54 protein-coding genes and 2 pseudogenes (1 of these 56 running past the window's edge) are annotated in these 54010 nt (G+C 67.1%); 34 read left to right on the top strand and 22 right to left on the bottom strand.

Annotated elements, in window-relative coordinates; translation table 11 throughout:
- Positions 1-24 precede the first annotated feature (24 nt).
- The 5 genes from birA to ACYJP6_RS06780 all read left to right on the top strand — a co-directional run bounded on the left by birA (position 25) and on the right by ACYJP6_RS06780 (position 3769).
- Positions 25-972, top strand: a complete 948-nt coding sequence (birA, locus tag ACYJP6_RS06800) for a bifunctional biotin--[acetyl-CoA-carboxylase] ligase/biotin operon repressor BirA (RefSeq protein WP_459474295.1) — start codon at positions 25-27, stop codon at positions 970-972.
- Positions 962-1714, top strand: coding sequence for a type III pantothenate kinase (locus ACYJP6_RS06795; RefSeq protein ID WP_459474276.1), 753 nt, complete (start codon positions 962-964; stop codon positions 1712-1714). The genes birA and ACYJP6_RS06795 overlap by 11 nt, the downstream gene beginning before the upstream one ends.
- Complete coding sequence (locus ACYJP6_RS06790) at positions 1711-1890, top strand: hypothetical protein (protein ID WP_037006863.1); 180 nt, start codon at positions 1711-1713, stop codon at positions 1888-1890. The genes ACYJP6_RS06795 and ACYJP6_RS06790 overlap by 4 nt, the downstream gene beginning before the upstream one ends.
- A gap of 28 nt (positions 1891-1918) precedes the next feature.
- The gene (locus tag ACYJP6_RS06785) at positions 1919-2377 is read left to right on the top strand and encodes a DUF3301 domain-containing protein (RefSeq protein ID WP_459474275.1); all 459 of its coding nucleotides are present in this window, start codon (positions 1919-1921) and stop codon (positions 2375-2377) included.
- Positions 2378-2476: 99 nt separating this feature from the next.
- The gene (locus tag ACYJP6_RS06780; protein ID WP_459474274.1) at positions 2477-3769 is read left to right on the top strand and encodes an MFS transporter; all 1293 of its coding nucleotides are present in this window, start codon (positions 2477-2479) and stop codon (positions 3767-3769) included.
- Positions 3770-3810: 41 nt separating this feature from the next.
- On the opposite strand, the gene ACYJP6_RS06775 is transcribed toward ACYJP6_RS06780, so the two are convergent.
- Both ACYJP6_RS06775 and ACYJP6_RS06770 read right to left on the bottom strand, forming a co-directional pair.
- On the bottom strand, positions 3811-4275 hold the full coding sequence (locus tag ACYJP6_RS06775; RefSeq protein WP_459474273.1) for a hypothetical protein: 465 nt from the start codon (positions 4273-4275) through the stop codon (positions 3811-3813).
- Between the two features lie 118 nt (positions 4276-4393).
- On the bottom strand, positions 4394-5329 hold the full coding sequence (locus ACYJP6_RS06770) for an alpha/beta hydrolase (protein WP_459474272.1): 936 nt from the start codon (positions 5327-5329) through the stop codon (positions 4394-4396).
- Between the two features lie 121 nt (positions 5330-5450).
- Between ACYJP6_RS06770 and ACYJP6_RS06765 the strand changes: the two genes are divergently transcribed.
- The 9 genes from ACYJP6_RS06765 (at position 5451) to ACYJP6_RS06725 (ending at position 12524) form a co-directional block, all read left to right on the top strand.
- Positions 5451-5969, top strand: a complete 519-nt coding sequence (locus tag ACYJP6_RS06765; RefSeq protein ID WP_459474271.1) for a hypothetical protein — start codon at positions 5451-5453, stop codon at positions 5967-5969.
- Positions 5966-6364: a DUF3140 domain-containing protein gene (locus ACYJP6_RS06760; RefSeq protein WP_459474270.1), complete on the top strand. Its 399-nt coding sequence runs from the start codon at positions 5966-5968 to the stop codon at positions 6362-6364. Before ACYJP6_RS06765 ends, ACYJP6_RS06760 begins: the two co-directional genes overlap by 4 nt.
- 157 nt (positions 6365-6521) lie before the next feature.
- On the top strand, positions 6522-7412 hold the full coding sequence (locus ACYJP6_RS06755; protein ID WP_459474269.1) for an EamA family transporter: 891 nt from the start codon (positions 6522-6524) through the stop codon (positions 7410-7412).
- Positions 7413-7468: 56 nt separating this feature from the next.
- Positions 7469-8251, top strand: a complete 783-nt coding sequence (locus tag ACYJP6_RS06750; protein ID WP_459474268.1) for a DeoR/GlpR family DNA-binding transcription regulator — start codon at positions 7469-7471, stop codon at positions 8249-8251.
- A gap of 21 nt (positions 8252-8272) precedes the next feature.
- Positions 8273-9406: an MFS transporter gene (locus ACYJP6_RS06745; protein ID WP_459474267.1), complete on the top strand. Its 1134-nt coding sequence runs from the start codon at positions 8273-8275 to the stop codon at positions 9404-9406.
- Between the two features lie 67 nt (positions 9407-9473).
- On the top strand, positions 9474-11522 hold the full coding sequence (locus tag ACYJP6_RS06740) for an AsmA family protein (RefSeq protein WP_459474266.1): 2049 nt from the start codon (positions 9474-9476) through the stop codon (positions 11520-11522).
- 132 nt (positions 11523-11654) lie between these two features.
- A complete protein-coding gene (locus ACYJP6_RS06735; RefSeq protein ID WP_058765520.1) occupies positions 11655-11891 on the top strand; it encodes a hypothetical protein in 237 nt (78 codons plus the stop codon).
- Complete coding sequence (locus ACYJP6_RS06730) at positions 11888-12109, top strand: YgdI/YgdR family lipoprotein (RefSeq protein WP_459474265.1); 222 nt, start codon at positions 11888-11890, stop codon at positions 12107-12109. Before ACYJP6_RS06735 ends, ACYJP6_RS06730 begins: the two co-directional genes overlap by 4 nt.
- Before the next feature lie 13 nt (positions 12110-12122).
- Positions 12123-12524, top strand: a complete 402-nt coding sequence (locus tag ACYJP6_RS06725) for a Rho termination factor N-terminal domain-containing protein (RefSeq protein ID WP_459474264.1) — start codon at positions 12123-12125, stop codon at positions 12522-12524.
- 55 nt (positions 12525-12579) lie between these two features.
- On the opposite strand, the gene ACYJP6_RS06720 is transcribed toward ACYJP6_RS06725, so the two are convergent.
- From ACYJP6_RS06720 to ACYJP6_RS06705, 4 genes are all read right to left on the bottom strand, one after another.
- Entirely contained in the window at positions 12580-13773 is a 1194-nt protein-coding gene (locus tag ACYJP6_RS06720; protein WP_459474263.1) for a class I SAM-dependent rRNA methyltransferase, read from the bottom strand.
- 67 nt (positions 13774-13840) lie between these two features.
- The gene (locus ACYJP6_RS06715; protein WP_459474262.1) at positions 13841-14080 is read right to left on the bottom strand and encodes a hypothetical protein; all 240 of its coding nucleotides are present in this window, start codon (positions 14078-14080) and stop codon (positions 13841-13843) included.
- A 60-nt stretch (positions 14081-14140) separates the two neighbouring features.
- On the bottom strand, positions 14141-14527 hold the full coding sequence (gene cueR, locus ACYJP6_RS06710) for a Cu(I)-responsive transcriptional regulator (protein ID WP_459474261.1): 387 nt from the start codon (positions 14525-14527) through the stop codon (positions 14141-14143).
- Positions 14524-16905, bottom strand: a complete 2382-nt coding sequence (locus ACYJP6_RS06705; protein WP_459474260.1) for a heavy metal translocating P-type ATPase — start codon at positions 16903-16905, stop codon at positions 14524-14526. Before ACYJP6_RS06705 ends, cueR begins: the two co-directional genes overlap by 4 nt.
- Positions 16906-17017: 112 nt before the next feature.
- Between ACYJP6_RS06705 and ACYJP6_RS06700 the strand changes: the two genes are divergently transcribed.
- Entirely contained in the window at positions 17018-17212 is a 195-nt protein-coding gene (locus ACYJP6_RS06700) for a heavy-metal-associated domain-containing protein (RefSeq protein ID WP_459474259.1), read from the top strand.
- A 22-nt stretch (positions 17213-17234) separates the two neighbouring features.
- On the opposite strand, the gene ACYJP6_RS06695 is transcribed toward ACYJP6_RS06700, so the two are convergent.
- Positions 17235-17849 carry a TetR family transcriptional regulator gene (locus tag ACYJP6_RS06695; RefSeq protein ID WP_459474258.1) on the bottom strand — a complete coding sequence of 205 codons (615 nt, stop codon included), beginning with the start codon at positions 17847-17849 and terminating at the stop codon, positions 17235-17237.
- Positions 17850-17961: 112 nt separating this feature from the next.
- Between ACYJP6_RS06695 and ACYJP6_RS06690 the strand changes: the two genes are divergently transcribed.
- The 3 genes from ACYJP6_RS06690 (at position 17962) to zapE (ending at position 20724) form a co-directional block, all read left to right on the top strand.
- The gene (locus ACYJP6_RS06690; protein ID WP_459474257.1) at positions 17962-19134 is read left to right on the top strand and encodes a multidrug effflux MFS transporter; all 1173 of its coding nucleotides are present in this window, start codon (positions 17962-17964) and stop codon (positions 19132-19134) included.
- 68 nt (positions 19135-19202) lie between these two features.
- Positions 19203-19589, top strand: coding sequence for an MAPEG family protein (locus ACYJP6_RS06685; RefSeq protein ID WP_459474256.1), 387 nt, complete (start codon positions 19203-19205; stop codon positions 19587-19589).
- An 85-nt stretch (positions 19590-19674) separates the two neighbouring features.
- Positions 19675-20724: a cell division protein ZapE gene (gene zapE / locus ACYJP6_RS06680; protein WP_459474255.1), complete on the top strand. Its 1050-nt coding sequence runs from the start codon at positions 19675-19677 to the stop codon at positions 20722-20724.
- A gap of 199 nt (positions 20725-20923) precedes the next feature.
- On the opposite strand, the gene ACYJP6_RS06675 is transcribed toward zapE, so the two are convergent.
- Positions 20924-21562 carry a hypothetical protein gene (locus tag ACYJP6_RS06675; RefSeq protein WP_459474254.1) on the bottom strand — a complete coding sequence of 213 codons (639 nt, stop codon included), beginning with the start codon at positions 21560-21562 and terminating at the stop codon, positions 20924-20926.
- A 154-nt stretch (positions 21563-21716) separates the two neighbouring features.
- On the opposite strand from ACYJP6_RS06675, the gene ACYJP6_RS06670 reads away from it, so the two are divergent.
- Positions 21717-23327 (top strand): inorganic phosphate transporter, encoded by a 1611-nt coding sequence (locus ACYJP6_RS06670; RefSeq protein WP_459474253.1) that lies wholly within the window; start codon positions 21717-21719, stop codon positions 23325-23327.
- On the opposite strand, the gene ACYJP6_RS06665 is transcribed toward ACYJP6_RS06670, so the two are convergent.
- Positions 23295-24185, bottom strand: coding sequence for a LysR family transcriptional regulator (locus ACYJP6_RS06665; protein WP_459474252.1), 891 nt, complete (start codon positions 24183-24185; stop codon positions 23295-23297). The two genes, ACYJP6_RS06670 and ACYJP6_RS06665, sit on opposite strands and share 33 nt — an antisense overlap.
- A gap of 153 nt (positions 24186-24338) precedes the next feature.
- Between ACYJP6_RS06665 and ACYJP6_RS06660 the strand changes: the two genes are divergently transcribed.
- The 4 genes from ACYJP6_RS06660 to ACYJP6_RS06645 all read left to right on the top strand — a co-directional run bounded on the left by ACYJP6_RS06660 (position 24339) and on the right by ACYJP6_RS06645 (position 28828).
- Positions 24339-24764 carry a VOC family protein gene (locus ACYJP6_RS06660; RefSeq protein ID WP_459474251.1) on the top strand — a complete coding sequence of 142 codons (426 nt, stop codon included), beginning with the start codon at positions 24339-24341 and terminating at the stop codon, positions 24762-24764.
- Positions 24765-25311: 547 nt separating this feature from the next.
- Positions 25312-26631 (top strand): MFS transporter, encoded by a 1320-nt coding sequence (locus ACYJP6_RS06655; RefSeq protein WP_459474250.1) that lies wholly within the window; start codon positions 25312-25314, stop codon positions 26629-26631.
- Positions 26628-27383, top strand: a complete 756-nt coding sequence (locus ACYJP6_RS06650) for a D-glutamate cyclase family protein (RefSeq protein WP_459474249.1) — start codon at positions 26628-26630, stop codon at positions 27381-27383. Before ACYJP6_RS06655 ends, ACYJP6_RS06650 begins: the two co-directional genes overlap by 4 nt.
- Positions 27384-27529: 146 nt before the next feature.
- Entirely contained in the window at positions 27530-28828 is a 1299-nt protein-coding gene (locus ACYJP6_RS06645) for a flavohemoglobin expression-modulating QEGLA motif protein (protein ID WP_145010372.1), read from the top strand.
- Positions 28829-28910: 82 nt separating this feature from the next.
- On the opposite strand, the gene ACYJP6_RS06640 is transcribed toward ACYJP6_RS06645, so the two are convergent.
- Positions 28911-30824, bottom strand: a complete 1914-nt coding sequence (locus ACYJP6_RS06640) for an AAA family ATPase (RefSeq protein WP_459474248.1) — start codon at positions 30822-30824, stop codon at positions 28911-28913.
- Between the two features lie 197 nt (positions 30825-31021).
- Between ACYJP6_RS06640 and ACYJP6_RS06635 the strand changes: the two genes are divergently transcribed.
- Positions 31022-31795 carry an SIR2 family NAD-dependent protein deacylase gene (locus tag ACYJP6_RS06635; protein ID WP_459474247.1) on the top strand — a complete coding sequence of 258 codons (774 nt, stop codon included), beginning with the start codon at positions 31022-31024 and terminating at the stop codon, positions 31793-31795.
- Between the two features lie 17 nt (positions 31796-31812).
- Here ACYJP6_RS06635 and ACYJP6_RS06630 read toward each other — a convergent pair whose 3' ends face one another.
- Entirely contained in the window at positions 31813-32580 is a 768-nt protein-coding gene (locus ACYJP6_RS06630; RefSeq protein ID WP_459474246.1) for a hypothetical protein, read from the bottom strand.
- A gap of 153 nt (positions 32581-32733) precedes the next feature.
- Here ACYJP6_RS06630 and ACYJP6_RS06625 point away from each other — a divergent pair, with 153 nt between their 5' ends.
- Positions 32734-32976, top strand: coding sequence for a hypothetical protein (locus ACYJP6_RS06625; protein WP_459474245.1), 243 nt, complete (start codon positions 32734-32736; stop codon positions 32974-32976).
- A gap of 56 nt (positions 32977-33032) precedes the next feature.
- On the opposite strand, the gene ACYJP6_RS06620 is transcribed toward ACYJP6_RS06625, so the two are convergent.
- Positions 33033-33305, bottom strand: a complete 273-nt coding sequence (locus ACYJP6_RS06620) for a hypothetical protein (RefSeq protein ID WP_007162578.1) — start codon at positions 33303-33305, stop codon at positions 33033-33035.
- A 124-nt stretch (positions 33306-33429) separates the two neighbouring features.
- Entirely contained in the window at positions 33430-34239 is an 810-nt protein-coding gene (locus ACYJP6_RS06615) for an HDOD domain-containing protein (RefSeq protein WP_459474244.1), read from the bottom strand.
- 195 nt (positions 34240-34434) lie between these two features.
- Here ACYJP6_RS06615 and ACYJP6_RS06610 point away from each other — a divergent pair, with 195 nt between their 5' ends.
- Complete coding sequence (locus tag ACYJP6_RS06610; RefSeq protein WP_459474243.1) at positions 34435-35184, top strand: YkgJ family cysteine cluster protein; 750 nt, start codon at positions 34435-34437, stop codon at positions 35182-35184.
- Positions 35185-35295: 111 nt separating this feature from the next.
- Positions 35296-36315, top strand: coding sequence for a GGDEF domain-containing protein (locus ACYJP6_RS06605; protein WP_459474242.1), 1020 nt, complete (start codon positions 35296-35298; stop codon positions 36313-36315).
- Here ACYJP6_RS06605 and ACYJP6_RS06600 read toward each other — a convergent pair.
- Entirely contained in the window at positions 36312-37844 is a 1533-nt protein-coding gene (locus ACYJP6_RS06600; protein ID WP_459474241.1) for a GGDEF domain-containing protein, read from the bottom strand. The genes ACYJP6_RS06605 and ACYJP6_RS06600 overlap by 4 nt on opposite strands.
- A 200-nt stretch (positions 37845-38044) precedes the next feature.
- Here ACYJP6_RS06600 and ACYJP6_RS06595 point away from each other — a divergent pair, with 200 nt between their 5' ends.
- Complete coding sequence (locus ACYJP6_RS06595; RefSeq protein ID WP_459474240.1) at positions 38045-38305, top strand: hypothetical protein; 261 nt, start codon at positions 38045-38047, stop codon at positions 38303-38305.
- 21 nt (positions 38306-38326) lie between these two features.
- On the opposite strand, the gene ACYJP6_RS06590 is transcribed toward ACYJP6_RS06595, so the two are convergent.
- Together ACYJP6_RS06590 and betT are read right to left on the bottom strand one after the other, a co-directional pair.
- Complete coding sequence (locus ACYJP6_RS06590; RefSeq protein ID WP_459474239.1) at positions 38327-39397, bottom strand: AbrB family transcriptional regulator; 1071 nt, start codon at positions 39395-39397, stop codon at positions 38327-38329.
- Between the two features lie 127 nt (positions 39398-39524).
- Positions 39525-41489, bottom strand: coding sequence for a choline BCCT transporter BetT (betT, locus tag ACYJP6_RS06585; RefSeq protein WP_459474294.1), 1965 nt, complete (start codon positions 41487-41489; stop codon positions 39525-39527).
- 248 nt (positions 41490-41737) lie between these two features.
- Here betT and ACYJP6_RS06580 point away from each other — a divergent pair, with 248 nt between their 5' ends.
- Together ACYJP6_RS06580 and ACYJP6_RS06575 are read left to right on the top strand one after the other, a co-directional pair.
- The gene (locus ACYJP6_RS06580; protein WP_459474238.1) at positions 41738-42142 is read left to right on the top strand and encodes a response regulator; all 405 of its coding nucleotides are present in this window, start codon (positions 41738-41740) and stop codon (positions 42140-42142) included.
- 107 nt (positions 42143-42249) lie between these two features.
- Positions 42250-42432, top strand: coding sequence for a hypothetical protein (locus tag ACYJP6_RS06575; protein ID WP_459474237.1), 183 nt, complete (start codon positions 42250-42252; stop codon positions 42430-42432).
- A gap of 557 nt (positions 42433-42989) precedes the next feature.
- On the opposite strand, the gene ACYJP6_RS06570 is transcribed toward ACYJP6_RS06575, so the two are convergent.
- The 5 genes and pseudogenes from ACYJP6_RS06570 to ACYJP6_RS06550 form a co-directional block, all read right to left on the bottom strand.
- Positions 42990-44819, bottom strand: coding sequence for a glycoside hydrolase family 15 protein (locus ACYJP6_RS06570; RefSeq protein WP_459474236.1), 1830 nt, complete (start codon positions 44817-44819; stop codon positions 42990-42992).
- Positions 44812-45615 (bottom strand): glucose 1-dehydrogenase, encoded by an 804-nt coding sequence (locus ACYJP6_RS06565; RefSeq protein ID WP_459474235.1) that lies wholly within the window; start codon positions 45613-45615, stop codon positions 44812-44814. Before ACYJP6_RS06565 ends, ACYJP6_RS06570 begins: the two co-directional genes overlap by 8 nt.
- Before the next feature lie 88 nt (positions 45616-45703).
- Positions 45704-46228: pseudogene (locus tag ACYJP6_RS06560) on the bottom strand (methyl-accepting chemotaxis protein); the annotation flags it as partial.
- Between the two features lie 600 nt (positions 46229-46828).
- Positions 46829-47332: pseudogene (locus tag ACYJP6_RS06555) on the bottom strand (MCP four helix bundle domain-containing protein); the annotation flags it as partial.
- A 150-nt stretch (positions 47333-47482) separates the two neighbouring features.
- Complete coding sequence (locus tag ACYJP6_RS06550) at positions 47483-48712, bottom strand: MFS transporter (protein WP_459474234.1); 1230 nt, start codon at positions 48710-48712, stop codon at positions 47483-47485.
- A 479-nt stretch (positions 48713-49191) separates the two neighbouring features.
- On the opposite strand from ACYJP6_RS06550, the gene ACYJP6_RS06545 reads away from it, so the two are divergent.
- The 4 genes from ACYJP6_RS06545 (at position 49192) to ACYJP6_RS06530 (ending at position 53168) form a co-directional block, all read left to right on the top strand.
- A complete protein-coding gene (locus ACYJP6_RS06545; protein WP_459474233.1) occupies positions 49192-50637 on the top strand; it encodes a cytochrome ubiquinol oxidase subunit I in 1446 nt (481 codons plus the stop codon).
- Positions 50634-51656, top strand: coding sequence for a cytochrome d ubiquinol oxidase subunit II (gene cydB, locus ACYJP6_RS06540; protein ID WP_459474232.1), 1023 nt, complete (start codon positions 50634-50636; stop codon positions 51654-51656). The genes ACYJP6_RS06545 and cydB overlap by 4 nt, the downstream gene beginning before the upstream one ends.
- Positions 51656-51817, top strand: a complete 162-nt coding sequence (locus ACYJP6_RS06535) for a DUF2474 domain-containing protein (RefSeq protein ID WP_074529420.1) — start codon at positions 51656-51658, stop codon at positions 51815-51817. The genes cydB and ACYJP6_RS06535 overlap by 1 nt, the downstream gene beginning before the upstream one ends.
- Positions 51818-52274: 457 nt before the next feature.
- The gene (locus tag ACYJP6_RS06530) at positions 52275-53168 is read left to right on the top strand and encodes a proline iminopeptidase-family hydrolase (protein WP_459474231.1); all 894 of its coding nucleotides are present in this window, start codon (positions 52275-52277) and stop codon (positions 53166-53168) included.
- Here the strand turns inward: ACYJP6_RS06530 and ACYJP6_RS06525 are convergent.
- Positions 53165-54010, bottom strand: partial view of a GTPase/DUF3482 domain-containing protein gene (locus tag ACYJP6_RS06525; protein ID WP_459474230.1) — the 3' portion only. 531 nt of this gene lie beyond the right edge of the window; 846 of the gene's 1377 nt are visible here — the last part of the coding sequence; its start codon lies beyond the right edge, outside the window; its stop codon occupies positions 53165-53167. The genes ACYJP6_RS06530 and ACYJP6_RS06525 overlap by 4 nt on opposite strands.

The following is a 54010-nucleotide window of genomic DNA, read 5'->3' as shown; positions in this document are numbered from 1 at the left end:
AAGAAAGTCGAACGGAGTTCGAGCATGCCGTTGCTGCACCTGCTGAGTGATGGAAAGTTTCATTCGGGCGTCGAGCTCGGTGAAGCCTTGGGCGTCTCCAGGAGCGCCATCTGGAAGCGGCTGAAGACCCTCGAAGAGGACTTCGGGGTCGAGGTGTTCAAGGTACCGGGCCGCGGTTACCGCCTGGAGGAGCCGCTGTCGCTACTCGATGCCGAGCGGATCGCCCGGCAGGGTGGTTGGCCCGTCGCGGTCCTGGCGTCCATCGATTCCACCAATGCCGAGGCGCAACGTCGCCTGCAGCAGCACGAGCCGCCGCCCTTCGTCCTGCTCGCCGAGCACCAGCAAGCCGGGCGTGGCCGTCGTGGCCGCGCCTGGGTCAGCCCCTATGGCAAGAATCTCTATCTCACGGCGGTGGTCTCCAGCCAGGGTGGCATTCAGAAGCTGCAGGCGCTGAGCCTGACCATGGGGCTGGCGGTCATCCGTACTCTGCAGCGGCTGGGGGTCGAGGATGCCTGGTTGAAGTGGCCCAACGATGTCCTGGTCCGCGGCCGCAAGCTGGCCGGTATTCTCATCGAGCTGTCGGGCGATCCCCAGGACAGCTGCCAGGCCATCATCGGGATCGGCATCAACGTCAACATGCGCCTGGCCGACAACATCGACCAGCCGTGGATCTCCATGGCGGAGGCGCTTGGCGGGCTGCAGGATCGCAATGAAGTCGCCAGTCTGCTGCTGCAGGAGATCAATGGCCTGTGGCAGATTCATCGCCAGGCGGGATTCGCTGCCCTGCGCGATGAGTGGGAGCGTTATCATGGCTGGCAAGGTCGAGCGGTAACCCTGTCTTCGGGGGTTCGCTGTATCCAGGGCACAGTGGAAGGAGTTGCCGAAGATGGGGCTATTCTCATGCGGGTGAACGGGCAGACGCAGGCGTTCAGTGGTGGCGAGTTGAGCCTGAGCCTAGATCATGATTCTTGAACTCGATTGCGGTAACAGCCTGATCAAGTGGCGGCTGCTCGATACCGCTGCCGACGTGGTCGCCACCGGTATCGTCGACAGTGACGATGCCCTGGTGGCTGCCCTGTCCCAGCCGGATACCCCGCCAGTGGCGGCTTGCCGGCTGGTGAGTGTCCGCAGTGACGAAGAGACCCAGCAGCTCAAGGAGCGCTTGACCGCCACCTTCGGCATTCCCTGTCACCAGGCCCTGCCGGTGGAGGTGTGGAACGGTGTCCGCAATGGCTACCGTGATCACCAGCGGCTGGGCATGGATCGCTGGCTGGTGATCCTCGCGGCGGTCCAGCTGGCCGAAGGCAAGGCCTGCGTGGTGCTGGATCTGGGCACCGCGGTCACCTCGGACCTGGTCGATGCCCAGGGCGAGCACCAGGGAGGGTTCATCTGTCCGGGGATTCCGTTGATGCGTCGGGAACTGCAGACCCATACCCGCCGTATCCGCTACGATCCACACTGGGCCAGTGGTGAACGCTACGAGGCGCCGGGACGCACGACCATCGAGGCCGTGGAGCGTGGCTGTCTGTACATGCTCAAGGGCTTCGTCCGTACCCAGTACGAACTGGCGCAGGAGATGTTCGCCGAAGGTTGCGAGGTCTTCCTGACCGGGGGTGACGCGGAACTGGTCAAACATGTCGTTCCAGGTGCGCGGATCGTGCCCGATATGGTGTTTGCTGGATTGGCTTTGGCGTGTCCGCTCGAGAACGAATGATGCGTTGGTTGTTTCTGCTATTGGTGGTACTGAACGTTTTCTACTACATCTGGCACCAACAACAGGTGCCTTTGCTGGGTAAGGAAATCGCCCCTCTGGCGTTGTACAAAGGCGAGCGTGAGAACATTCGCCTGTTGAACGAGACGGCATCTGGTGACGCTGCGCGGCGTCAGTGACGGCGGTACCCTTCGATGAGGAGCGAAGATGCTGACGCTAGGTAATCTCTGCCTGTTGCTGGGTGCGGTCGGCATTGGCCTGTGGTTCTGGCATGGCCGCGGCATCCGCGAGCGGGCCTTGCTGCTGGCGGAGCAGGAGTGTCGACGCCGGAAGGTGACGTTGCTCGATGGCGCGGTGGCCTTTTCGCGTCTGCGCTGGCTGGCCGATGCCAAGGGTCGCAAGCGACTGGCACGGCTCTTCTCCTTCGAATTCACCGTGACGGGCGAGGAGCGGCTCGATGCCTCGCTCGCCCTGTTCGGCAAGACGCTGGCCAAGGTCGAGTTCGCCCCCTTCGTGGTGGCCGAGGTCGAACGCCCGGCGGCGGATTCGGTGGTGGCTTCGGCCCCTGCCTACCAGGCCAAGCCCGAGCATGGCCAGGTGGTCTATCTGGACCAGTGGCGGCAGCGCCAGCGTACCGAGAACAACCGGCGGCAAGAGCCGGAGTAAACCCTTGGCGTTTCCTTCCTAAACCTTCCCTTTCGGAGTCCCGACGATCAGCCGGCGCTGGTCCGTTTTGGCTTTCCGCTTCCTGCCATGTGATCCCTGATGTTCAGCCCTCTCGTTACCTTTCCTGCGCTTTATTTCGCTACGCTACTGATGTTGGCCGGTTCCGGTCTCTTCACCACCTATATCGGTCTGCGACTGACCGAACAGGGGGCGGGGGATATGTGGACCGGCGCCCTGATGGCGGCTTATTACTTCGGACTGGTGTGTGGCGGCAAGTTCGGCCATCGGTTGATCGCCAGTGTCGGCCATATCCGCTCCTATGTGGCCTGCGCCGGTGCGGCGACGGTCACGGTGCTCATCCATGCCCTGGTCGATGACCTGAACGTCTGGATCGCGCTGCGATTCGTCATGGGTGTGGTGATGATGAACCAGTACATGGTGATCGAGAGCTGGCTCAACGAGCAGGCGGAGAACCACCAGCGTGGCAAGGTGTTCGCCGGTTACATGGTGGCGGTGGACCTGGGCCTGGTGATTGGCCAGGCGCTGCTGGCCTGGCATCCGCAACTGGATTACAAGCCGCTGCTGCTGGTGGCCATCTGCTTCGCCTCCTGCCTGATACCCCTGGCCATGACGCGCCGGGTGCACCCGGCCAAGCTGGTGGCGGCGCCGCTGGAGATTCGTTTCTTCTGGCAGCGGGTGCCCCAATCGCTGGTGACCATCTTCACCGCGGGGCTGCTGGTGGGGGGCTTCTATGGCCTGGCGCCGGTATTCGCCAGTCGCAGTGGTCTGGATACGGCGCAGTCGAGCTTCTACGTCGGGCTGTGCATCGTCGCGGGCTTCTGTGCCCAGTGGCCGCTGGGCTGGCTGTCGGATCGCCTCGACCGCTGCAAGCTGATCCGCGCCAATGCGGTACTGCTGTGCCTGGCGGCGGTGCCCCTCTGGGGGCTGATCACCTTGCCCTATCCCTGGCTGCTGGCCGCGGGATTCGTGTCGGGGATGCTGCTGTTCACCCTGTATCCGCTGGCGACGGCCTTTGCCAATGACCATGTCGAGCCCGAGCGGCGGGTGGAATTGTCGGCGATGCTGCTGACCACCTATGGCGTCGGCGCCTGCATCGGGCCGCTGCTGGCCGGCGCGGCCATGGAGCACTTCGGGCCGGGCATGTTCTATGTGCTGACCTCGGCGTATGCGGTGATCCTGATCGTCTTCGTGCAACCTCGTTTCGTCAGTGGCGAGCACCGGCTGGAGGCGGCGCCCCTGCATCACGTGGCGATGCCCGATACGGTGAGTCCGATGGCGGCAGCGCTGGATCCGCGGATCGACGAGGTGCCTCAGGAGCTGGTGGTGGAAGCACCCGCCAGCATCGGGCCGGGCAGCGACAAGGCCCGTTGAGCGAGCCCGGCGCAAGGCCGGGCAGGAAGGGGCGGTAAGGCTCAGGCCTGGCGGGTCTGGGCAGCCTTGATCAGGCGGTCGAGGGTCTGGGCCGAACCGTTTTCGGCGACGAAGCGATCCTGCAGGCGATGCTGCTGGCGTTCGATCAGGCGACCCATGGGACGCTGGCCGGATTCCTCGGCCACTTCGTCATTGCCAAGGCGCTGTTGCTGGTCCTCGATCACCTGACCCAGGGGGCGCAGGCTGGATTCCTCGGCGATCCGGCGTTCCAGGAGCTGGCGTTGCTGCTGCTTGATGACCTGACCCAGGGGGCGCAGGCTCGATTCCTCGGCGAGGGTGCGGTCTTGCAGACGCTGTTGCTGCTGCTTGATCAGGTGGCCCAGCGGCCGTTGGCTGGATTCCTCGGCGACCTGGGTGGCGGCGCTCGGGGTGAAGGTGAAGTCCTGGGCGAAGGTGTTCAGGGCCAGGGCGGTCAGGGCGAAGCCGAAAGCGATACGCAGGTTCATGGTGGTGTCCTTGGGGAACTGTTCTGGAGTGAGTTCAGTATCCCGATGAGGACGGCCAGGAAAAAATAGACTGGCAAGATAGTCACTATCATCGCCGTCGATGGCCTGAGCGAAACGCCTAGCCTCCTGTCGATGATTCCCCTGCGTTTTCGCGGGTTATCTGGGCATCACCGAACAGCTGGCGCAAGGCCTCGGCATAGTCGCGTGTCCCTATCACCATGCTGTTGGAGTGGGTGCCGCCGGGCACCAGCAACAGGCGTTTGGGTGGTCGCGCCGCGGCATAGAGGGCTTCGCTGAAGCGCGGCGGGACGTAGCGATCGTCGCTGCCGTGGACGATCAGGACCGGCAGGTGGATGTCGGCGATCTTGGCCAGGGAGTCGAATTTCTCCGACATCAGCCAGCGCAAGGGAAAACGGGTGTCGATCACCGCCGATGCGGCATCGGCGAGGGTGGTGAAGGTGGATTCGATGATGAGACCGGCCGCGCCGGGGGAGTCGCCGTCCGCATCGCCGTCGCGGGCGATGCGCCAGGCCAGATCTACCGCCACGGCGCCGCCCAGGGAGTGGCCATAGATGTATCTCTTGCTCGCCTCGGGTTGCAGCTTCTGCAGCTGTTGCCAGGCGCTCTGGGCATCCTGATAGACGCTGCGCTCGGAGGGTAGCTCGCCCGGGCTTTCGCCGAAGCCGCGATAGTCGATGGCCAGCACCGAGTAGCCCAGTTGGCGCAGGGTGGCGATCCGGCGTACCTGGGCGGTCAGGTTCCAGCGGGTGCCGTGCAGATAGAGCACCGCGGGCGCATCCGGGTGGCGCGAGGGCCACCACCAGGCGTGCAGGTAGTCGGTGCCGGTCAGCCCGCTGCTGACCGGGATGTTGAACTGGCGGACGCCTTCGGGAACGCCGGTGAACCAGCTGGCGTTGCCCGGCTCGATGCTGAACACCCACAGGCGTTCGCGATAGGCCAGTTCCGAGCAGCCGTAGGGTACGCCGACGCCCAGCAACAGGGTGACGAAGAGCAGCGGGATCCAGCGGCGGCGGAGCAGGGTGGCAAGCGACATGGGCGTCTCAGGTACGGGGAGGGGCGGGACAGGGGCGTTCGTCGCCTTGGGCGAACCCCCGCTTCGGTTGCACAGTCATCCCTAGGACAGCGACCACAATGACCCCAACTTGAGGTGAGCCATGAGTGCCACGGCCAAGAAGAGCGATCCCGAACTCTGGGAAAAGGTGAAGAAAGAGATTACCGAGGGCGACAAGGGCGGCAAGCCCGGTCAGTGGTCGGCGCGCAAGGCGCAGCTGGCGTCCCAGGAGTACCAGAAACGCGGGGGTGAATACCAGGGCGGCAAGGGCAAGGACAACCACCTCCAGCAGTGGACCGACGAGAAGTGGGATACCCGCTCCGGCAAGAAGTCCGAGGATACTGGGGAACGCTACCTGCCGGAAAAGGCGCGCGAGTCGCTGAGCAAGGAAGAGTACGAGCGTACCACCCAGCAGAAGCGTCGTGATACGCGCCGGGGCAAGCAGCATTCCAAGCAGCCGGCCGACGTCGCGCGCAAGACGGCGGCGGCGCGCAAGTCGGGTCTGGCCGCTCTCACCAAGGACGAATTGATGAAGCGCGCCGCACGCCGTGAGGTTCGCGGCCGGTCGCGCATGAAGAAGGACGAACTGGTGAAGGCGTTGCAAAAGGCAGGTGAAAAATGAGCACCAAGAAGGCTTCCAACGACGACAAGAAAGACGACAAGAAAGAGGTACGCAGCGAGTTCAAGCAGGTGGTCAACATGACCCCGAGCCAGCTGCGCAAATGGCTCAGCGGTGACACCAGCAAGGGCGTGGGCATGACCAAGGGTGGCAAGAAGGTCAAGGCCGCCAACGATGGCAAGGCGGTCGGTCATGCCATGGGCGAGCGTATCCTGGAGCTGAAGGGCAAGCGCCAGGCCGAGTTGGAAGAGGATGACTACAAGGCCATGCGCAAGGTCATCGGCTACGTACATCGGCACCTCAAGCAACGGCCGGATGGCGATATCGAGGACTCCCGCTGGCGCAAGTCGCTGATGAACTGGGGGCACGATCCCTTGCGGGACAAACGCAGTGCCTGATCGCGACGAACCGCAGCCCAGGCTGCGGTTTTCTTTTGCCAGCAAGCACTTGGCGAGCTGTGCGGGCGAATTCATGAGCAACTGTGACGGCGCTGGGAGGGCCAGGGGGAGTAGGGTAGCAGCCTATCAATTGGTCTGATGTTTCGAGGAGTCGTGCATGTCACCCAGGGATCTGCTGCTGGCGTTGGTCGTCATCCTGGCCTGGGGGGTGAACTTCGTCGTCATCAAGCTCGGCCTGCATGGCGTGCCGCCGATGTTGCTGGGCGCCTTGCGCTTCTGCCTGGCGGCCTTCCCGGCCATTCTGTTCGTCCGCCGGCCCCAGGTGTCCTGGCGGCTGCTACTGGCCTACGGTGCGACCATCTCGCTGGGCCAGTTCGCCTTCCTGTTCTCGGCCATGTACGTGGGGATGCCGGCGGGCCTGGCGTCGCTGGTATTGCAGGCCCAGGCGTTCTTCACCCTGGCCTTCGCGGCCACCCTGCTGGGAGAGCGGGTACGCCGTGCCAGCCTGGTCGGTCTGGCGGTGGCGGCGCTGGGCTTGCTGCTGATCGGTACCGAGCACGGGGTGACCATGACCCTGGCCGGTTTCCTGCTGACCCTGGCGGCAGCGGCGATGTGGGGGCTGGGCAACATCGTCACCAAGAAGATCGGCAAGGTCGACATGCTCGGCCTGGTGGTCTGGGGCAGCCTGATTCCGCCCATTCCCTTCTTCATCCTGTCCTGGTTGCTCGAAGGACCGGAGCGGATGGCCGCGGCGCTGTCTTCGCTGTCGGGTAATTCCCTCTTCGCCATCGTCTATCTCGCCTTCATCGCCACGCTGCTCGGCTATGGCATCTGGAGCCGGCTGCTGTCGCGCTATCCGGCCGGCCAGGTGGCGCCCTTCTCGCTGCTAGTACCGGTGGTGGGACTGAGTTCGGCCGCCATACTCCTGGGTGAGCAGATGACCACCCAGCAGGAACTGGGCGGCCTGGCGGTCATGCTCGGCCTGCTGATCAACGTCTTTGGTGGGCGCTGGTTGGATGCCCGGAGCAACGTCTCACGCAATGCATGATGTTGCATGTTTCTATTTGATTATGCATGATTTGCTGATCCTCTTGGAGTTTCAGCATGAATGCAGCCATCCACCTTCCCGAAGAACGCCAGGCCGCCATCCTGGCCTTGCTGCGTGAGCATGGCCGGGTACTGTCGGCCGAGCTCGCCGTAACCTGGGGCATCTCCGAAGACAGCGTCAGGCGCGACCTGCGCGAACTGGCGCGACAGGGGCTCTGTCGGCGGGTGTATGGCGGGGCGCTCTCGCTGTTGATGCCGCCACAGGCGCTACCGACCCGCATCGGGGAGGACGAGGCGGCCAAGCAGGCGCTGGGACAGGCAGCGGCGGCGCTGGCACAGCCGGGGCAACTGCTGCTGCTGGATGCGGGTTCGACCAACCTGGCCATCGCCCAGGCCCTGCCGGTCGATCTTGACCTGACCGTGGCCACCAATGCCCCGGTCATCGCGACGGCGCTGCTGCAGCGCCAGGGCATCCGGGTGTTGATGATCGGGGGACTGGCGGTGCCGGAGTCCGGTGCCTGCCTGGGCGCGCGGGCGCTGCGCGATCTGCGCGGGGTACGGGCGGACCTGGCCTTCCTCGGCACCTGCGCCCTGGCACTAGAAACCGGGGTGACCGGCTTCGACCTGGAAGAGGCCGAGTTCAAGGCCGCGGTGGCGGAGCAGAGCAGCGAGGTCGCCGTCGCGGTGACCGCCGAGAAGCTCGACAGCGTGGCCTTCTATCACGTATTGGACCTCGACCGGGTGAACCATCTGGTGGTGGCGGCCGACCTGGGCGAGGAGCGGCTGCAACCCTATCGGGCGGCCGGGCTGCAGCTGCACCAGGCCACTCGCGACCGCTAGTCCTCTTCTGCAAGGATCACCATGACCACTGCCGCCTTGCGCCGCCAACGCCGTGCCACCTTCACCGTCTTTCTCGCCAATGGCTGCGGAATCGGCGGCTGGGCCGCCGCTATCCCCGAGCTGAAGCGCGACCTGGCGCTGGGGGACGGCCAGCTCAGCCTGGTACTGCTCGCCGTCGCCCTGGGCGCCATGCTCACCATGCCCTTCGCCGGGGTGCTGGTGCCGCGCCTGGGTGGCACCGGCCGCCTCACCCGCTGCAGCATCCTGGCCTTCGTGGCGGTGCTGAGCTGGCCGGGGGCGGCGCCGTCGCTGTTCTGGCTGCTGCCCGCCGCGCTGCTGCTGGGCGCCTGCAATGGCTTGATCGACGTGGCCATGAACGCCCATGCCAGCGATGTCGAGCGCCGTTGGGACGGCCCACTGATGTCGTCCTTCCATGCCGCCTTCAGCTTGGGCGGTTTCCTCGGCGCGGGGCTCGGGGCGCTGGTGCTGCACCTGGGCGCCTCGGCGCTGCTGGTGCTGCTGGCGGCGGCCCTGGTCGCGCTGCTCCTGGCGCTGCCGGCTGCCCTAGCGCTAGACGAGGGGGATCGCAGCCCGGTAAGCCATGCCTTGCGCCTGCCGGATCGGCGCGTGTTGGCGTTGGGCTTGATCGCCCTGGGCTGCCTGATGCTGGAAGGCGCCATGACCGACTGGAGCGCCGTCTACCTGGACCAGGTGGGCGGGGCGACGCCAGTGGTGGCGACCCTCGGCTACGCGGCCTTCTCCCTGACCATGCTGATCGGTCGCCTCTGCGGCGATGGCATCCGGCGGCGCTTCGGCGGCCCCCAGGTGATCTCCGGCGGCGCGCTGCTGGCGACCCTGGGGCTGGCCGTGGCCGTACTGCTGCCGGCGCCCTGGACGGCGATCCTGGGCTTCGCCCTGGTCGGGCTGGGCCTCTCCAACGTGGTGCCGGCGGCCTTCAGCGCGGCGGGGCAGGTGGCCGAGACCCCGGCCACCGGTATCGCCATGACCGCCACCGCCGGCTACCTGGGCTTCCTGCTAGGTCCGCCGCTGATCGGCGCCGTGGCCGGGCAGGTGGGGCTGCGTGGCAGCCTGCTGCTGCTGACCCTGATCGGAGTGGCGGTGGCGCTCCTGGCACTGCGCCAGCGCAAGCCATGATGTCTATTCAGGGAACCCCGCTGCGCTGAACAGACCCAAGAGGGAACGGAAATCCAAGGAGGCGGCCATGACGCGCCCACGCAAGATCCTCGCCTGGCTGCTGGGAATCATCCTGCTGCTGCTCGTAGTACTGGTGGTGGTACTGGCCACCTTCGACTGGAATCGACTCAAGCCGACTCTCAACGAGCAAGTATCGAGCGCCTTGCACCGGCCGTTTGCCATCGAAGGCAACCTGGGCGTGGTCTGGCAGCGCGAGCCCGACGAAGGGGGCTGGCGGGCCTGGATCCCCTGGCCGCACATCGCCGCCGAAGACCTCAACCTGGGCAATCCGGACTGGGCCAAGGAAAAGACCTTCGTCCATCTCGACCGGGTACAACTGCGGATTTCGCCGCTGGCGCTGCTGGCCAAGCAGATCTACATCCCGCGCATCGCCCTCACCGGGCCGGTGGTGAATGCCCAGCGGCTGGCCGATGGCCGCAACAGCTGGACCTTCGAGACCGCCGAGAAGGATCCCAATGCCGAACCCTCGCCCTGGACCGTGGACATCGGCACCATCGGCTTCGATGCCGGCCAGGTCGGCTTCGACGATGCCCAGACCGCGACGCGACTGCGGGCGCGGATCACCTCACTGGATGCGCCCATCGCCTACGCTGACCTGGTGGGCAAGCAGGGCACCTCGCGCCAGCGCGCCAACGTCAAGCAGACCCAGGCCTTCCAGTTCGCCGTGGCGGTGGAGGGCAGCTACAAGCAGGTGCCGGTGAGCGGCCGTGGCCAGATCGGCGGCCTGCTGGCGCTGCAGGACGCCGATACGCCGTTCCCCATCCAGCTGGACGCCCGCGCCGGTGACACCCGAGTGCAGCTGTTCGGCACCCTGACCGATCCGCGGCGCCTGGGCGCCCTGGACCTGCACCTGGTGCTGGAAGGCAAGAGCCTGGCGCAGCTCTATCCGCTGACGGGGGTCACCCTGCCGGAGACGGCGCCCTATGCTACCGACGGCCATCTCACGGTCAAGCTCAACGACCCGGCGGGCGCGCGCTTCAGCTACGACGACTTCAATGGCCGGGTAGGCAAGAGCGATCTGCACGGCGACGTGCTGTTCACTGGTGGGCAGCCGCGGCCCAAGCTCAGCGGCACCCTGCGCTCCGACCAGTTGCTGTTCGAAGACCTGGCGCCCCTGATCGGCGCCGATACCAAGGAGCAGCAGGCGGCCAAGGGTGAGACCAGCAAGCAGCCGGCGGACAAGGCGCTGCCGGTCTCCGAGTTCCGTACCGAACGTTGGCGCGCCATGGACGCCGACGTGCGCTTCACCGGCAAGCGCATCGTGCAGAACGCGCAATTGCCGATCACCGACCTCAACACCCATGTGCGCCTGACCGATGGCGTGCTGCTGCTCGATCCCCTGCGCTTCGGCGTCGCGGGGGGCGACCTGAATACCACGGTCCGCCTCGAGGGCGACCAGACGCCGCTGCGCGGCCGGGTCGACCTCCATGTCCGCCGGGTAAAGCTCAACCAGCTGTTCCCTACCGTGGAAACCATGAAGCGCAGTATGGGTGAGCTCAATGGCGATGCCACCCTGAGCGGTACCGGCAACTCGGTGGCGGCATTGCTGGGCACCAGCGATGGCGACCTCAAGCTGCTGATGAACGATGGCCGCATCAGCCGCAGCCTGATGGAACTGGCGGGGCTCAACGTGGGCAACTACCTGGTCGACCGGCTGTTCGGCGACGACGAGGTGGAGATCAATTGCGCGGTGGCCGACCTCGACTTCAAGAAGGGTCTGGTACAGCCCAGGGTGTTCGTGCTCGATACCGAGAATGCCCTGATCAACATCACCGGTACCATCAACCTGGCGAACGAGCGGCTGGATCTCACCGTGGATCCCCACAGCAAGGGGCTGCGCATCTTCTCGCTGCGCTCGCCGCTCTATGTGCAGGGCACGCTGAAAAATCCGTCGCCCGGGGTGAAGGCCCTGCCGCTGGCCGCGCGCGGTGCAGTGGCGGCGTTGCTGGCCACCTTCGCCGCGCCTGCCGCTGGTCTGTTGGCGCTGGTGGCGCCCAGCAACGAGCAGGGCGCCCAATGCAGCGCGCTGCTGCAGCAGATGCGGTCCGGACGCTGAATCGTCGGCCATGCGCGAGGGACTTGACAGATGACCGTTCGGCGGCATGTGGCGGTGGCAAAAGAACCGCTTTGGTTGGTCAGGCTCTATACCTGTAACCCGAGTCGGGCAGCCTTTTCGCGGAGATCTCTCATGCGTGACGACACCGATAGCCATTACGAAATCCACTACAAGTTGCTGGGCGAGAGCTATACCGACCGTATCAGCAACCTGGACGTACCCATCACCGACGTGGTCCGCGACCTGGCCTGCCGGCACCTGGATGCGATCAACGACGAGCGTTTCCAGCTGGCCGACATCGAGTCGGGCCAGGCACTGGTGGCCCTGCACGACGTGTCCATCCACCGCGTCTCGCCGGAAGCGCCATGAGCCGCGCGCTTCGGGGTGGCTTGCTGGCGCTGGCCGTCATGGGTCTGGCGGCCTGCTCCACCGAAACCGTGGTGACCCTGCAGGACGGTACCCAGTACATCACCGAAGATCGTCCCAACACCAAGACGGCCGACGGCTTCTACGAATTCACCGATGTGGCGGGTCGCCACGTGCAGGTGAAGGCGGCTGACGTGGCCACCATCAAGGCGGAAGACTAGCGAGGAAACTGCCATGCCCCGCGGTGACAAAGCGAAGTACAGCGACAAACAGGAACGCAAGGCCGAGCACATCGAGGAGAGCTACGAAAAGAAGGGCATCTCCAAGGATGAAGCTGAAGCCCGGGCCTGGGCGACGGTGAACAAGCAGTCCGGCGGCGGCGAGAAAGGTGGTTCCGGCAAGAGCAAGAGCGACACGGCCAAGCGTGCCGACCGTAAGGATTCTGCTCGCCGTGCAGTGGCGACCAAGCAGGGGCAGTCACCGAACGGTGGCCGGGCTACGGCACGACGGTCGCGCAGCGGCAGCACCTCGCTCAGCGAGATGACCCGCGATGAACTGGTGAAGAAGGCCGCCGAGCAGAATGTCAGGGGCCGTTCGCGGATGAAGAAGGACGAGTTGATTCGCGCCCTGAGCTGAGGCTCTGGTACGCACAAAAAAGCCGGACAGCGTCCGGCTTTTTCTTTGCCTGGTTTTAGCTAGGCAGCAGGCGGCAGGTCAGGCTCTTGATGTAGCGGGTTTCCGGAATGGCCGGGTGCACCGGGTGGTCCGGGCCCTGGGCGCCGCGTTCGAGGATCTGCAGGTTGCGGTCCAGATGGCGGGCGCTGCCGAGCAGGATGTTCTGCAGGTCATCTTCCGGCAGGTGCATGGAGCAGGAGGCGCTGACCAGGATGCCGTCCTTGTTGAGCAGGCGCATGGCCTGTTCGTTGAGGCGGCGATAGGCGGCCTCGCCGTTCTTCAGGTCCTTGCGCTTCTTGATGAAGGCCGGCGGGTCGGCCACGATGACGTCGAATTTCTCTTCGCCGGCCTTGAGCTCCTTGAGCGCCTCGAAGACATCGCCTTCGACGCACACCAGCCTTTCCGCCAGGCCGTTGAGGGTGGCATTGCGCTCCACGCCGTCGAGGGCGAAGCCCGAGGCATCCACGCACATGACTTCGCTGGCGCCGAAGGCTGCGGCCTGCACGCCCCAGCCACCGATGTAGCTGAACAGATCGAGCACCCGCTTGCCTTCGACATAGGGCGCCAGGCGTGCACGATTCAGGCGGTGGTCATAGAACCAGCCGGTCTTCTGGCCTTCGCGCACCGGCGCCTCGAAGCGCACGCCGTTCTCTTCCAGCGCCACCCAGTCGGGGACCTCGCCGTAGGCCACTTCCACGTAGCTGCCGAGGCCCTCGGCCGCGCGGGCGCTGCCGTCGTTCTTCCACAGCACGCCCTGGGGCTTGAACACCTGCAGCAGGGCGGCAAGGATGGCGTCGCGCTGGCGTTCCATGGTCGCCGAGGCGATCTGCACCACCAGGATGTCGTTGAAGCGATCCACCACCAGACCCGGCAGGAAATCCGAATCGCCATAGACCAGGCGATAGCAGTGGCTGCCGAACAGCCGCTCGCGCAGGCTCAGGGCGACCTTGAAGCGATGCACCAGCAGCGACTTGTCCAGCTCGTAGCCGGTGTCACGGGAGAACAGGCGGGCGCAGATCAGGTTGTTCGGCGACAGGGCCACCACGCCCAGCGGCTTGCCGCTGGTGGTTTCCAGGATGGCCTGGTCGCCTGGCTCGAAGGCGGTAAGCGGCGTGGCGACGACGTCCACCTCGTTGCTGTACACCCAGAGGTGCCCGGCGCGCAGACGGCGGTCGGCATTGGCTTTGAGGCGCAGGCGAGGCAGGGTCATGAAGGTCTCCGGCGAAGGGGGCAAAAGCGCGGAATTATAGCGCAAAGCCACCCGCCTGGCCCGGCCGTCAGTCCCGCTGGCTGACCTCGATGTCGCTCAGACCGGCTTCCTGGGCGCGGCGGGCGATGCTCGGCTGGGCATGACGCTCCCAGGGCGCATCGACTACCACCTGGGGTTCCTCGATGTGCTTGATCAGCAGTTGCAGCACAGCTTCTTCCTCGGTGACGGGTTCGAAGCTTTCCAGTTCATGGGTGAGCGGCTCGCCGTTGAAGCGATAGCGGATCTGGTAGCGGTGCAGCCTGTGCATGGACGGGACCTCGGCAGCGGGGGGATAGAAGATGGACCCCATGAGCCGGCGGCGGTTGCGTCAGCCGCCGAGGGTATCGAGGATGGGGCAGTCGGGGCGGGCATCGCCGTGGCAGCAGGAGACCAGTTCGTCCAGGGTGGCACGCAGGCGGCTCAACTCGGCGATCTTCAGCTCCAGTTCGGCGATGTGCCGCTTGGCCAGCGCCTTGACGTCGGCGCTGGCACGCTGCCGATCCTGCCAGAGGCTGAGCAGCTGGCGGATCTCCTCCAGGCTGAAGCCCAGCTCCCGCGAGCGACGGACGAAGGCCAGCACCCGCAGGTCTTGCGCGCCGTACTGGCGATAGCCGCTGTCGGTACGACCGGCGGGTGCCAGCAGGCCGATCCGCTCGTAGTAACGCAGCATCTTGGGGGTAAGCCCACTGGCCTTGGCGGCCTGGCCGATATTCATGACGGGTGGTCTCCGGACGGACGCCAGCGGCCGAGCAACAGGGCATTGGCCAGGACGCTGACGCTGGAAAAGGCCATGGCGGCACCGGCATAGACCGGATCGAGCAGGCCCAGTGCCGCCAGCGGCAGGCCGATGACATTGTAGATGAAGGCCCAGAACAGATTCTGGCGGATCTTGCGCTGGGTGCGGCGGGCGATGTCCAGCGCCGCCACCACCTGGCGCGGGTCCTCCTGCAGGAGGGTGATGCCGGCCGCATGGCGGGCCGCGGCAGTGCCCGAGCCCATGGCGATGCCGAGTTCGGCGGCGGCCAGCGCCGGAGCGTCGTTGAGGCCGTCGCCGACCATGGCGACGCCGCCCCGGGTGCCTTGCAGGCGAGCGACCACCGCGGCCTTGTCGGCGGGCAGCACCTCGGCCTGCCAGTGCTCGATACCGAGCGCCGCCGCGACCTGACGGGCACTGCCGCGGTTGTCGCCGGTCAACAGCCAGCTGTCGATGCCATCCGCGCGCAGCCGGGCGATGGCGGCGGCGGCGCCGGGGCGCACCTCGTCGCCAAAGGCCAGCAGACCCAGTACCCGTGGTTGGGCACCGGTTTCCAGCAACCAGGACAGGGTCAGCCCCTGGTCTTCCCAGGCGCGGGCGGACTCGGCCAGGGCGCTGGCGTCCAGGCCCTGTTCGGCCAGCAGGCGGGCATTGCCCAGCAGTAGCGGGCGAGCCTGCCAGCTACCTTCGAGGCCACGACCAGGCAGGGCGCGGACATCGGTGGCCGGCGGCGTGTCCAGGCCACGTTCGCGGCAGGCCAGCAGGACGGCGGTGGCCAGGGGGTGCTCGCTGCCTCTTTGCAGGCTGCCGGCCAGGCTCAGCAGCTCGCGCTCCTCGATGCCCGGCGCGGTGGCCAGCTGGCGCAGGCGCAACTGGCCGGCGGTCAGGGTGCCGGTCTTGTCGAAGACCACGGTGGTCACGCCCTGGGCGCGCTCCAGGGTCTCGGCGTCCTTGATCAGGATGCCATGGCGCGCCGCAACGCCGGTGCCGGCCATCAGCGCGGCGGGCGTGGCCAGGCCCAGGGCGCAGGGACAGGCGATGACCAGCACGGCGACGGCGGCGAGCAGGGCGGTTTCCAGGCCATGGCCGGTCAGCAGCCAGCCGAGCAGCGTGACGAAGGCCAGGCTGACCACCACCGGGACGAAGATCCGGCTGATGCGGTCCACCAGTTGCTGGATGGGCGCCTTGGTGGCCTGGGCATCCTCGACCAGGCGGATGATGCCGGCCAGCACGGATTCGCCGCCCAGGGCGGTGACTTCGATCTCCAGGTTGCCTTCGCCATTGATGGCGCCGCCCACCACCTCGTCGCCTGGGCCCTTGGCCACGGGACGGCTCTCGCCGGTGAGCAGCGCCTCGTCCACCTGGCTTTCGCCCTGGCGGATGCGGCCATCGGCGGGGATGCGTTCGCCCGGGCGGATCTGCAGGCGATCACCCAGCCGCAGCCGGTCGAGGGCGACGTCCTCCTCGTTGCCATTCGCATCCAGGCGGCGGGCCTGCTCGGGCCGCAGGGCTTCCAGGGCGCGCAGGGCGGCGCCGGTACGGCGCTTGGCACGGGCCTCCAGGTATTTGCCGAGGCGGACCAGGGCGATGACCATGGCCGCCGTTTCGAAATAGAGATGGGGGCTGCCCTTGATCAGCCAGAGATAGAGACTCAGGCCATAGGCAGCACTGGTACCCAGGGCGACCAGCACGTCCATGTTGCCGCTGCGGGCGCGCAGGGCATGCCAGGCGCCGCGATAGAAGCGGGCGCCGACTAGGAACTGCACCGGGGTGGCGAGCAGGAATTGCAGCCAGGCGGGCGGCATCAGGTGCCAGCCGAGGGGGGCCAGCAGCATCGGCAGCACCAGGGGGATGGCGAGCAACAACGCCAGGGCCAGCTCCAGCTGCTCCCAGGGCAGTCCCTGGCGGGCAGCGGGGCGGTCTTCGGCGGCGAGGCGATCCACCGCCCCGTAGCCTGCGGCCTCTATGGCGTTGATCAGGGTCCGGGTCTCGACGGCGGCCAGGGTTTTCACACGTGCTCTTTCGCTGGCCAGGTTGACCTCGGCCGCCAGCACGCCGGGTACGGCGCGCAAGGCCTTTTCGATGCGCCCGGCGCAGTTGGCGCAGCTCATGCCGGACAGTGCCAGGTCATGCTCGGCCTCGGCCACCTGGTAGCCGGCGGCCGTGACCGCCTCGGCCAGGGCCGGCGCCGCCTCGGCCGAGGCGCTGACCCGCGCCTTTTCACTGGCCAGGTTGACGCCCGCGGCGGTGACCGCCGGGACCCGCTGCAGGGCGCGCTCGACCCGGCCAGCGCAGGCCGCGCAGGTCATGCCACTGATGGAGAGTTCGAATTCGTGCATGGGGCACCTCCTGTCACCAGTGTTGACCTTGACCCGAGGTCAAGGTCAACACTGGAACCCAATCTTGGCCGCGACGTCAGGAGAGATAGGGTCAGACAGACAGGAGCAGACCATGCATGTCATCAAGGTGAGCGGAATGAGTTGCAGCCACTGCGTGAGCGCCATCGAGGCCGCGGTCCTCAAGGTCGATGCCCGCGCCCGGGTGGAAGTGGACCTGAAGGCGGGCGAGGTCCGCATCGAAAGTGCCGAGGTGGACGCGCCCTTCCGCGCAGCCATCGAGCAGGCGGGTTACAGCGTCGCTGGCTGAGTGGCGGCGCCCCAGGCCGGGCCTACTGCCAGTCGCGGACGATGGCGCGGAAGAAGGTGGTGAAGACCTGGTCGGCCGCCAGCAGCGGGGCGAAGGTCTGGTCGTCGCGCAGCAGGTCGGAGAGGGCGCCGAGAAACAGGCTGTGCAACAACCGGCTGGCCAGTTGCGGCGTCACGCCGGGCTGCAGGCGTGCGGCCTGGGCGGTGAAGAGGTCATCGGTGATGCGGATGAACTGTCGCAGGAACTGCAGATCGCGTTCCTCCGCCTCGCGCAGCTCTTCGGTAAATTCGCAGCGGTGCAGCATGATGGTCATCACCCGCTGCTCGCGGCCGGGGCGGGTGAATTTTTCCAGGCCCTCGATGCACAGCTTGTAGAGCCGCCGCAGGCTGTCCTCCTCGCCATCGACGCGCAGACGCTCGGTCAGTTCGTCGGCCGGGATCCTTATCTGGCTAAGCATTTCGTGGAACAGGTGCGCCTTGTTCTGGAAATGCCAGTACACTGCACCCCGGGTGACTCCGCATTCGCGGGCGATCATTTCCAAGCTGGTACGCGCCACGCCATTGGTCAGGAACAGGGCTTCCGCCGCATCGAGAATGGCTTGGCGGGTCTGTTCGGCTTCTTCTTTCGTACGGCGCATGGGCGTTCTGACTGGCAGTGGGTCTGTCCCGCAGTTTAGCGCGCCTCGGCACTTTTACAAACATGATTGTATGTAACTGCGCGACACTTCCGCTTCCTTCGGATCAGGCTTCATGACCTTTCGCTTATTGTTGATTCTCGGGGCCCTCTCGGCCTTCGCTCCCTTCGCCATCGACATGTACCTGCCCAGCTTCCCCTCGCTGGCGCTGTCGTTCGCGACCGACATCGAACACGTGCAGCTGAGCCTGGCGGTGTATTTCGCCGGCCTCGCCAGTGGCCAGTTGTTCTATGGCCCGCTGGCGGACCGCTTCGGCCGCCGCTTGCCGCTGCTGATCGGCATCGGCCTGTTCTGCCTGGCCTCGCTGGGCTGCGCCCTGGCGCCGAGCCTGCCCTGGCTGATCGCCGCGCGCTTCGTCCAGGCCCTGGGCGGCTGCGCCGGCATGGTGATTGCCCGCGCCGTGGTGCGCGATCTCTGCGAGCCGATAGCGGCGGCGCGGGCCTTCTCGCAGATCATGCTGGTGACCGGCATCGCCCCCATCATCGCGCCCTTCGCCGGCAGCCTCCTGCTGAGCACCTTCGGCTGGCAGGCGATCTTCGTCAGCCTCGCCCTGTTCGCCGCCGCCTGTGGCGCCGCCGTGGCGCTCTGGCTGCCGGAGTCGCTACCTGCTCATCACCCGCGGGCGCCGCTGAGCGGGGCCTTGCGCAACTACCTGCGGCTGCTGCGCGATCGCAGTTTCATCGGCCATACCCTGACCGGTGGTATCGCCATGGCCGGCATGTTCGCCTACATCTCCGGCTCGCCCTTCGTGCTGATCGAACTCTACGGCGTGGCGCCCGAGCACTATGGCTGGGTATTCGGCCTCAACGCGGCCGGCTTCATCCTGCTCGGCCAGGTCAATGCCCGGTTGGTGGTGCGCCAGGGGCCGGCCTTCTGGTTGCGCCGAGCGGTGCTGGCCTATGCCGCGGCGGGGCTGATCCTGCTGCTGGTCGGGGCCTTCCAGCCCAAGGCGCTGCCGGTGCTGATGATCCCGCTGTTCTGCGCCATCGCCCTGCTCGGCGGCATCGTGCCCAACGCCTCGGCCTGCGCCCTGGCCGGGCAGGGCGCCAACGCCGGTAGCGCCTCGGCGTTGATGGGCAGCCTGCAATTCGTCCTGGCGGCGCTGGCCTCCGCCAGCGTTGGCGCCCTGCACAACGGTACCGTGGTGCCCCTGTGCGCGGTGCTGGCGCTCTGCGCCGTGTCGAGCGCCTTGCTGGCGCGCTGGACCCAGCGCCAGGCGACGGCCTGAGTCGGGAGTGGATTTTTTCAGGCCAGGCGGGTCAGATAGGCGAACCCCACATTCCCAGGGACGCCGACATGACCTTCGCCTACTGGTGCATCTTCCTCGTCTACCTCGTGCCCTATGGCGCGGCCTACTACGCCAAGTTCAAGGGCAATGGCTTCACGCCCGACGACAACCGGGATCCGCGCAGCTTCCTCGGTAAACTGGAAGGCGCCCGGGCGCGGGCCAACGCGGCCCAGCAGAATGCCTTCGAGATCAATCCGCTGTTCGCTGCGGCGGTGATCGTCGCCCACGCCACCGGGGGAGCCGCGCAGGGCACCATCAACTTCTGGGCGTTGCTCTTCCTGGCCAGCCGCATCGCCTACACCTGGCTGTACATCCGCGACCATGCGACCCGTCGCTCGCTCGTGTGGGCCTTTGGCTTCTTCTGCTGCTTCTGCCTGTTCATCGCGGCCGCCTGAGTAGGCCTCCAAGGCGTCGCTGGTCTTGACCGGCGGCGCTGGTTATCGCTTCATTAGCGCCCTATCTTTCCGGCCGGTCGCCGCCATGACGTCTCCTTCGCCCGCCCAGCAGGTGCTGGCGCACTTCGCTCAACTCGCCCGGACCCGCGGCTATACCCTCGACGCGGCGCAGCAGGCGGCCATCGACCGCCTGGCCGCGCTCGCCGATGACCTGCTGCGACCGCGGCTGCTGCGCCGCCACAGTGCGCGCAGCCTCTATCTTTGGGGACCGGTGGGGCGCGGCAAGAGCTTCCTGCTGGATGGCTTCTTCGCCGCCCTGCCGTTCGCCGAGAAGCGCCGGGTGCACTTCCATGCCTTCTTTCGCGAACTGCACGAGCGGATGTTCCGTCAGCCGCCGGGTGGCGATGCCCTGGCGGCCAGCCTGGACGAGCTGCTGGAAGGTTGCCGGCTGCTGTGCTTCGACGAATTCCATGTGCACGACATCGGCGATGCCATGCTCATCACCCGGCTGTTCAAGGCGCTGTTCAGTCGCGGCGTGGTGCTGGTGACCACTTCCAACTATCCACCCGAGGGGCTGCTGCCCAATCCGCTGTACCACGAGCGCTTCCTGCCAGCGATCCGGCTGATCGAGACGCGCATGGACATCCTCTCGGTGGCCGGGCCCCAGGACTATCGCAGCGCCAGCCCGGCCGAGCCCGATCCCTTCGGCATCGGTGCCTATCTCTGGCCGGGCAGCCCGGAGCAGCGCCAGGCGCTGGGACTGCCGCCGGTGGGCGATGGGCGGGTGCAGGTGCCGGTGGGACATCGCCACCTGCCGGCGCTGGGTGCGGCGGATGGCCTGCTGCAGTTCAGCTTCGCCGATCTCTGCGAAGGCCCTACCGCGGTCCTCGACTACCTGACCCTGAGCGAAACCTGGCCGCGCTGGCTGCTCGATGAAGTGCCGCCCCTGCGCGAGGCCAGCCCCGCCGCCCGGCAGCGTTTCATCAACCTGGTCGACGTGCTCTACGACCGTCGGCTGGCGCTGTTCCTGGTCAGCGCCGCGCCGCTCGACGAGACCCTGGCCGACAGCGACATCGCCGACATGTCGCGCACGCGCAGTCGGTTGTCGCAGCTACAGCAGATCGGCCCGGATTAGGTTCTGTACGAAAAATAGCTGCGCTCGGTGATGCTTCGTTGAAAAAGGCCTGGGACGCCAGCCCCACCTAGGCGGCCCCGTCGCAATGCTCATTTACCGCGCGTAAACTCGAGCGCTAGTCCGATCCGCTTCCTCAGCCTTTTTCGCGGGGCCGCCTAGGCCTCGCCTGACCTTCGCTCGGCGATTTTTCGTACAGAACCTAGCGCTGCAGGCGCAGCCTGGCACTGGCCAGATGCCAGCGACGCTGCTCGGCCGCGGCGCCGTCGACGTCGTTGACCCGGCGTACCTGATAGCTGCCGGTGAAGGTCTGGCGGGTGCCATCCTCCAGTCGGGCCTTCACGGTCACCGGGACGCTGACGTACAGCGAGCCCGCCGCGCCCTCCACCGGGCCGGGCTGGCCGAGCGTTACCCGTACGTCACGGGTCTTGGCATAGCCCTGGCGGAATCTCTCGTAGGAGTTGCCGGGCTGGCCGTCGTCGCCCCACAGCTGCCAGGCGGTGCCATAGTCGCGGGCATCCAACGCCCGGTAGTAGCGCTGGACCACCGCTGCCGCGGCCTCGGCGCTGCTGGGCAGCGGGCCGCAGCCGGGCTGCTTGGTCGCTTCGGCATCGCCGAACAGGGCGCAACTGCGGGCGATCTCGTCCTGCATCAGGGCGCAGCTGTTGGCGGCGTTGCAGGGCGGGTGGGTGGCCGGGGAAAGGGCGCGGCAGGTGCTGGCCAGCGCCTGGGCCGGTTTCTGTCCCAGTTCCTGGGCACAGCTGCGCTCGGTGGCGGCCAGGCCGGGGGTAGCGAAAGGCAGGAGCAGCAGGGGACTGCAGAGCAGCCAGCGCGGGATCATGGGCGATCTCCTTGGGTAAAGCGGCAGCCTAGCAGGCTAGTACGGGGGTAGGAAAAAGCGACGTGACGGTCATCCGTCGTCTGGTCACTACCCTGACGTAAAAACGTCATCCAGCCGGCGCAGGGTAGGCGGACCCCGTGTCGGAGTCCGTGCCATGTCCTCGTCCAGTCCGTCCGCTGCCTTGTCACCACTTGCCCATCCGCTGCGCAGCTCGCGCAAGCCGGGCCCGCTGCGCATCCTGTTGTTCATCGCCCTGCTGCTGATCGGCCTGGCGGTGACCCTGGGCGGTATTCATAACGACGTCAGCGATGCCAAGTCACCGCCCACCACCTGGCTGCCCTTCGCCGGCCTGGCCCTGGCCCTGGTGATCGCCCTGGGCTTCGAATTCGTCAATGGCTTCCATGACACCGCCAACGCCGTGGCCACGGTGATCTACACCCATTCGCTGCCGCCCAACGCGGCGGTGCTCTGGTCCGGCTTCTGCAACTTCCTCGGGGTGCTGTTCTCCAGTGGCGCGGTGGCCTTCAGCGTCATCGCCCTGCTGCCGGTGGACCTGGTGGTGGAGATGGGCGCCGGCAAGGGTTTCGCCATGATCTTCGCCCTGTTGATCGCCGCCATCCTCTGGAACCTCGGTACCTGGTGGCTGGGCTTGCCGGCGTCCTCTTCCCACACCCTGATCGGCTCCATCATCGGTGTCGGCCTGATGCACGCCTGGCTGGGTGGCCTGGACGGCAGCAGCGGCGTGGACTGGGGCCAGGTGGCCAAGGTCGGCTATGCACTGCTGTTCTCGCCGCTGATTGGCTTCGCCTGCGCGGCGGTACTCCTGCTGCTGCTCAAGCGGATCGTGCGCGACCGCACCCTCTATCAGGAGCCCAGGAGCAGCGAGCCGCCGCCGCCGTGGATTCGCGGGCTGCTGATCCTGACCTGCACCGGGGTGTCCTTCGCCCACGGCTCCAACGATGGCCAGAAGGGCGTGGGGCTGATCATGCTGATCCTGGTCGGTGCCCTGCCGACCGCCTATGCGCTGAACCGGGCGGTCCCGGCCACCGCCACGCCGGCCTTCGCCGCGGTCGCCGAGGTCACCGCCAGCGGTCTGCGCCAGGCGGCGCCCCAGGCCGCCCCGGCCGATCCCCATGGGGTGCTGCTGGAATTCGTGCGCAAGCGGCAGAGCACTCCCGAGGTGATGCCGGCGCTGGCGGCCATCACCGACGACATCGCCCGCGAGGTGCGCCAGTACGGCGCCCTCAACAACGTGCCTGCGCAGAGCATGCCCAACGTGCGCAACGCCATGTACCTGGCCTCGGAGTCCATTCGTCTGCTGGAGAAGGAGCACCTGCCGGGCCTGGCACCCAAGGCGCAGGAGGATCTCAGGGAATTCAAGCGACAGATCGACCAGGCCACCCGCTTCATCCCGCTGTGGGTGAAGGTAGCGGTGGCCATCGCCCTGGGCCTGGGCACCCTGGTCGGCTGGCGGCGGATCGTCGTCACCGTCGGCGAGCGCATCGGCAAGACCCACCTGACCTACGCCCAGGGCGCCTCGGCCGAGCTGGTGGCCATGGGCACCATAGGGGCGGCGGATGCCTTCGGCCTGCCGGTTTCCACCACCCATGTGCTCTCCTCGGGGGTGGCCGGCACCATGGCCGCCAACGGCTCGGGGTTGCAGTGGGCCACGGTGCGCAACCTGCTGCTGGCCTGGGTGCTCACCCTGCCGGTGGCCATGGCGCTGTCGGCGTCACTCTACTGGCTGCTGGTGCAGGTGTTCTGACACTGCCTCGGTCAGGCAGCGGCGTAACAGGGCGACGGCTGGTAGATCACGCCCGGCGTGGCGGGTGATGACCTGGAGCTCGCGGTGGAAGGTGAGGGCGCCGAGCGACAGTCGCCGTACCCTTGGATGCTCCAGCCAGAGGCCGGCGCAGGGCACCAGGGCCACGCCCAGGCCGCGCTCCACCATCTTGACGATGGCGTCGAGTTCGTCGAGTTCGAGCACCTGGCGCACCGTCAGGCGTTGCTCGCGGAGGAAGGCGCTGACCCGGCGTCCGCCGAAGGAATGGCGGTCGTAGCGGATGAAGGGCTGGGTCTCCAGCAAGCGGAGCGGATCGTCACCCGGCAGGTCGGGTGGGGCGATCAGCACGAAGGGTTCCTGCAGCAGGGCGGTGGCGTGCAGTTCCTTGGGCAGCTCGAAGGGTGGGCGGATCAGGACGGCCAGATCCAGCTCGCCGGCGTCCACCTGGCTGAGCAGGCTGAGCGATACCCCGGGAACCAGACGCGGTTCCAGTCGCGGTGCGCGCTGGCGCAGCCGCACCAGGGTGCCGGGCAGCAGCCCGGTCTGGACGCTGGCGATGGCGCCGATGCGCAGTTCGCCCTGGATCTCCTCGCCCGCGCCGACCCCGGCCATGCGGGCATAGGTGGCGAGGATCTCCTCGGCCAGCGGCAGGGCGCGGCGGCCGGCGGCATTGAGCAGGGCGCTGCGACCATTGCGGTCGAACAGGCTCACGCCCAGGTTCTGTTCCAGCACGCGGATCTGGGCGCTCACCGCCGAGGGTGTGAGACCCACGTGCAGGCCCGCCGCGGCGAAGCTGCCATGGCGGGCCACGGCGAGCAAGGTCTTGAGTTCGCGCAGCATGGCCGGCACCGGAGGAAGAAGGGGAGGGCACTGTAGCGGGCCCGAACGTCGAGCGACAAAATTTTCATCGCTCGCAGGCAATAAAATACGCTTTTTCCACAAGAAAACCTGGGGTGAGAATGACCGCAGCCCACCTCAACAGGAATTCGCACCATGGCCCTGTCGCCCTTCCACCTCGCCATCCCCGTCTATGACCTGGCCGCAACCCGACATTTCTACGGCGAAGTCTTCGGCCTCGCCGAAGGCCGCTCCAGCGATCACTGGGTCGACTTCGATTTCTACGGCCACCAGCTGGTGATCCACGAGCATCCCAAGACCGCCTCCCAGGAAGAGGCCCACACCAACGCCGTGGACGGCCACAACGTGCCAGTACCGCACTTCGGCATCATCCTCGGCTGGGACGAGTGGGAGGCCCTGGCGGATCGGCTGCGGGCGCGCGAGACGAAGTTCGTCATCGAGCCCTACATCCGCTTCAAGGGCCAGGTGGGCGAGCAAGCCACCATGTTCCTCTTTGATCCCTGTGGCAACGCCCTGGAGTTCAAGGCGTTCAAGGACATGAGCCAGCTGTTCGCCAAATAGCGGCGCTGGGCCGCGCGCCGTTTCGCCGCGACCGGAATCGCGAGAATTCCGGCGCCTCCTTCCCGCTAGTGTCTGCCCGCTGGTGACCCCTTTGGAAACCACGAGCCCCGTTGGCAGCTCCTCTCCCGCGACTCTCGAACGGTGGCCCGGTCCACTGGGCGAACGGTTGCCGGTGAGCGAGGGCAAGGTCCTTCCTCCGGCGCCCAGCCCTGGCCAGGACGCTTTCCCCGGCGACCGGCTGGCGTGGCCGACGGCTACGCCAGCCTTCGGCCTCTCCTGGCTATCGCCGGAGGCTTGCCCCAGGCCACCTAGGGCCACTGGGCAGACCACCGCCGGGCATCCCGGCCGCCCCCGTTGCCCCACCGCGCCAGGCGTACCGCCCGGCGGGTGACGTCCTCGGCCGCACCCTCCACGAACTGACGGCAACGCCACGGTTCGATCTCGCCCACCACGCCTGAAGCCTCACGGATCGGCGCAGCAGACGCCGACCGTCCTCTCCTTGTCCCACCCCTGCCGAGCAACGTTCCCATCACCAAAGGATACGTCCATGTCTCGCGTGCTCTCTTCCGCTCCGCTCGCCGCCCCCGTTGCCCTCGCCGACGACGAACGCCTGGCCCGTCGCGCGGCCACCGCCGCCGCCACCGGTACCGCCATCGAGTACTATGAATTCGGCGTCTATGGCTTCATGGCCGCCTTTCTCGGACCCTTGTTCTTTCCCGGTGACGATCCCACCGCCGCGCTGCTGGCGGTCCTGGCGGTATTCGGCAGCGCCTTCCTGGTGCGGCCCCTGGGCGGAGTTCTGCTCGGCCGACTGGGGGATCGACACGGCCGGCGCCTGGTGCTGCTGGTCACCGTGATCGGCATGGGCCTGGCGACCGCCGGCATCGGCCTGCTGCCGACCACCACCCAGGCCGGCTTGCTGGCACCGGTGCTGCTGGTCGCGCTGCGCCTGGTGCAGGGTTTCTTCGCCGGCGGCGAGGTGATCGGCGCCGCCGCCTTCGTCGCCGAGTCGGCGCCCCAGGGTCGGCGTGGCTTCTTCGGTGCCTTCACCCCAGTGGGCGTCGCCCTGGGCGGGGCGCTGGCCGCCATCGTCTGTGGCGTCACCACGACCCTGCTCGGCACGGAAGAGATGCAGGCCTGGGGCTGGCGCCTGCCGTTCCTGCTGGCCCTGCCGCTGGTGGCGCTGTCGGCAGTGCTGCGGCACAACGTCGAGGAAACTCCGGCCTTCCAGCGTTTCCTGGCCCAGGCCCAGCCGCCCAAGGCGCCGGTCCGGGAGGTGCTCGCCGAGCAGCGTCCGGCGGTGCTCAAGGTCATGCTGCTGGCCCTGGGGCAGAATGCAGGCTACTGGGTCGGGCTCATCTTCATGAATCTCTACCTGACCACCCACCTCGGCTATCCCGAGGCCCAGGTGTACTGGATCATGGCGGGTGTCAGCCTCTGCGCGGCGCTGATGATGCCGTTCTGGGGCGGGCTGTCGGATCGCCTGGGCCGGCGGCGGGTACTGACCCTGGGCTTCGCGGCCTATGTGGTGCTGGTGATTCCGATGATGCTGCTCATGGCCCAGGGCAACATCTGGCTGGCCGCCCTGGCGGTGCTGGTGGCTGCGTTGCCGATGCCCATCGTGCAGTCGGTGGGCTATCCCACCTATGCCGAGCAGTTTCCCACCCGGGTGCGCTACACCGGGATGGCCATCGCCATCAACCTCGGCGCCATCCTCGGCGGTGGCCTCACGCCCTATCTGGCGACCTGGCTCATGGCCCAGACCGGCAACCTGCTGATGCCGGGATTCCTGCTCGCCACGGCTGCGGTCATCGGCCTGCTGACCCTGCGCCTGGTGCGGGAAACCTCGAAGGAGGCGCTGCGGTGACACCGGCCGAGTTGCGTTCCCGGATCGCCAGGGGCGACTGGACCACGCCGACCGCCGGGGTGCTCGATGACTACCAGCAGGCCAACCTGGTGATAGTGCCGCAGGCCCAGGCCTATGCGCTGCTACTGTTCTGCCTGCGCAACCCCAGGGCCTGCCCGATCCTGGCGGTGGGCGATGCGGGGGACCCGCGGGTGCCCCTGCCCGGGGAGGTGATCGACATCCGCACCATGCTGCCACGCTATCGCGTCTGGCAGCAGGGCCGGCTGGTCGCCGAACCTACCGACATCGAAGCCTACTGGCGCGACGATGCCGTCGCCATCCTGCTGGGTTGCAGCCATACCTTCGATGCGCCCCTGCGCCGCGCCGGGATCCCGGTCAGTACCGCGGCGCCGCCGGTCTATACCACCACGAGAGCCAATGTGCCGGCCGGCCCGCTGGGAGGCCAACTGGTGGTGAGCATGCGTCCGGTCCCCCGGACGCGGGTCAGCCAGGCGGTGCTGGTCACCGCTCGCTATCCCAGCGGGCACGGGGCGCCGGTCCAGATCGGCGATCCCGCGGCGCTGGGCATCGCCGATCTGCAGGCGCCGGACTTCGGCGTGGTCCCCCCGCTGGGCGCCGACGATGTACCGGTGTTCTGGGCCTGTGGGGTGACGCCGCAGCAGGTACTGCCGCAGCTGGGAGGTGCCTATGCCATCTCCCACTATCCTGGCCATATGCTGGTGCTGGATCAGCGGCCGGAGGCCTTCGGGTAGATCGCCGGCGTTCCGCACCGCGGCAGGCTCCGTGGCGGACGTTTGCGGGCAGGCGACCGGACGGCGGGAGGATTGCTGGCCGAAGCCTAGGCAAATGCCCGTCCAGCCGCCATCCTTGCAGTCTCGCCTGTCGCCTGGTTCCCGTCATGAATGCCCGCCAGCCGTTTCTCGATCCCTATCACCAGACCATCCGCCAGCTGTCCGATCGCATCGTCGCGGCCCAGGCGCCGATTCGCATCCTCGATGCGGTGAAGTGGGACGAGGGCGTGCGCCAGGGCTTCCTGGAGGGCAAGGGCAAGCGCCTGCCAGCGGTGGATCGCGCCTTCTACGAGGGGCGGCCGCTGGGCTTCGACGGCGATGCGCTCAAGGGCGAATTCCAGAGCATCGAGCGGGAGGTCACCCGCCAGCTCGGCCAGTTCAATCCGGTCGGGCAGATCATGAGGCGCATGTGCCGAGAGTACCGCATGGTGATCCGCATGCTGCAGGCGCGCGGCACCCCGGATTTCGGCCTGATCTCCCAGGAGCTCTATGGTGCGGCCTCGGATGCCTTCCACGCCGGCGATCCGACCCTGGCCGACCTGGGCATGATGATGTCCAGCTACCTGGACAACATCGCCCACCGTGGCGCCCTAGAGGACGAGCCCAAGACCCTGACCGCCAAGGACGCCGTGCCCATCCTGCAGGCGCGGCTCAACCGGGTGTTCGGCGAGACCGAGGGCACCATCCGGGTGTTCGAGTCCGATGGCATCGTCGCCGATGCCGCGGCCGGCGCCGACTACATCAAGGTGCGTGCCGACGCCCTGTTCAACGAGCGCGACGTGCGTGCCCTGGAGGTCCACGAGGGCCTGGTCCACGTCGGCACCACCCTCAACGGCCAGAATCAGCCCATCTGCACCTTCCTGGCCAAGGGCCCGCCGTCGTCCACCGTGACCCAGGAGGGGCTGGCGATCCTCATGGAGGTGATCGCCTTCGCCTCCTATCCGACCCGGCTGCGCAAGCTGACCAACAGAACCCGCGCCATCCACCTGGCCGAGGACGGCGCCGATTTCCTCGAGGTCTTCCGCTTCTTCCAGGAGCAGGGCTACGACCTGGAATCGGGCTACCAGAACGCCAGCCGGGTGTTCCGCGGCTCGACGCCCACCGGGCTGCCCTTCACCAAGGACCTGTCCTATCTGAAGGGCTTCATCCTCATCTACAACTACATCCAGCTGGCGGTGCGCAAGGGCAAGCTGGAGCAGATCCCGCTGCTGTTCTGCGGCAAGACCACCCTGGAGGACATGCGCATCCTGCGCCAGCTGGTGGACGAGGGCGTGGTGGTGCCGCCCAAGTACCTGCCGGCGCAATTCCAGGATCTCAATGCCCTGGCGGCCTGGATGTGCTTCTCCAACTTCCTCAATCACCTGAGCCTGGATCGGATCGAGGCGGACTACGCCAACATTCTCTAAGCCCCTATCCAGGCTTTAGGCCCCACCATGAAAAAGCCCCGGCGGACCGGGGCTTTTAGCTAGCAGCGCAGCATCGTCGGCATCACTCGCCCTTGAAGGCGGCGGCGATGCTGGGTTCGCTGTCACCCGCGCGCTCCGGCACGTGGGCCAGGGCGCGGTTGAGGGCGCCGCAGGCTTCCAGGCCACTGGCGCGGGCGATGGCTTCGGCCACGGCGCTGCCGGGGATGGTCTCGTCGCGCAGCAACTGCTCGGTGATGTCGTCCAGCGCTGGCTTGAGCTCGGTGATTAGCGCCAGGCAGCGATGGTCCAGGCTGTGCAGCAGCTGGTCGGCGGCGGCGATGCTGGGCGCGGCGTCGAAGTCGATGCCGGCGTCGCGCAAGGCCTGCAGGCTGAGCAGCGAACCGCTGGGGCCCATGCCCAGCGAGGCGACCATGGACAGCGCCAGCTTGGAAGCTTCCTGCAGGTCCTGGGCGGCGCCCGAGGAGACCTCGTTGAAGTACAGCTGCTCGGCGCAACGACCGGCCAGCAGCATCTGGATGCGGCCTTCGAGCTCCGACTTCAGGTGCAGGCGCTTGTCTTCGGTGGGGGTGATCAGGGTGACGCCCAGGGCCTGGCCGCGGGGCAGCAGGGTGACCTTCTCCACCCGGCCGACGTTGAGCACGGCGGCGACCAGGGCATGCCCGGCCTCGTGCACGGCGATGCGGGTGCGCTCGGCCGAGCCCAGGGGGGTGACGCCGACGGGTTGCTCGCCGATGCGGCAGGTCTCGATGGCTTCGACGAAGTGGGCCATGGTCACGGCGCTGGCGTTCTCGCGAGCGGCCAGCAGGGCGGCATGGTTGCTGATATAGGCGATGGCCGCCGGGGTCAGGCCCACGGTGCCGCGGGAGAGGGCGGCCAGGTCCAGTTCGCCCTGGCAGGGCAGCTTGCCGGCATAGAGCTCGAACAGCGCGCGGCGGTCTTCCAGGCTCGGCAGCGGCACGGCGATGGTGCGGTCGAAGCGGCCTTCGCGGCGCAGCGCCGGATCGAGGGAATCGGCGAAGTTGGTGGCACCCAGCACCAGCACGCCGCTGGTGCCGTCGAAGCCGTCCAGCTCGGTGAGGAACTGGTTGATGATGCGGTTGGCCTCGGCATCGCTGGAACGGGACTGCTCGGCGCGGCGGCCGATGCCGTCGATCTCGTCGATGAAGATGATGCAGGGCGCCTTCTTGCGCGCGGTGCGGAACAGCGACTTGACCTTCTGGATGCCGACGCCGAAGAACATCGAGGAGAAGTCGCTACCGGTCACCTGGATGAAGTGGGCGTTGCACTCGGTGGCCAGGGCCTTGGCCAGCTGGGTCTTGCCGGTACCTGGTTCGCCGGTCAGCAGCACGCCCTTGGGCGGACGGGCGCCGAGGGCGGCGAAGGCTTTGGGATTGCGCAGGCAGGTGGTGACGTCTTCCAGAGCCCGCTTGGCTTCGGCGGCGCCGACCACGTCCTTGAAGGAGATGCCGGTGCCCTTGCGGTGCAGCTTGAAGGGGCTGGCGAAGCGCAGCGCCAGGGGCACGGCGAGCAGCAGCAGGAGCAGGTAGCCCGGCAGGTTGATCAGCAGGGCATCCAGCCAGGCATGGCGCTGGCCGGCTTCGTTCCAGGTCGCCACCGGGAACTGCGGCTCGCCCTGGGCGGCGTAGTCGGCCAGCAGCAGGTTGGCGATGCGACCGCCATTGTCCGCCACGGCATAGTGCTCGCCACGGGCGGTGTCTATGTAGAGGGTGTGATCACCGATCACGGCGCCGCTGATGGCCTTGGCGCGCAGGTCGGCCAGCAGCACGGAAAGGTCACGTGGCTGCTGGGTCCAGTGTTCGGGGGCCTGTTGCACGCTGGCGAGCATGGCGGTGGCGGTCGGCGCCGGGGTGGTGGGCTTGAGCCACAGCCAGCCGGCCAGGCTGGTGGCGGTGACGAGGGCGAGAGCACCAGCGATGAAGCGGCGCGGATACTTGGCAAAGACGGACTTCTTCATTCACATACCGTTAGGGTCGGAGCGACATCGGACGCGGACTCCCGGATTATCGGCCTGTGGCGGCGGGGGTGAACCTCGGTTCGGCGGAAAACGATGAGTGGACTCACCATCCGTCGAGTATCGTCACACTTTCGGCCTTTGCCGCGGTCCGCAAGGCCTGGTTGTTTTGCGCCAGATTTCAAGGAGTAGCCCACGCCATGCCCGAATGCCTGGATTGCCGCCAGGGCCTGCCGGTACTGCCGGAGGCCTTGCTCGAACGTCTGAGAGCGGCCGACGAAGTGCTGGTGCTGACCGGCGCCGGGGTCTCGGCGGAGAGTGGCATCGCCACCTTCCGCGAGGCGCTCACCGGGCTCTGGGCACGCTTCGATCCCGCCGAGCTGGCCACGGCGGAGGCCTTCAGCGAGGATCCGGCGCGAGTCTGGAGCTGGTACGAGTGGCGTCGCGCCCAGGTGCTCGCGGCCCAGCCCAACCTGGCCCATCGGGCGCTGGCTGAATGGGCGCGCCGCCATGGGCGACTGCGGCTGGTCACCCAGAATGTCGACGACCTGCACGAGCGGGCCGGCAGTCGCGACGTCATCCATCTGCACGGCAGCCTGCAGGCGCCGCGCTGCTTCGAGTGCGCGCGGCCGCTGGCCACACCGCCACTCGCAGATGCCGCGGAGCGACTGGTGGCGCCGCCGGCGTGTCCTGACTGCGGCGGCCTGGCGCGCCCCGGGGTGGTCTGGTTCGGTGAGCCCCTGCCGAGCGACGCCCTGGCCAGCGCCTGGGCCCTGGCCGAGCGCTGCGACCTGTGCCTGGTGATAGGCACCTCGGGGCTGGTGCAGCCGGCGGCCAGCCTGCCGGGGGTGGCGCGTCAGCAGGGCGCGACGGTGGTGCGCCTCGATCCACAGCCGGCGGCGGACTTCCGTGATGACTGGCAGCTGCTGGGCGCTGCGGGAGAGATCCTGCCTGCGCTGCTCAGGCAGCTCTGAGTGGCGGTTCCGATGAATTAATGCAGCGCCTGGCCGCCGGTGCCCAGGGCATCCAGGGTGCGCTTGAGCGCGGTGTAGGCCTGACGCTGCTCGTCGTCCTCGGTGAGCAGGCCATCGAACAGGGTGGCGACCAGCGCCGGATCCTGGGCGACGAAGCGGTCGATGAGGATATCGTTGTCCTGGCGGCCGGCGGTGATCAGCAGCACGGCGAGCTGGGCGACATAGCGCGCCGCCAGCGGATAGGCCTTGAGGAAGACCTTGAAGGGTGCGTCGGCCAGGCCGGGGGCGAAACCCTTGGCGAGGCCTTGCTGGGCGGCGGCGATGGCCTGGCGGACGGCGTCCTGCCAGTTGCCGGCGGTCACCGCGCCAGCCGGCAAGGCCCGGCGCATCTGGCCGAGCAGGCTGTTGAGAAAGATGCGGCGGTTGGCCTGGTAGTCATGGTCGGTGTCGAGCAATTCGCCACGGATCCGGTTGAGGACCCGGTCGTCTTCGGCATCGGCGCTCACCGCCTGCTTGAACGCCAGGGTCAGCTCGCGATCCAGCAGGCCGGGCTTGCGGCCTTCCAGCTCGGCTTGCAACAGGGGGCCGCTGGAGTCGGCGAAGAAGAAGCGCTCGGCGTGGGGCGCCAGGCGCTCGCGCAACCGTGGCCAGAGCTCCGCCGCGAACAGCTGTTCGGCCGTACCGCCGGAGACGATGACGCGGTGCTGCGGGGCCTCGGCCAGATAATCGAACAGCGCGGGGGTGTCGAGCGCGGTGCGGTCGACGATGAGATAGCGGTGCTTCACGGCAACTCCTGAATACGACGGCCGGCCCGGTCGAGGGACGGCGGAATGGTCGTTAGTCTATAGGAAGGCGGGAACGCTTGGCCCGGCCTTTGGCCTAATCAGCAGGGTGCAGCCCGCGACACCCCCTTCCTTTCGCGGCAGGAGGACATACAGATGCGCAAGACCCCGCTGATCCTCGCCCTGGGCGCCGCCCTGGCCTTGGTGGCCGGCCCGAGCCTGGCTGCCAGTAGCAACGACGCCGGAGTGACCGGCAATGGCATCGGCGCGCCCGGCAGCTCCAATACCAGCAACCGCGACAGCGCCGACGATACCTCCAACGCCACGCCGTCCACCCAGAAGAAAGCCAGCAAGACCCCGGCTACCAAGACGCAGCAGAAACGCGAACTCAACGATTGAGGATCATGAAAAAGGCGCCTTGCAGGGCGCCTTTTCGTCGTTGCAGCGGAATGGCTTCAGGAAGCGCGGGTGTAGCGTACCTGCCAGTCGAGTCGCTCGTGGGTGGCCCGTTCGATCCGGGCGCGGCTGTCGCAGATGAAGGCCTCGAGCAGCGAATTGTCCAGCAGGTCGACCCGGGCGATGCGCCGCTGCAGCAGCGCCGTACCGTTGGGCGCATAGACCTCGACATTGAAGGTTGCCGGATCCTGGGCGGTCATGGCGCACAGCATCGGTTGAAAGGCGCCCTTGATAATGGTGTTCGCATCCGTGAACTTCAGCGGCTCGGCCATCGCACTCACTCCTGTCAGCTATACAGCTTCGACCGATTCTTGCGGTACCCGTTCGACTTTCGCCACCACCGGCCGGCAGATTTGTGATGCAAACGGTGGCCGCCAGGCCCTGGGAGACGATCGGTCAGTTGATGAGCGTGCCGAAGGCCTTGTCGGCCTCGATGACCTCGGGCAGCTCGTCAAGCAGATGATCCAGGTCGACGCCCTCCAGCAGGGGGTTGGCCAGCGCCGCCTTGGCCGGCTCGTTGATGCCGCCGTGGCGGCGCAGCACGAAGGATACCAGGCGAGCCTGGGCAACCAGCCGCGGCAGGGTGGGGTCGTCCGGCGCGTCCTGGGGATGCAACTGGTAGGCGATGGCATGCTGGATCACCACCGGCAGCTGCCAGCGACGCGCCAGCTCGGCACCGACCTCGGGATAGCCGAAGCCGATGGGCTCGGACCCCGCCAACGGACCGCGTTGTTCGGCGTCGATGCGCGCGGCGATGTCGGGCGCGGCGGTCTTGATCAGCAATTCGCCGATGCTGTGCAGCATGCCGCAGGTGAAGGCCGTCTCCGGCTCGGTACCGGCCTGGCGGGCGAGCACGCGACAGACGCTGGCCACGTCGAAGCTGTGTTGCCAGAAATCCCGGGGATCGAAGCTGGGGTTGTGGCGGAACGCGGCGGTCACCGCGGAGGCCAGGACCAACGTGCGCAGGGCGTCGAAGCCGAGGCGGATGGCGGCGCCTTCGATGCTGGTCGAAGGCCGGACGCCACGGAAGCGCACCGAGTTGGCGAGGCGCAGCACCTTGGCCGACAGCACCGGATCCAGGGCCAGGTTGCGGGCGACGTCTTCGATGCTGCTGTCGGGATCGTCGAACTGCTGGATGAGCTCCTGCGCTACCTTGGGAATGCTGGGAAGGGTATGCAGATGATCGAACAGAGCATCGATTTCCATGACGGCGCCTGGATTGTTCTATACCGGTAGAGAGGGCTCGCGTTCAGAGCACGACCGAGCCGCGTGAACCGCCAGGCATAAGCCCAGCGTTGGTCGGAAAGCTTAGCTGGCGCGAGACTTGCTGTTGGAGAAAGATCTGACCGAAGGCGCCATTTTCCCGCCATTTGCCTGGTCGACCATCCAAGGGTTTCCTTCATGACCACACGCTTCTCCTGTACCGGCTGCGGCAAGTGCTGTTCCGATCACCATGTGCCCCTGACCTTGACGGAAGCTATCGACTGGGTTCGGCGCAAGGGCGAGCTCATCGTCCTGGTGGAGGCCTTCCTCGATGCCGGGCCGGGGATTTCGCCACAGCAGCGCCCGCATGCCGAGCGCCGCTCGCTGCCCGTGCGCTGTGGCGCCGCCCAGGCCTACCTGGCGATCACCTTCGCCGGCTACAACGTCGGACCCTGCATTCACCTGGATAATGAGCAGCGTTGTTCCATCTATGAGCAGCGGCCGCTGGTCTGTCGGATCTATCCGTTCGAAATCAACCCGCACCTGCCGTTGCGGCCGGAGTCCAAGGATTGTCCGCCCCAGGCCTGGCAGGCAGGCCCCGCGCTCATTCATGGCGGCCAGCTACTGGATGCGGGCCTCGCCGAACTGATCGAGAGGTCCCGGCAGGCCGACCGTGACGAAATCGCCAGCAAGGTCGCCATCTGCGCCCTGCTGGGCATTCGGACCACCGCCCTCAAGGGAGACGGCTTCGCCACCTATCGACCGCAGGCCGACGCTTTCCTGGCGGCGGCGGAGCAGGTTCTTGGCGGGACGGCACCGACGCCGGATGTCGGCTGGGAGCTGCACCTCTCCCACGCGCAACTGGCCGAGCAATTGCGGGTAACCGGGGCGTTGATCAGCGCGGCCCTGGACGAAACCTGTGCCTTCGTCGCCCTGACCGCAGCCTGATCCGGACGTCCAGCTCCAGGGGACACCATGCATCGGCTGACGACGGGCCAAGCGAGCGTCAGGTAGTATGATGTCATTTTGACACTAAATAATTGGCGCCCGGGTCATTCGATGGTCTACCAGACGCATATCCGCCAGATGCTGCACCTGCCCAACGTATTGGCGCAATGCACCGGCATCCTGGGCTGGTTGATCAGTTCGCTGGTCAATCCCTTCCTGGTCGATGGCGTAGCGCTGGCGGGCTGGCTGGCTTTCGCGGGCATGGTGGGCTCGTGCCTGGCGATGGCCACCGCTCGGCGTTTCGTGCTGTGGCGGCTGTTCGCCCTGGTGTTCGTGCTGTTCGAGGCCCTGGCCTTTCGCTACCAGATTCTCGGCATGGGCGGGGCCGGTCACGACTGGATGATACCCATGGCCATCGTCATCACCCTGGGCTCGACGATCCTCTTTTCCCATGTGCTCGACTACGGCATCGCCGCCGCTGCGGTCTGGCTGCTGCTGTTCCATGGTGCGATGGACGTCGTCAGGGAGGTGGCCCTGCCGCTGTTCCTGGTGATGCTCGGGGCGAGCCTGGCGCTGGGCCTGCTGCTCAACGCCACCTTCGTCCGCATCGTCGCCAGTACCCTGGAGCTCAAGGAGCGTTATCGCCTGCAGGCGGAAACCGATGCCCTGACGAGCATCAGCAATCGTCGCGCGCTCATGCTCGACCTGGAGCAGGTCTGCCGGGAGGGCTCGTCCTCCTGCTACTTCGCCATGCTCGACATCGACGACTTCAAGCGGATCAACGACAGATTCGGCCATGACGTGGGCGATGAGGTACTCAAGGAGATGGCCAGCATCCTGAACCGGCATTTTCCCGGCGGACGCTTCGGCCGCCTGGGCGGTGAGGAATTCGGGGTACTGCTCGAGACCGACGATGAACGGCTACTGGCGCAGCAGCTGCAGGCGCTGCTGGACGACATCCGCGGCAATACCCGCACCGGCACCTGCTTTTCCTTCAGCGCCGGCGTGGCGCGCCTGGTCCCGGGCTATCAGCCGTCGGATCTGCTCAAGCAGGCCGATGGCGAGCTCTACCAGGCCAAGCGTGCCGGCAAGGACCGGGTGCATTACCGCGGTGGGATGATCTGCGGCTAGGCGTCGGCCGCGTCCAGTGGCGGGTGGGTGCGGTTGCGCCCTAGGTGCTTGGCCCGGTAGAGGGCGGCGTCGGCACTGGCCAACAGCTCGGCCGGTAGCGGCGGCTGGGGTTCGCCGGGGCGCTGGACGGCGAAGCCGAGGCTGACGGTGATGCGGCCGAAGGGACTGGTGGCATGGGGCACCTCCAGCATCTGCAGGCGCTCCTGGACCGTATGGGCCACCCGCTGGGCGCCGGCCGCATCACAGTTGGGCAGCAGCAGGGCCATTTCCTCGCCGCCGTAGCGCACCGCCAGATCGCCCGGGCGGCGCGCCGCCGAGGCCACGACCCCTGCCACCGCCTGCAGGCAGCGATCGCCCGCCGGATGGCCATAATGGTCGTTGTAGGCCTTGAAGTGATCGATGTCGATCATCAGCAGGCTCAGCGGCTGGTGGTTGCGCTGCGCCCGCGCCAGCTCCACCGGCAGCAGGGTATCGAACTGCCGCCGATTGCCCAGTCCGGTCAGGCTGTCCTTGAGCGTCAGGAGGTGCAGGTCGTCGTGGGCCTGGCGCAAGGCCGCCTCGCTGCGCAGGCTGGCGCGGATTTCCCGCAGCAGGCTGAAGCCGAAGATCAGCATCCCGACGATGATGATGCCCACCACGATCACCGAGCGCAGCATGTCCTGCCGCCAGCTGGCGAGGATGTCGCTCTTGGAGATACCGGCCAGGGCCACCAGTGGATAGCCTTCCAGGCGCTGGAAGGCGTAGAGCCGTTCCTGCCCGTCGATCAGGGCGCGCACCAGCGCCGTGCCGTTGGCCGCCTGGGTCACGTACTGGCGAAACAGCTCGCCGTCGGCGAGGGTGGTACCGATGTGCTGCGGGTCGTAGGGACGGCGCACCATGAGGGTCCCGTCATCCAGGGCCAGGCTGATGGCGCCACGGGCGTCCAGGCGGAAGCGGGCGTAGTAGTCGATGAAATACTGCAGCCGGATGGTGGCGAGCAGCACGCCGGCGAAGCGGCCCTCCTTGTCTTCCAGGCGCCGCGAGACGGGAATGATGAGTTCGTGGGTGCTGCGGCTTTCGATCACCGCGCCGACATGCAACTGGTCTTCGCGATGCTGCCGATGAAACTGGAAGTACTCGCGGTCGGCGTTGCTGGCCTGGGGAGGCGTGCTGCTCTTGTCGGTCACCCGCCAGCTGCCATCGCGATCGTAGATGAACAACCCGTGCAGCTGCGGCAGCAGGGCGGCCTGGCGCGCCAGCAGGCGGTGGACGCGCGGGCGATCCAGCTCGTCGAGCGGCTGGTCTTCCAGGCGATCGCGGATGCTGACCAGCAGCGAGTCGGCTTCCTTGATCGCATCGTCGGCATGCTGGGCGGCCGCCAGCGCGATGTTGCCGACGTCGCTGCGGGCGCTGGCGAAGGCGTTCTGGTAGTTGCGCCAGACCTGCCAGGACTCCAGTGCCAGGATCACCGCCACCGCGCCTATGAGCAAGAGCAGGGCCAGGCGCTGGGCGGCCCGGTTGCGCTGGGGGGTGACGGTGCCGTCGACCATGGTGGGGCGGATTCCTCGGTTCGCTGGGCAGGGACCGCACGCTGGCCACGGGGCACTGGGTGCGGGAAAAGTCCGACGATTCTACAGTTTCGTCGGAATCTTGCGCGGCTGACGAATTCTCCCGCTGCGGCTGCGGTCTTTAGCGAAACAGCCGTCCCCCTGGGATGGCGCCCCAGCCAACGCCGACCGGGAGGTCACAGATGTCGCAGATCGCCGAACAGATCGTCGAAGATGCCATGCAGCGCATCGAGCAGAACGAGCGGCAGCATGCCGCCGAGCCAGTGCGCAATTTTTCCCTGACCCTGACCGACCCCGCGGAAATCCGCGTCGGCGCGGAGATCTACTTTCTCTTCGAGCAGCGTCTCAAGGGTTTCTATCCCGATGCCCGCGTGGTGGTGCGTGGCCATGCCGCGGAGGGCTACAACATCACCGCCCAGGTCGAGTGGCGCCGCTCGGCCTGACCGCCGCGCCCGCAACTGCCCCTAGGTGCGGGCGAGTTTCACCAGCTGCCGGGCCAGCAACGGCCCGGTCAGCACCACCCCGATCAGGCGCAACGCCTGCATCGCCAGCACCAGGCCGACATCGGCGTGGGCGTCCACTGCGATGATGGCCATGGAATCCAGTCCACCCGGGCTGGTAGCCAGGTAGGCGGTGAGGAAATCCACGTGCATCAGCCGCGCCATCAGCAGCGCCGACAGGGCGCATAGGGCGATCAGCAGCAAGGAGGCGAAGATCATCTTCGGCAAGGCGCGCCAGACATAGCTGACCGTGGCCCGATCGAACCGCAATCCAACGTAGCAGCCCATGGCGCCATAGGCCACGGCGAGCAGGACGTGGGGCAGGGTGATGTCCAGCCAGCCGTTGAGTTGCAGCAGGGTGCCCAGGGCGATAGGCACGAGCAGCGCGCCGGCGGGAAACAGGCGCCCACCCAGCCAACTGCCGGCGAGGGCTACCGCCAGCGTCAGCAACAGGTTGAACGCGAAGTGTCCGTTCAAGCTGATCTCCGTCGCCTGGTGCCCGGTCCCGCTGCCTTCGGCGCCGAGCAGGCGCCCGACCAGCGCACTGATCAGCACCACGCAGACCACCCGCACGTACTGCATGGTGGCGACGATGCGGGGATCGGCGCCGTATTCCTCGGCCATGGCCACCATGGCGGCCGCGGCGCCCGGCGTGGTGCCCCAGGCGGCGGTGCTGCCGGGCAGGCCGCCGAAGCGGACCAGCAGGGCGCCGGTGAGCAGGCTGAGCAGGACGGTCAGGACGGTCGCCAGCAGCATCACCGGCCAATGTTCGGCCACGGTCAGCAGCACCGCCGCGGTCATGGCATGGGCGATCAGGCAACCCACCACGCCCTGGCCGGACTGGAACAGGCGTCGGGGCAGGCGGATGCTGGCGCCGCCGACGCCAAAGGCGATGGCTGTGAGCATGGGACCGAGAAAGAGCGCGGCGGGCACCTGCAGCCAGCTCAGCACGCCGCCGACCAGGGCGGAGCAGAGGATCAGGGCGAGCCATTGCAACAGCGGTGAATAGGGCGCAGGGGTAGCGGGGGCGGACAAGACGGTCTCCGAGCGACGAGGGACCGGTGAGGCGTACCGACCCCAGGGCCGGCGCGGGCCGGCCCTGGGGCGATTATACGACGTTCGTGACTTTCGATGGCCTTTCGGTCAGGGAAAAAACCACTTGCTAGCGCACCAGATGCAGGAATTGCAGATGGCGTTCGTACTGGTCGAGCATGTCGTTGAGGATCTGCTCGCGGTTGTAGCCCACCAGGTCATAGTCCTGGCTACCCTCGGTCAGGTGCACCTCGGCGCGGTAGTAGCGGCGGTTCTTCAGGTGCAGGCCGCCCATGCCGGCGCGAGCGAAGGAGGGGGTGAAATAGCCTTGCATGATCACCTGGTAGACGAAGGGATGCTCTTCGCCATGGCCGATGATCAGTTGCAGGTTGGCATTGGTGGCGTCGAACTGGGTGTCCACCACCAGGCCCTTCTCGCGGAACACCTCGACCATCTCTTCCATCGCCGGCCGCACGGTGCTGTCCATGAAGCGATACACCTCGTCCCGCGAGGGGAAGTACACCGCCTGGGCCAGGCGCTGGCGCCAGCCGCCATGGCGCGCCTTGCCATTGGTCGCCACCGGGGCGAGGGAGTGCAGCCGCGCCCGCTGGCGCTGGGTTTCCAGGTGCAGCGCCTTGTGCAGGCCCCACATCATCAACAGCACCACCACCGAGAAGGGCAGCGAGGTCAGCACCACCGCCGACTTCAGTGCATCCATGCTGCCGGCGAACAGCAGGCCGCCGGTGACCACCGCCACGGCGGCGCCCCAGAACACCCGCAGCCACTTGGGACCGTCCTCGTCCGCCTCGCCACCGGTGGACGACAGGGTGGAGAGCACCACGGTGCCCGAATCGGCCGAGGTGACGAAGAAGACGAAGCTCACCAGCACGGCCACGCTGATCACCACGCGGCTGGCCGGATAGGTCTCCAGCACCTGGTAGAAGGCCATGGCCGGATCGGTGAGGGCGGTCTGCGCCAGGCCATTCATGCCCTGGCCGAGGACCAGTTCCAGGGCGCTGTTGCCGAAGATCGACAGCCAGGCCAGGGTGAAGCCCAGCGGGATGAACAGCACGCCAAAGACGAATTCACGGATGGTGCGGCCGCGCGAGATGCGCGCGATGAACAGCCCGACGAAGGGTGCCCAGGCGATCCACCAGGCCCAGTAGAACACCGTCCAGCCGCCCAGCCAGTCGGAGGGCTCGTCGTAGGCATAGAGATCGAAGCTCTTGCCCGGCAGCGCCGCGAGGTAGTCGCCGATGTTCTGGATCAGGGTGTTGAGCAGGTGCTGGGTGGGACCGGCGAACAGCACGAACAGCAGCAGGGCGACGGCCAGCACCATGTTGATGTCGGACATGATGCGCACGCCCTTGTCGACGCCGGAGACGGCCACGGCGATGGCCGCGCCCATCATCAGCACGATGAGGATCAGTTGCACCCAATGGCTGTGGCTGATGCCGAACAGGTAGTCGAGCCCGGCATTGAGGTGCAGCACGCCGAATCCCAGGTCGGCGCCCAGGCCGAAGATGGTGGCGATGATGCCGAAGGCGTCCACGGCGTGGCCGATGGGCCCGTTGATGCGCTTGCCGATCAGCGGATAGAGCGCTGAGCGCAGGGCCAGCGGCAGGTTGTGTCTATAGGCGAAGTAGGCCAGCGCCATGGCCACCAGGGCGAACACGCCCCAGCCGTGCAGCCCCCAGTGCAGGAAGAGGATCTGCATCGCCTGGCGGGCGGCGGCCGGCGTGCCCCCTTCACCGGTCGGCGGCTGGGCGAAGTGGGTCAGGGGTTCGGAGACGCAAAAGAAGAACAGGGTGATGCTGATGCCGGCGGCGAACAGCATACCGGCCCAGGACAGGTAGCTGAATTCGGGTTGGTCGTGGTCGGCACCGAGCTTGATCTTGCCGTAGCCGGACAGGGCGGTGACCACCACGAACACCAGATAGAGCGTCATGGCCAGCAGGTAGTACCAGCCGACGGTATTGGCAGCCCAGGTCTGGGCCTGCAGCAACCAGGCGCCCGCCTGGTCGGGGCGACTGATGACGATCAGGGAAAACAGCAGGATCACCGCGGCCGCGCAATAGAAGGCGGGGGGATTCAGCCGTACGGTGCCGGATGAGGGCGTCGCACTCATGAGGACTCCTTGCGAGCTGACGAAAAGAGGAAATTCTTTTTTTATTGATCGTTCGATTAAAAAAGAATACCACAGGCGACCCCTGAGGTGAACGCTTCGAGTGGGCGAGGGCTGGAAAGTTGCCGTCCAGAGGGTTTGCTCGTGCCGGTGGTCGACTTTCGTCGCGCGCAGGCCAGACGGTCAGAACCGCGACCTTCCGGCAAAGTCTGTTGGGTATGAATCAGGCATCTTCTCCACTCGGCTCCTATCGACCTCTGCTCCTTTTGGTAGAGGACGAGCCGTTGCTGCGAGAATTGGCCACCGAAGCCCTGGAGTCCTTGGTTGACCTGCAGGTGGTGGCGGTGTCGACCGCCGATGCGGCCCTGAGCTACCTGGAGCAGACCGGCGCCCGGATCGACGTGCTCTTCACCGATGTCCGCATGCCGGGACGCCTGGACGGCGAGGCGCTGGCGCAACTGGTCGCCCAGCGCTGGCCGCACATCCCGGTCATCCTCACCTCGGGCGACCGCCTGGCAGTGCCTCGCGGAGCCGGGCGTACCCGCTTCATGCCCAAACCCTGGCATATCGACGACATGGCCAATTGTGTCAACGAGGCGCTGGGGCAGAGTCGGGTGGCGTGAGTCTTCGTCCGCAGGCCCCGCTCTTTTGACCTCCGATCCATTGGGTGTTGGGCCTTATCGAACGAGACGTCAGCCTGTGCCTTTATTTATCTGCACAGGGACGCTGCATGAACAAACGGATCCCGGTACTGCTTTTCGTTGCCCTTGGCCTTGTCATGACCGAACACGCTGATGCGTTGGTCTTGGACAAGGCGAAGCAGGTCCCTGCGCTGTCTAACCCGCGAGGAGGGCGCATTCCAACGCCTTTCGCCGATACGGTCAGTCAGGCCAACGCCTGGCAGGAAGCCTGAGGGCATTCGGGCAGTAGTCGGCGCTCGTCCAGTAGGCGTAGCTATTCCAACTCATCTTCCATATCTGACGATTGCTCCTGCAGTGGCGGCAATGTCTGTATCGGGCCTCGCGGCGGGCGTTACTGCATTACCGCCGGTGGCAACAAAAGATACGGGCGCTAACACCGAGGCCTACGGGCGAACGAAGCCCGACGAGGCAGGGTTACGATCCACTCCGCCTCGTTGGGCTTCGAAGATGGTGCCGCCTCAGCCCAACCTACCTTTGCTGTTCGCTACGGCTGCCACTGCGGAACCTTGCCGCTGGGTCGGCGGTTCAGGAAGAAGGCCGCGCAGATCAGCGTCGTAGCCTGGAAAACGGCATGGCCTTTTCCACGAGTAGCTTCGTAGCACGCGGTACCCTCTCCCCAACCCTCTCCCAGAGGGAGAGGGGGCGGTTCGAGCAGATGTTCGGCTTTATCCATCTGGATCCGTCTGGGCAGGATCACGATTGGCTATCGGGTCGTCATCCGTTGGAGCGGCCGCATCGCCGGTCCGCCACGGCCGCGATGTGGGTCAGGTTACGGCTGCCACTGCGGATCCTTGCCGCTGAGGCGGCGGTCGAGGAAGAAGGCCGCGCTGATCAGCGCCAGGTGCGAGAGCGCCTGGGGCACGTTGCCCAGGGGGTAGCCGCGCTTGTCCAGTTCTTCCGCGTAGAGCCCCAGGGGGTTGGCGTAGCCGAGCAGTTTCTCGAACTCCAGGTGCGCCTCGTCCACCCGCCCGGCGCGGGCCAGGCATTCGACGTACCAGAAGGAGCAGGCGACGAAGGCGCCTTCTTCACCGTCGAGGTTGTCCGCCGGGGTGTCCGCAGGGTCATAGCGGCGGATCATGCCGTCGTAGGTCAGGTGCTCCTTGATGGCGTCGAGGGTCGCCAGCCACTGGGGGTCGGTGGCGCTGACGAAGCGCACCAGCGGCATCAGCAGCATGGCCGCATCCAGGCTCTTGCCCTGGCGGGTGGCGGTGAAGTGACCCAGTTCGGGGTTCCAGAAGTTGTCCCAGATGTCCTCCTGGATGGCCGAGCGCGCCGCGTACCAGCGCTCATAGGGCATCGGTAGCGAACGCTTGACCGCCAGGCGCAGCGCCCGGTCGATGGCCACCCAGCACATCAGCCGCGAGTGCAGGAAGTGCTCAGGCTCGCCGCGCATTTCCCAGATACCGGCATCCGGGGTGTCCCAGACCTCGCAGACGTGGTCGATCATCCGCACTACGTGGCGCCAACCCCCGTGGGAAATGGCTTCGCCATACTTGTTGGACAGGTAGACGGCGTCCATCAGCTCGCCGTAGATGTCCAGCTGGGTCTGCTTGTAGGCCTCGTTGCCGATCCGTACCGGACTGGAGTCGGCATAGCCGGCGAGATGGTCGAGGGTCTCCTCGGGCAGATCCAGGCCGCCGTCGAGGCGATACATGATCTGCAGCCGCTCCGGCTCGTTATGGCTGTTCTTCATGCAGCGGCCGACCCAGTGGATGAAGTCCTTGGCTTCGGCGGTATAGCCCAGGCGCATGAAGGCGTAGACGGTGAAGGAGGAATCGCGGATCCAGGAGGCGCGATAGTCCCAGTTGCGCTCCCCGCCCAGGGCTTCGGGCAAGCTGAAGGTCGCGGCCGCGGCGATGGAACCGTGCTTGCAGGAGGTCAGCAGCTTCAGCGCCAGGGCGGAGCGGGTGACCATCTCGCGCCAGCGGCCCTGGTAGTGGCTCTGGGCGGTCCAGCGGGTCCAGTAGGCCAGGGTCTCCTGGAAGCAGAGATCGCTGTCGCCGGCCGTCACGTGCTCGTCCTCGGCGCAGCCGAAGACGAAGTCCAGGGTATCGCCCTGCTGCAGGTCGAATTCGGCATGGGCGGCATTGCCTTCCACCTCCAGCGGCACCGGAGAAGCCAGGCGCAGGCTGGGCTGACCCTCGGCTTCGAACAGGGCGCCGTCGTCCAGCCGCCGGGCGCGGGTGGTGGCCCGGGCATAGTCGTGGGCCGGTGCGCAATGCAGGCGGATACGGCCACTCCCGGCGACCATCTGGACCCGGCGGACGATACGGGGCTTGGTGTCCTCGCTGCTGCATACCGGCATCAGGTCGGTGACCTCGGCGACGCCCGCCGCCGACAGCCAGCGGGTTTGCAGGATGTTGGTGTCCGGCAGGTAGAGCTGTTGCTCACGGGCGTCGTCCCAGAGCGGTGCCAGGCTGAAATAACCGGCCTTTTCCGAGTCCAGCAGGGCGGCGAACACCGAGGGGCTGTCCAGGTTCGGCCAGCAGAAGTGATCGATGGTGCCGTCGGTGGCGACCAGGGCGCAGGTGCGCAGGTCACCGATGACACCGTGGGCGCCGATGCTGCGGCGGGCGTGCACCGAGGTCGAATCAGCCATTGTCTTCGAACCCCGGATAGAGACACATGCCGCCGTCGACGAAGAGGGTGGTCCCGACGATGTAGTCGGCCAGGTCGCTGGCGAGGAAGACCGCCGCGTTGCCGATGTCTTCCACATGGCCGACGCGCTTGTAGGGAATCAGCTTGAGCAGTTCGCGGGCCTTGGTCTCGTCGCCGGTGACGTCCTCGTTGATGGCGGTGGCGATGGCGCCCGGGGCGATGCTGTTGATGCGGATGCCCTCGGCCGCCACCTCCTGGGCCAGGCTGCGCATGAGCATGTAGATCCCGCCCTTGGAGGCGGCGTAGTTGACATGGCCGGCCCAGGGGATGACCTCGTGCACCGAGCTCATGTGGATGATCTTGCCCAGGGCGCGGGAGATCTTGTCATCGCGGCCCTGCTGGCGGAACTGGCGGATGGCCGCCTGGGCGCAGAGGAACTGGCCGGTGAGGTTGGTGTTGATGACGGTGTTCCAGTCCTTGAGGGACATCTCGGCGACCGCGGCGTCCTTCTGCAGGCCGGAGTTGGCCACCAGGATATCCAGTCGGCCGAAGGCCTCCAGGGTGCGCTCGAACATGGCCTGCACCGCGGCCTCGTCGCCGACGTCACCACCCACGGCGATGGCGCGGCCACCGGCGTCCTGGACGCGCTTGGCCAGTTCCTCGGCCGGTTCGGCATGGGAGTGGTAGTTGATGGCGACGGCGGCCCCGGCCTTGGCCAGGGCTTCGGCGACGGCGGCACCGATACCGGAACTGCCGCCGGTGACCAGGGCGACCTGGCCGTTGAGGGAAAGCTGCATGTCGGACTCCTCGCGGAAGCGGAAAAGGTGTCTGACTGCTGACCGCCGCGCTCGGCTCTAGGTTCAGCCTGAGCGCGTTGCCGGATGTTCAGGCGCTGGCGGTGCGGAACAGGCTCATGCGGCGCTCCAGGTCCTCGGCCAGTTCCGCCAGTTGGCGGCTGGCGCCAGCGATCTGCTGCGACCCGCTGGCGGTTTCCAGGGTGGCGGCATGGATGCGGTTGATGTTCTCGTTGACCTCCTCGGCCACGGCGCTCTGCTGGGCCGCGGCGGTGGCGATCTGGCTGTTCATGGCGTTGACCGAGCCGACGTCGGCCTGGATGGCGGCCAGGGCCTCGACCGCCCGCTGGGTCAGGGCAGCGGTTTCATGGGCCTGGTCGCGGCTTTCCTCCATCTGCGCCGAGGCGCGGCTGGCTCCTTCCTGGAGGGTGGCGATCATGCCGCGGATCTCGCGGGTCGAGGCCTGGGTGCGGGTAGCCAGGTTGCGGACCTCGTCGGCGACCACCGCGAATCCACGGCCCTGCTCGCCGGCCCGCGCGGCCTCGATGGCGGCATTCAGCGCCAGCAGGTTGGTCTGCTCGGCGATGCCGTTGATGACGGCGACGATGTTCTCGATGCTGGCACTGTCGCTGGACACCTGCTGGACCGTGACGCTGGCCTGTTCCAGCGCCTGCACCAGGTGGCCGATGGCCTGGCCGGAGCTGGCCACCAGGCGGTTGCCGCTATCGACCTGGGCACTGGCATTTCCCGTGGCTTGGGCCGCCTGGGCGGCATAGCCGGCGACCTCGCCGATGGTGGCCGCCAGTTCGGTGACCGCCGCGGCCATGTGCTGGGCCTGGTTGGATTGCACATCGGTCTGCCGCTGGTTGGCCTGAGCAGTGCTCTGCAACTGGGCCGCGGCCGCGGCGACCGAGGTGGCGGTGCTGCGGACCTGGACGATGGTCTCGCCCAGGTGTGCGGTGGCGCTGCCCAGGGTGCCCATGACGCTCGCCGGATGGCGCGTGGCGGGGCGCTCGTCCAGGCGACCCTCCGCCAGCCGGCGGATGGCGGCGGCCACGGCATGGGGTTCACCACCCAGGGTGGCGCCCATCTGGCGAATGATCAGCAGGGAGACGGTCACGCTCAGCAGCAGGGCGATGGCGCAGGTCACCAGCATCAGCCAGCGGAAGCCGCCGGCGATGGCCCGGACGTCGGCGAGATGGCCGCTGGCGATGGCTTCCTCGTGGTCGATCAGGGCATTGATGCGCTTGAGCCATTCGACGTAGGCCGGCGAAACGCGCTCGAGCAGGAATACCCGGGCGCCTTCGAGATCACCGGCCTGGCGCAGCTGCAGCAGGCGATCGGTCAGCGGCAGGGCGGTGCCCTCGATGTCCTTGATGGCGGCGAGCAGGCGCTGTTCCTCGGCGGTAGCGCCCTGGCTGGCGAACAGCTGGTCCATCGGCTCGGCGGACTGGCGATAGAAGGCCTTGAGCCGGTCGATGTCGGCCAGGCGAGTGGCCAGCGGCGAGGCGTCATGGATCAATACCGCATCGCGAATGGCGATGGCACGATCATGGACGCTGCCGCGGAAGTTGATGGCATAGCGCTGCTTGAGGCTGGCGCCCTGGCTGACCGAGGTCAGGGTGTCGTCGATGACGCCGACGCGTTGGACACCCACCAGGGTGATCAGCAGCATCAACACCAGGATCAGGCCGAAGCCCAGGCCCAGGCGGGCGGCCATGGAAAGGGGAGTACGCATGTGAACCTCGAAACGCAAATACGATGTGATACAGATCACATTTTGCGCTTAAGGTTTGCGCGATAAGCTTTACTTTAGGCCAAGCGGTCATCCCTTGGGCATGAATGGCTGCCTGGGCAGCTGAGCCTGGAATCAGCTGTCCTGGCGTGGCTCCGTCAGCCGATCGCGCCTGGTCAGCCCCGGAAACAACTTCATCCAGGCCCCGGTGATCACCAGGGTCCCGACGCCGCCCAGCACCACTGCCGGCACCGTGCCGAAGAAGTGTGCGGTGACCCCGGATTCGAATTCGCCGAGCTGATTGGAGGCGCCAATGAACAGACCATTGACCGCGCTGACCCGACCGCGCATGGCATCCGGGGTTTCCAGCTGGACGAAGGAGCTGCGGATCACCACGCTGACCATGTCAGCGGCACCCAGCACCACCAGGGTGAAGAGCGAGAACCACAACGAGGTGGACAGCCCGAAGGCGATGGTGGCGACGCCGAACAGCGCCACCGAACCGAACATGATGCGGCCCACGTGGCGATTGAGATTGACGTAGGCGAGCAGAAAGGACATGCCCAGGGCGCCCACGGCCGGCGCCGAGCGCAGCAGGCCCAGGCCCCAGGGCCCGGTGAGCAGGATGTCGGCGGCGAACACCGGGAGCAGGGCGGTGGCGCCGCCCAGGAGCACGGCGAAGAGATCCAGGGAGATGGCGCCGAGCACGTCCGGGCGACTCTTGATGAAGCGGATGCCGGCCAGCAGGTTGTCCAGGGTCGGCTTTTCCTTCTGGCTGGGCGTCTGCCGCGCCGGCAGGCTGGAGACCAGCAGGACGGCGATGCCGTAGAACAGCAGCGCCGGGCCATAGACCCAGGCGGCGCCCAGGGCATAGAGCAGGCCGCCCAGCGCCGGAGCGATGATGGTGGCGCCCTGCATGGCCGAGGCCGCGGCGGCGATGGCGCGGGGAAAGATCGCCGGCGGCACGATGTTGGGCAGCAGGGCCTGGGTGGTGGGCTGCTCGAAGGCACGGGCGGTGCCCAGACAGAAGGCCAGGATGAAGATCAGCTCGCGGGTCACCGCGTGATTGAGGCTGCCCACCAGCAGCACCAGGGCGATCAGTCCCTGGCCGGTCTGACAGAGGGCGGCGACCCGGCGCCGGTCGTAGCGGTCGGCGACATGGCCGGTGTGCAGCATGAACAGCACCCGCGGCAGGAATTCCACCAGGCCCACCAGGCCGAGGTCGAGCACGTTGCCGGTGAGCGAATAGAGGTGCCAGCCGATGGCCACGGTAAGCATCTGGAAGCTGCCGGCGGTGCAGATGCGGGCGAACCAGAAGGCGACGAAGGGACGGTGGTGACGCAACTGCAGGGTATCGCCGGACATGGCTAGGGCTCGAAGGGCAGAGGCGGCATCTTAAGCCACCGGGAGGCGAATCGTCGGACAAGTTCGAGGGGGATGCAGCCTGGTCGAAGACGCGGCAGATCCGCTTCCCGGGCGGCGCCGCAGCGGCTGGCGCGGATTCCAGACCCGGCCCAGGACCAGGCGGGCGCCGCCGCCCGGAGGCTCTGGCCCGAGGAAAGGCGGCGCTGCCCAGGGCGCGTCATCGATAGCGCGCCTGGTGCCCCAGGGGTGCGACAGCCTGCCCAATGCGACATCGAACCACGTAAGCAAATGTATCCAGGAGGACTACTCTAAAGCCTGACGTTGATCCGCGTCAGCCCTTCGACAGGCTGGATGGACTAGTCACCGCTGTTTTTTCGGCGCTGCGCTAGAACCGTCCTCGCGCGGCGGGGCTCGAACCTCGGTCAGCGTCCAACTCGACCGGCTACCCTCGATGGCCGGCGTGCCTGAGAGGAAAAGCTATGTTCGGCCTCGAAGCCCTGGATCTCGCCCGGATCCAGTTCGCCTTCACCGTGTCCTTCCACATCGTCTTCCCGGCGCTTTCCATCGGTACCGCGAGTTTCCTCGCCGTGCTCGAAGGGCTGTGGCTGAAGACCGACAACCACGTCTATAAGGATCTGTATCACTTCTGGCTGAAGATCTTCGCGATCTTCTTTGGCATGGGCGTGGTGTCCGGCCTGGTGATGGCCTATGAGTTCGGCACCAACTGGAGCGGCTTCGCCGACTTCGCCGGCGCCGTGACCGGGCCCCTGCTGACCTACGAGGTGCTCACCGCCTTCTTCATCGAGGCCGGCTTCCTCGGCGTCATGCTGTTCGGCTGGAATCGCGTCGGCCGTGGCCTGCACTTCTTCTCGACGGTGATGGTGGCCATCGGCACCCTGATGTCGACCTTCTGGATCCTGGCCTCCAACAGCTGGATGCACACGCCGAGCGGCTACGAGATCGTCGACGGCCGCATCGTCCCGGTGGACTGGCTGGCGGTGATCTTCAACCCATCCTTTCCCTTCCGCTGGGCGCACATGACCATCGCCGCCTACCTGTCGGTGGCCTTCCTGGTCGGCGCCTCGGCGGCCTGGCACCTGCTGCGCGGCAACGATAATCCGGCGGTACGCAAGATGTTCTCCATGGCCATGTGGATGGCCCTGCTGGTGGCGCCGATCCAGGCCATGGTCGGTGACGCCCACGGTCTCAACACCCTGGAACACCAGCCGGCGAAGATCGCCGCGATGGAAGGCCACTGGGAGAATCCGCCCGGCGAGGCGACCCCGCTGGTGCTGTTCGGCTGGCCGGACATGGAGCGCGAGGAAACCCGCTTCAAGGTCGAGATCCCCGTGCTCGGCAGCCTGATCCTCAAGCACAGCCTCACCGAGCCGATCCCGGCGCTCAAGGACTTCCCCAAGGAAGACCGGCCGCCGGCCTACGTGGTGTTCTGGTCGTTCCGTATCATGGTCGCCCTGGGCCTGCTGATGATCGCCGCCGGCCTGTGGAGCGCCTGGCTGCGCTGGCGCGGCAAGCTGTTCGAGACCCGCGGCTTCCTGCGCCTGATCACCTGCATGGGCCCGGTGGGCCTCATCGCCCTGCTGGCCGGTTGGTTCACCACCGAGGTGGGCCGCCAGCCGTGGATCGTCTACGGCCTGTTGCGCACCAAGGACGGGGTGTCCAACCACAGCGTCACCCAGCTGAGCATCACCCTGGTGGCCTTCGTGGTGGTCTATTTCGCCGTGTTCGGCATCGGCACCCTCTATGCGCTGCGCATGATCGGCAAGGGCCCGCACACCGGTGAAGGCGACCTGCCCACCTCGGGCGGCCCCGGTACCGATCGGCATCCCAAGCGTCCGCTGTCCGGCGCCGATGGCGGCCTGGAAGAAGACAATCCCAAAGACCAGCTGACCGGAGACCGCACATGAACGGCATCCCTGGCATCGACCTCCCGCTGATCTGGGCGATCATCATCATCTTCGGCCTCATGATGTACGTGGTCATGGATGGCTTCGACCTGGGCATCGGCATCCTCTTTCCCTTCGTCAAGGGCAAGGAAGACCGCGACGTCATGATGAATACCGTGGCGCCCATCTGGGACGGCAACGAGACCTGGCTGGTGCTGGGCGGGGCGGGCCTCTATGGCGCCTTCCCGCTGGCCTACGTGGTGATCCTGCCGGCGCTCTACCTGCCGCTGATCTTCATGCTGATCGGCCTGATCTTTCGCGGCGTGGCCTTCGAGTTCCGCTTCAAGGTCCAGGAAGGCAAGGAAGCCCTGTGGGACAAGTCCTTCATCTTCGGCTCGCTGCTGGCCAGCTTCTGCCAGGGTGTCGCCCTGGGCGCCTTCATCGAGGGTTTCCAGGTGGAGAATCGCCAGTACGTCGGCGGCCCGCTGGACTGGCTCACACCCTTCTCGGTGTTCTGCGGCCTGGGCGTGATCGCCGCCTATGCGCTGCTGGGCAGTACCTGGCTGATCATGAAGACCGAGGGCCCGCTGCAGGCCACCATGCGCCGCCTGACCAAGCCGCTGCTGTTCCTGCTGCTGGCCTTCACCGCGGTAGTGAGCATCTGGACCCCGCTGAGCCAGGCGGCCATCTCCGCCCGCTGGTTCAGCATGCCCAACCTGTTCTGGTTCCTGCCGGTGCCCATCCTGGTGGGCGTGGTGACCCTGGCCCTGCTGCGCGCCATCCTGCGCGAGGATTCGCACCATGCGCCCTTCCTGCTGACCCTGGCGCTGATCTTCCTCGGCTACAGCGGCCTGGGCATCAGCCTCTGGCCGAACATCATCCCGCCGGCGGTCTCCATCTGGGAGGCCTCGTCGCCGCCGCAGAGCCAGCTGTTCCTGCTCATCGGCACCCTGTTCATCATCCCCATCACCCTGATGTACACCTTCTGGGGCTACTACGTGTTCCGCGGCAAGGTACGCGCGGGGGAGGGCTACCACTGATGGCCGGCCGCTCGCGCGAACCCAATCCCGCCGACAGCAAGCCGCTCTGGCAGCGGCTGGCCTGGATGGCCGGTATCTGGGCGTGCAGCCTGGTGGCGCTGGGCGTGGTGGCCTGGGTGCTGCGGTTGGTGTTGACGGCGGCGGGGCTCAAGTCGCACTGATCCCTCGGGTGTTTCGGTGGATGAGGCTGCGCCGTCATCCACCCTACGCGAGAAACTACCCTGTGCTCGGAAGCTACCCTTTACGCTGGACAGCCCCCTCTCCCGCTTGCGGGGGAGGGTTGGGGTGGGGGCGGTTAGCTTGGTCGCCAGGCTGGTTTACGGCGTGCTCGGATAGCCCTCGTTCCGCCCTCGCCGGGCGAAACAAAGAGCGTCAGTAGCTTGCTAAAATCAGCTTGGCGACCTGAGCCGAGCGCCCCCACCCCAACCCTCCCCCGCAAGCGGGAGAGGGGGCTGTCTAGCGTGGAGGAGGAGTCCGGCGTACAGGGACCATCAGCACAGGGAAACTGCTGGTTCCGCGAATCAGCCAAACTCCCCAAACCTACAACTTTTCCCAGTTATCCCCCCGCCACCTGCCCGTTAGCCTGCTCTCGTTCCCATCGAGACGAGGAAGGCATCCATGCAGGTTCGCGAAGGCTACGCCGATTTCCAAGGGCACCAGACCTGGTACCGGGTCACCGGTGACCTGGCCAGTGGGCGATTGCCGCTGGTGGTGGCCCATGGCGGTCCCGGTTGCACGCACGACTATGTCGACAGCTTCAAGGACCTGGCCGAGCGCGGCTGGCCGGTGGTGCATTACGACCAGCTCGGCAACGGCCGCTCCACCCATCTGCGCGGCATCGACCCAGCCTTCTGGACGGTCGAGTTGTTCCTCGACGAATTGAGCAATCTGCTCCGGCACCTGGACATCACCCAGTACGGGCTGCTCGGCCAATCCTGGGGTGGGATGCTGGCCGCCGAGCATGGGGTACGCCAACCCGAGGGACTGCACGGGTTGATCATCGCCAATTCGCCGGCGTCCATGGCGCTGTGGCGGGAGGCCGCGTCGGGGCTGCGCGCCGAATTGCCGCCCGAGGTGCAGGCTACGCTGGATCGCCACGAGGCCGCCGGTACCACCGACTCACCCGAGTACCGTGCCGCCAGCGAGGTCTTCTACGCCCGTCACGTCTGCCGGGTGCAACCCATGCCGGCCGAGGTGGCGCGGACCTTCGCCGCCATCGAGGACGATCCCACGGTCTATCACGCCATGAACGGCCCCACCGAGTTCCATGTGATCGGCAGTCTCAGGGATTGGAGCGTGATCGACCGTCTGGAGCGGATCCAGGTGCCCACGCTGCTGATTTCCGGGCGCCATGACGAGGCCACGCCGGCCTGCGTGGAACCCTTCGACCGACTCATCCCGAATGCGCGCTGGCGCATCTTCGAGGACTCCAGTCACATGCCCCACGTGGAAGAGCGCGAGGCCTGCATGAACCTGGTGGCGGATTTTCTCGCCGAGCTTGAACGCGGCTAGGCGTCCGCATCCAGCGCTGCGGCGATCTCGTCGATGCGGGCCTGGCGGTCGTCGGCCTGCAGGCGCGGACGCGGATTGAGCGCCGACCACTCCGGGTGGGCGCGGGCCACCTGGACGGCGGGGGGCAGCTTGCCTTCGCGCCAGCGTCGCTCGTCCGGCGCCAGGACCTCGATGGCACCCTGGGCGGCATGGCCGCGGGCTTCCAGGGCGGCCAGCAGCTGACGCTGGCGCACGGCCAATAGCCGCAGCACGGCGTCGTCGATGGACAGCTCCCGGCCACCGCGCAGCTTGCCGAACAGCCGTTTGCCGTAGTGCCCGCCGGTCTGCGCCAGGCCACCGGCCAGTGCGCCCAGCACCGTGGCGGCACCCAGGGTCAGGCCGCCGGCGAGCAGGTCGAGACCGACCCCCGCCGCGGCGCCGGCCGCCACGCCGCCGCCCAGGCGAATGCCCAGCAGGCGCAGGGTTTCTGGATTGAACAGGTCGTCGCCCCAGCGGCCGTCCAGCAAGGGCAGGTCGCTGGCCTGGGCATCGCCCGGACGAAAGCCGAACAGCCGTAGCAGCTCCTCCACGCAGCGCTGCTCGCGCGTGCGCAGGGCGTCGCGCAACTCAGCGGTGGCAGTGCTCACCTCGGCGTCGCCGGGCGCCACGCTGCGGCGGGCGGCGGCGGCGTCCACCAGTAATTCGGCGATCAGGCGCACGCCCTCGTGATGGCGACGCCGGGCCTGCTCGGCGTGATCGGCGAGCAGGCGCTGCAGTGCGGGGCGGCCGCTTTCCAGCAGGGTAGCCAGGCTCTCGTAGAGCCGCGCCTCGCCATCTGCCGGCGGCGCAACGCTGTCGAAGCG

This window comes from Pseudomonas sp. No.117 (genome assembly GCF_054558395.1).
Note: the sequence above shows the minus strand (reverse complement) of the source record. Positions and strands in the feature narration are given on the sequence as shown.

Coding starts and splice junctions, on each gene's coding strand:
- birA (WP_459474295.1), top strand. CDS start 25: ATGCCGTTGCTGCACCTGCTGAGTGATGGAAAGTTTCATTCGGGCGTC.
- ACYJP6_RS06795 (WP_459474276.1), top strand. CDS start 962: ATGATTCTTGAACTCGATTGCGGTAACAGCCTGATCAAGTGGCGGCTG.
- ACYJP6_RS06790 (WP_037006863.1), top strand. CDS start 1,711: ATGATGCGTTGGTTGTTTCTGCTATTGGTGGTACTGAACGTTTTCTAC.
- ACYJP6_RS06785 (WP_459474275.1), top strand. CDS start 1,919: ATGCTGACGCTAGGTAATCTCTGCCTGTTGCTGGGTGCGGTCGGCATT.
- ACYJP6_RS06780 (WP_459474274.1), top strand. CDS start 2,477: ATGTTCAGCCCTCTCGTTACCTTTCCTGCGCTTTATTTCGCTACGCTA.
- ACYJP6_RS06775 (WP_459474273.1), bottom strand. CDS start 4,275: ATGAACCTGCGTATCGCTTTCGGCTTCGCCCTGACCGCCCTGGCCCTG.
- ACYJP6_RS06770 (WP_459474272.1), bottom strand. CDS start 5,329: ATGTCGCTTGCCACCCTGCTCCGCCGCCGCTGGATCCCGCTGCTCTTC.
- ACYJP6_RS06765 (WP_459474271.1), top strand. CDS start 5,451: ATGAGTGCCACGGCCAAGAAGAGCGATCCCGAACTCTGGGAAAAGGTG.
- ACYJP6_RS06760 (WP_459474270.1), top strand. CDS start 5,966: ATGAGCACCAAGAAGGCTTCCAACGACGACAAGAAAGACGACAAGAAA.
- ACYJP6_RS06755 (WP_459474269.1), top strand. CDS start 6,522: ATGTCACCCAGGGATCTGCTGCTGGCGTTGGTCGTCATCCTGGCCTGG.
- ACYJP6_RS06750 (WP_459474268.1), top strand. CDS start 7,469: ATGAATGCAGCCATCCACCTTCCCGAAGAACGCCAGGCCGCCATCCTG.
- ACYJP6_RS06745 (WP_459474267.1), top strand. CDS start 8,273: ATGACCACTGCCGCCTTGCGCCGCCAACGCCGTGCCACCTTCACCGTC.
- ACYJP6_RS06740 (WP_459474266.1), top strand. CDS start 9,474: ATGACGCGCCCACGCAAGATCCTCGCCTGGCTGCTGGGAATCATCCTG.
- ACYJP6_RS06735 (WP_058765520.1), top strand. CDS start 11,655: ATGCGTGACGACACCGATAGCCATTACGAAATCCACTACAAGTTGCTG.
- ACYJP6_RS06730 (WP_459474265.1), top strand. CDS start 11,888: ATGAGCCGCGCGCTTCGGGGTGGCTTGCTGGCGCTGGCCGTCATGGGT.
- ACYJP6_RS06725 (WP_459474264.1), top strand. CDS start 12,123: ATGCCCCGCGGTGACAAAGCGAAGTACAGCGACAAACAGGAACGCAAG.
- ACYJP6_RS06720 (WP_459474263.1), bottom strand. CDS start 13,773: ATGACCCTGCCTCGCCTGCGCCTCAAAGCCAATGCCGACCGCCGTCTG.
- ACYJP6_RS06715 (WP_459474262.1), bottom strand. CDS start 14,080: ATGCACAGGCTGCACCGCTACCAGATCCGCTATCGCTTCAACGGCGAG.
- cueR (WP_459474261.1), bottom strand. CDS start 14,527: ATGAATATCGGCCAGGCCGCCAAGGCCAGTGGGCTTACCCCCAAGATG.
- ACYJP6_RS06705 (WP_459474260.1), bottom strand. CDS start 16,905: ATGCACGAATTCGAACTCTCCATCAGTGGCATGACCTGCGCGGCCTGC.
- ACYJP6_RS06700 (WP_459474259.1), top strand. CDS start 17,018: ATGCATGTCATCAAGGTGAGCGGAATGAGTTGCAGCCACTGCGTGAGC.
- ACYJP6_RS06695 (WP_459474258.1), bottom strand. CDS start 17,849: ATGCGCCGTACGAAAGAAGAAGCCGAACAGACCCGCCAAGCCATTCTC.
- ACYJP6_RS06690 (WP_459474257.1), top strand. CDS start 17,962: ATGACCTTTCGCTTATTGTTGATTCTCGGGGCCCTCTCGGCCTTCGCT.
- ACYJP6_RS06685 (WP_459474256.1), top strand. CDS start 19,203: ATGACCTTCGCCTACTGGTGCATCTTCCTCGTCTACCTCGTGCCCTAT.
- zapE (WP_459474255.1), top strand. CDS start 19,675: ATGACGTCTCCTTCGCCCGCCCAGCAGGTGCTGGCGCACTTCGCTCAA.
- ACYJP6_RS06675 (WP_459474254.1), bottom strand. CDS start 21,562: ATGATCCCGCGCTGGCTGCTCTGCAGTCCCCTGCTGCTCCTGCCTTTC.
- ACYJP6_RS06670 (WP_459474253.1), top strand. CDS start 21,717: ATGTCCTCGTCCAGTCCGTCCGCTGCCTTGTCACCACTTGCCCATCCG.
- ACYJP6_RS06665 (WP_459474252.1), bottom strand. CDS start 24,185: ATGCTGCGCGAACTCAAGACCTTGCTCGCCGTGGCCCGCCATGGCAGC.
- ACYJP6_RS06660 (WP_459474251.1), top strand. CDS start 24,339: ATGGCCCTGTCGCCCTTCCACCTCGCCATCCCCGTCTATGACCTGGCC.
- ACYJP6_RS06655 (WP_459474250.1), top strand. CDS start 25,312: ATGTCTCGCGTGCTCTCTTCCGCTCCGCTCGCCGCCCCCGTTGCCCTC.
- ACYJP6_RS06645 (WP_145010372.1), top strand. CDS start 27,530: ATGAATGCCCGCCAGCCGTTTCTCGATCCCTATCACCAGACCATCCGC.
- ACYJP6_RS06640 (WP_459474248.1), bottom strand. CDS start 30,824: ATGAAGAAGTCCGTCTTTGCCAAGTATCCGCGCCGCTTCATCGCTGGT.
- ACYJP6_RS06635 (WP_459474247.1), top strand. CDS start 31,022: ATGCCCGAATGCCTGGATTGCCGCCAGGGCCTGCCGGTACTGCCGGAG.
- ACYJP6_RS06625 (WP_459474245.1), top strand. CDS start 32,734: ATGCGCAAGACCCCGCTGATCCTCGCCCTGGGCGCCGCCCTGGCCTTG.
- ACYJP6_RS06620 (WP_007162578.1), bottom strand. CDS start 33,305: ATGGCCGAGCCGCTGAAGTTCACGGATGCGAACACCATTATCAAGGGC.
- ACYJP6_RS06615 (WP_459474244.1), bottom strand. CDS start 34,239: ATGGAAATCGATGCTCTGTTCGATCATCTGCATACCCTTCCCAGCATT.
- ACYJP6_RS06610 (WP_459474243.1), top strand. CDS start 34,435: ATGACCACACGCTTCTCCTGTACCGGCTGCGGCAAGTGCTGTTCCGAT.
- ACYJP6_RS06605 (WP_459474242.1), top strand. CDS start 35,296: ATGGTCTACCAGACGCATATCCGCCAGATGCTGCACCTGCCCAACGTA.
- ACYJP6_RS06600 (WP_459474241.1), bottom strand. CDS start 37,844: ATGGTCGACGGCACCGTCACCCCCCAGCGCAACCGGGCCGCCCAGCGC.
- ACYJP6_RS06595 (WP_459474240.1), top strand. CDS start 38,045: ATGTCGCAGATCGCCGAACAGATCGTCGAAGATGCCATGCAGCGCATC.
- ACYJP6_RS06580 (WP_459474238.1), top strand. CDS start 41,738: ATGAATCAGGCATCTTCTCCACTCGGCTCCTATCGACCTCTGCTCCTT.
- ACYJP6_RS06575 (WP_459474237.1), top strand. CDS start 42,250: ATGAACAAACGGATCCCGGTACTGCTTTTCGTTGCCCTTGGCCTTGTC.
- ACYJP6_RS06570 (WP_459474236.1), bottom strand. CDS start 44,819: ATGGCTGATTCGACCTCGGTGCACGCCCGCCGCAGCATCGGCGCCCAC.
- ACYJP6_RS06565 (WP_459474235.1), bottom strand. CDS start 45,615: ATGCAGCTTTCCCTCAACGGCCAGGTCGCCCTGGTCACCGGCGGCAGT.
- ACYJP6_RS06550 (WP_459474234.1), bottom strand. CDS start 48,712: ATGTCCGGCGATACCCTGCAGTTGCGTCACCACCGTCCCTTCGTCGCC.
- ACYJP6_RS06545 (WP_459474233.1), top strand. CDS start 49,192: ATGTTCGGCCTCGAAGCCCTGGATCTCGCCCGGATCCAGTTCGCCTTC.
- cydB (WP_459474232.1), top strand. CDS start 50,634: ATGAACGGCATCCCTGGCATCGACCTCCCGCTGATCTGGGCGATCATC.
- ACYJP6_RS06535 (WP_074529420.1), top strand. CDS start 51,656: ATGGCCGGCCGCTCGCGCGAACCCAATCCCGCCGACAGCAAGCCGCTC.
- ACYJP6_RS06530 (WP_459474231.1), top strand. CDS start 52,275: ATGCAGGTTCGCGAAGGCTACGCCGATTTCCAAGGGCACCAGACCTGG.